General features: G+C 35.1%; 55 protein-coding genes (1 of these 55 cut by a window edge). 49 read left to right on the plus strand and 6 right to left on the minus strand.

What is annotated here, in order from left to right; all coding sequences use genetic code 11:
• Positions 1-122: 122 nt before the first annotated feature.
• From CH354_RS15795 to CH354_RS15805, 3 genes are read right to left on the minus strand one after another with little or no spacing between them, the layout of a single operon-like run.
• On the minus strand, positions 123-809 hold the full coding sequence (locus CH354_RS15795) for a hypothetical protein (protein WP_100727200.1): 687 nt from the start codon (positions 807-809) through the stop codon (positions 123-125).
• Between the two features lie 15 nt (positions 810-824).
• Complete coding sequence (locus CH354_RS15800; protein ID WP_100727199.1) at positions 825-2231, minus strand: Lcl C-terminal domain-containing protein; 1407 nt, start codon at positions 2229-2231, stop codon at positions 825-827.
• 38 nt (positions 2232-2269) lie between these two features.
• Entirely contained in the window at positions 2270-4582 is a 2313-nt protein-coding gene (locus CH354_RS15805; RefSeq protein ID WP_100727198.1) for a PP2C family protein-serine/threonine phosphatase, read from the minus strand.
• 134 nt (positions 4583-4716) lie between these two features.
• On the opposite strand from CH354_RS15805, the gene CH354_RS15810 reads away from it, so the two are divergent.
• Complete coding sequence (locus tag CH354_RS15810; RefSeq protein WP_100727197.1) at positions 4717-5475, plus strand: SDR family NAD(P)-dependent oxidoreductase; 759 nt, start codon at positions 4717-4719, stop codon at positions 5473-5475.
• Positions 5476-5496: 21 nt separating this feature from the next.
• Positions 5497-8169, plus strand: coding sequence for a PAS domain S-box protein (locus tag CH354_RS15815; RefSeq protein WP_100727196.1), 2673 nt, complete (start codon positions 5497-5499; stop codon positions 8167-8169).
• On the opposite strand, the gene CH354_RS15820 is transcribed toward CH354_RS15815, so the two are convergent.
• Complete coding sequence (locus CH354_RS15820; RefSeq protein WP_100727285.1) at positions 8160-8579, minus strand: response regulator; 420 nt, start codon at positions 8577-8579, stop codon at positions 8160-8162. The two genes, CH354_RS15815 and CH354_RS15820, sit on opposite strands and share 10 nt — an antisense overlap.
• Positions 8580-8658: 79 nt before the next feature.
• Between CH354_RS15820 and CH354_RS15825 the strand changes: the two genes are divergently transcribed.
• Both CH354_RS15825 and CH354_RS15830 read left to right on the plus strand, forming a co-directional pair.
• Positions 8659-10674 (plus strand): NADPH-dependent 2,4-dienoyl-CoA reductase, encoded by a 2016-nt coding sequence (locus CH354_RS15825; protein WP_100727195.1) that lies wholly within the window; start codon positions 8659-8661, stop codon positions 10672-10674.
• A gap of 57 nt (positions 10675-10731) precedes the next feature.
• Positions 10732-11568 carry a TrmH family RNA methyltransferase gene (locus CH354_RS15830; protein WP_100727194.1) on the plus strand — a complete coding sequence of 279 codons (837 nt, stop codon included), beginning with the start codon at positions 10732-10734 and terminating at the stop codon, positions 11566-11568.
• Here the strand turns inward: CH354_RS15830 and CH354_RS15835 are convergent.
• Both CH354_RS15835 and CH354_RS15840 read right to left on the minus strand, forming a co-directional pair.
• A complete protein-coding gene (locus CH354_RS15835) occupies positions 11565-11750 on the minus strand; it encodes a hypothetical protein (protein WP_238761212.1) in 186 nt (61 codons plus the stop codon). The genes CH354_RS15830 and CH354_RS15835 overlap by 4 nt on opposite strands.
• Positions 11751-11755: 5 nt before the next feature.
• Entirely contained in the window at positions 11756-12877 is a 1122-nt protein-coding gene (locus CH354_RS15840; RefSeq protein ID WP_100727284.1) for a 1-acyl-sn-glycerol-3-phosphate acyltransferase, read from the minus strand.
• A 226-nt stretch (positions 12878-13103) separates the two neighbouring features.
• Between CH354_RS15840 and CH354_RS15845 the strand changes: the two genes are divergently transcribed.
• From CH354_RS15845 to CH354_RS16065, 45 genes are all read left to right on the plus strand, one after another.
• Positions 13104-13925, plus strand: coding sequence for a hypothetical protein (locus CH354_RS15845; protein ID WP_100727192.1), 822 nt, complete (start codon positions 13104-13106; stop codon positions 13923-13925).
• A 110-nt stretch (positions 13926-14035) separates the two neighbouring features.
• On the plus strand, positions 14036-14374 hold the full coding sequence (locus tag CH354_RS15850; RefSeq protein WP_100727283.1) for a MarR family EPS-associated transcriptional regulator: 339 nt from the start codon (positions 14036-14038) through the stop codon (positions 14372-14374).
• A 93-nt stretch (positions 14375-14467) separates the two neighbouring features.
• Positions 14468-15412 carry a GDP-L-fucose synthase family protein gene (locus CH354_RS15855; RefSeq protein ID WP_100727191.1) on the plus strand — a complete coding sequence of 315 codons (945 nt, stop codon included), beginning with the start codon at positions 14468-14470 and terminating at the stop codon, positions 15410-15412.
• Complete coding sequence (gene mntA / locus CH354_RS15860) at positions 15409-15810, plus strand: type VII toxin-antitoxin system MntA family adenylyltransferase antitoxin (RefSeq protein ID WP_100727190.1); 402 nt, start codon at positions 15409-15411, stop codon at positions 15808-15810. Before CH354_RS15855 ends, mntA begins: the two co-directional genes overlap by 4 nt.
• Entirely contained in the window at positions 15794-16213 is a 420-nt protein-coding gene (gene hepT, locus CH354_RS15865) for a type VII toxin-antitoxin system HepT family RNase toxin (RefSeq protein WP_100727189.1), read from the plus strand. The genes mntA and hepT overlap by 17 nt, the downstream gene beginning before the upstream one ends.
• A gap of 18 nt (positions 16214-16231) precedes the next feature.
• Positions 16232-17242 (plus strand): phosphoglycerate dehydrogenase, encoded by a 1011-nt coding sequence (locus CH354_RS15870; protein ID WP_100727188.1) that lies wholly within the window; start codon positions 16232-16234, stop codon positions 17240-17242.
• A gap of 3 nt (positions 17243-17245) precedes the next feature.
• Positions 17246-18325, plus strand: a complete 1080-nt coding sequence (locus tag CH354_RS15875; RefSeq protein WP_100727187.1) for an NAD(P)/FAD-dependent oxidoreductase — start codon at positions 17246-17248, stop codon at positions 18323-18325.
• A gap of 87 nt (positions 18326-18412) precedes the next feature.
• The gene (locus CH354_RS15880) at positions 18413-20086 is read left to right on the plus strand and encodes an ABC transporter ATP-binding protein (RefSeq protein WP_420843837.1); all 1674 of its coding nucleotides are present in this window, start codon (positions 18413-18415) and stop codon (positions 20084-20086) included.
• Complete coding sequence (pseC, locus tag CH354_RS15885) at positions 20083-21267, plus strand: UDP-4-amino-4,6-dideoxy-N-acetyl-beta-L-altrosamine transaminase (protein WP_100727185.1); 1185 nt, start codon at positions 20083-20085, stop codon at positions 21265-21267. Before CH354_RS15880 ends, pseC begins: the two co-directional genes overlap by 4 nt.
• The gene (gene pseF, locus CH354_RS15890; protein WP_207762694.1) at positions 21264-21959 is read left to right on the plus strand and encodes a pseudaminic acid cytidylyltransferase; all 696 of its coding nucleotides are present in this window, start codon (positions 21264-21266) and stop codon (positions 21957-21959) included. Before pseC ends, pseF begins: the two co-directional genes overlap by 4 nt.
• 30 nt (positions 21960-21989) lie before the next feature.
• The gene (locus CH354_RS15895) at positions 21990-22913 is read left to right on the plus strand and encodes a glycosyl transferase (protein WP_100727183.1); all 924 of its coding nucleotides are present in this window, start codon (positions 21990-21992) and stop codon (positions 22911-22913) included.
• A gap of 10 nt (positions 22914-22923) precedes the next feature.
• The gene (locus CH354_RS15900; RefSeq protein WP_100727182.1) at positions 22924-23376 is read left to right on the plus strand and encodes a GNAT family N-acetyltransferase; all 453 of its coding nucleotides are present in this window, start codon (positions 22924-22926) and stop codon (positions 23374-23376) included.
• A 3-nt stretch (positions 23377-23379) separates the two neighbouring features.
• Entirely contained in the window at positions 23380-24426 is a 1047-nt protein-coding gene (gene pseI / locus CH354_RS15905) for a pseudaminic acid synthase (RefSeq protein WP_100727181.1), read from the plus strand.
• A 56-nt stretch (positions 24427-24482) separates the two neighbouring features.
• Entirely contained in the window at positions 24483-25613 is a 1131-nt protein-coding gene (locus tag CH354_RS15910) for an N-acetyl sugar amidotransferase (RefSeq protein WP_100727180.1), read from the plus strand.
• A complete protein-coding gene (gene hisH / locus CH354_RS15915; protein WP_100727179.1) occupies positions 25610-26236 on the plus strand; it encodes an imidazole glycerol phosphate synthase subunit HisH in 627 nt (208 codons plus the stop codon). The genes CH354_RS15910 and hisH overlap by 4 nt, the downstream gene beginning before the upstream one ends.
• 3 nt (positions 26237-26239) lie before the next feature.
• Positions 26240-27106 carry an imidazole glycerol phosphate synthase subunit HisF gene (gene hisF / locus CH354_RS15920; protein ID WP_100727178.1) on the plus strand — a complete coding sequence of 289 codons (867 nt, stop codon included), beginning with the start codon at positions 26240-26242 and terminating at the stop codon, positions 27104-27106.
• Positions 27103-28365 carry an N-acetyl sugar amidotransferase gene (locus CH354_RS15925; RefSeq protein ID WP_100727177.1) on the plus strand — a complete coding sequence of 421 codons (1263 nt, stop codon included), beginning with the start codon at positions 27103-27105 and terminating at the stop codon, positions 28363-28365. Before hisF ends, CH354_RS15925 begins: the two co-directional genes overlap by 4 nt.
• Positions 28366-30207: a hypothetical protein gene (locus CH354_RS15930; RefSeq protein ID WP_100727176.1), complete on the plus strand. Its 1842-nt coding sequence runs from the start codon at positions 28366-28368 to the stop codon at positions 30205-30207. It begins immediately after the preceding gene.
• 49 nt (positions 30208-30256) lie between these two features.
• The gene (locus CH354_RS15935) at positions 30257-30973 is read left to right on the plus strand and encodes a class I SAM-dependent methyltransferase (RefSeq protein ID WP_100727175.1); all 717 of its coding nucleotides are present in this window, start codon (positions 30257-30259) and stop codon (positions 30971-30973) included.
• Positions 30970-31671 (plus strand): acylneuraminate cytidylyltransferase family protein, encoded by a 702-nt coding sequence (locus tag CH354_RS15940; protein WP_100727174.1) that lies wholly within the window; start codon positions 30970-30972, stop codon positions 31669-31671. The genes CH354_RS15935 and CH354_RS15940 overlap by 4 nt, the downstream gene beginning before the upstream one ends.
• Entirely contained in the window at positions 31641-32663 is a 1023-nt protein-coding gene (locus tag CH354_RS15945) for an NAD-dependent epimerase/dehydratase family protein (protein ID WP_207762693.1), read from the plus strand. Before CH354_RS15940 ends, CH354_RS15945 begins: the two co-directional genes overlap by 31 nt.
• Complete coding sequence (locus CH354_RS15950; protein ID WP_100727172.1) at positions 32660-33814, plus strand: LegC family aminotransferase; 1155 nt, start codon at positions 32660-32662, stop codon at positions 33812-33814. The genes CH354_RS15945 and CH354_RS15950 overlap by 4 nt, the downstream gene beginning before the upstream one ends.
• Entirely contained in the window at positions 33796-34374 is a 579-nt protein-coding gene (locus CH354_RS15955; protein WP_100727171.1) for an acetyltransferase, read from the plus strand. Before CH354_RS15950 ends, CH354_RS15955 begins: the two co-directional genes overlap by 19 nt.
• Complete coding sequence (gene neuB, locus CH354_RS15960; RefSeq protein WP_100727170.1) at positions 34371-35378, plus strand: N-acetylneuraminate synthase; 1008 nt, start codon at positions 34371-34373, stop codon at positions 35376-35378. The genes CH354_RS15955 and neuB overlap by 4 nt, the downstream gene beginning before the upstream one ends.
• A gap of 51 nt (positions 35379-35429) precedes the next feature.
• Complete coding sequence (neuC, locus tag CH354_RS15965; protein WP_100727169.1) at positions 35430-36608, plus strand: UDP-N-acetylglucosamine 2-epimerase; 1179 nt, start codon at positions 35430-35432, stop codon at positions 36606-36608.
• A complete protein-coding gene (locus CH354_RS15970; protein ID WP_100727168.1) occupies positions 36605-37492 on the plus strand; it encodes a methionyl-tRNA formyltransferase in 888 nt (295 codons plus the stop codon). The genes neuC and CH354_RS15970 overlap by 4 nt, the downstream gene beginning before the upstream one ends.
• Positions 37489-38154 carry a PIG-L deacetylase family protein gene (locus CH354_RS15975; RefSeq protein WP_100727167.1) on the plus strand — a complete coding sequence of 222 codons (666 nt, stop codon included), beginning with the start codon at positions 37489-37491 and terminating at the stop codon, positions 38152-38154. Before CH354_RS15970 ends, CH354_RS15975 begins: the two co-directional genes overlap by 4 nt.
• Positions 38155-38167: 13 nt before the next feature.
• Positions 38168-39208 carry a nucleotidyltransferase family protein gene (locus CH354_RS15980; protein ID WP_100727166.1) on the plus strand — a complete coding sequence of 347 codons (1041 nt, stop codon included), beginning with the start codon at positions 38168-38170 and terminating at the stop codon, positions 39206-39208.
• Between the two features lie 16 nt (positions 39209-39224).
• A complete protein-coding gene (locus CH354_RS15985; RefSeq protein WP_165780349.1) occupies positions 39225-40706 on the plus strand; it encodes a GMC oxidoreductase in 1482 nt (493 codons plus the stop codon).
• 10 nt (positions 40707-40716) lie between these two features.
• On the plus strand, positions 40717-41886 hold the full coding sequence (locus CH354_RS15990) for a DegT/DnrJ/EryC1/StrS family aminotransferase (RefSeq protein WP_100727164.1): 1170 nt from the start codon (positions 40717-40719) through the stop codon (positions 41884-41886).
• A 9-nt stretch (positions 41887-41895) separates the two neighbouring features.
• Positions 41896-43116 carry a hypothetical protein gene (locus CH354_RS15995; RefSeq protein WP_100727163.1) on the plus strand — a complete coding sequence of 407 codons (1221 nt, stop codon included), beginning with the start codon at positions 41896-41898 and terminating at the stop codon, positions 43114-43116.
• A gap of 187 nt (positions 43117-43303) precedes the next feature.
• The gene (locus CH354_RS16000; RefSeq protein ID WP_100727162.1) at positions 43304-44836 is read left to right on the plus strand and encodes an aldolase catalytic domain-containing protein; all 1533 of its coding nucleotides are present in this window, start codon (positions 43304-43306) and stop codon (positions 44834-44836) included.
• Positions 44837-45607 (plus strand): HpcH/HpaI aldolase family protein, encoded by a 771-nt coding sequence (locus tag CH354_RS16005; RefSeq protein ID WP_100727161.1) that lies wholly within the window; start codon positions 44837-44839, stop codon positions 45605-45607.
• Positions 45604-46320 (plus strand): acylneuraminate cytidylyltransferase family protein, encoded by a 717-nt coding sequence (locus CH354_RS16010; protein ID WP_100727160.1) that lies wholly within the window; start codon positions 45604-45606, stop codon positions 46318-46320. The genes CH354_RS16005 and CH354_RS16010 overlap by 4 nt, the downstream gene beginning before the upstream one ends.
• Positions 46320-46958, plus strand: a complete 639-nt coding sequence (locus tag CH354_RS16015) for an HAD family hydrolase (RefSeq protein ID WP_100727159.1) — start codon at positions 46320-46322, stop codon at positions 46956-46958. Before CH354_RS16010 ends, CH354_RS16015 begins: the two co-directional genes overlap by 1 nt.
• Before the next feature lie 7 nt (positions 46959-46965).
• Entirely contained in the window at positions 46966-48150 is a 1185-nt protein-coding gene (locus CH354_RS16020; RefSeq protein WP_100727158.1) for a radical SAM/SPASM domain-containing protein, read from the plus strand.
• A complete protein-coding gene (locus CH354_RS16025) occupies positions 48147-48854 on the plus strand; it encodes an SDR family NAD(P)-dependent oxidoreductase (protein WP_165780348.1) in 708 nt (235 codons plus the stop codon). The genes CH354_RS16020 and CH354_RS16025 overlap by 4 nt, the downstream gene beginning before the upstream one ends.
• Positions 48855-48881: 27 nt before the next feature.
• Entirely contained in the window at positions 48882-50372 is a 1491-nt protein-coding gene (locus CH354_RS16030) for a hypothetical protein (protein WP_100727156.1), read from the plus strand.
• A 691-nt stretch (positions 50373-51063) separates the two neighbouring features.
• The gene (locus CH354_RS16035) at positions 51064-51771 is read left to right on the plus strand and encodes a nucleotidyltransferase family protein (RefSeq protein WP_100727155.1); all 708 of its coding nucleotides are present in this window, start codon (positions 51064-51066) and stop codon (positions 51769-51771) included.
• A gap of 11 nt (positions 51772-51782) precedes the next feature.
• Entirely contained in the window at positions 51783-52751 is a 969-nt protein-coding gene (locus tag CH354_RS16040; protein WP_100727154.1) for an NAD-dependent epimerase/dehydratase family protein, read from the plus strand.
• On the plus strand, positions 52751-53692 hold the full coding sequence (locus CH354_RS16045) for a glycosyltransferase family 2 protein (protein WP_100727153.1): 942 nt from the start codon (positions 52751-52753) through the stop codon (positions 53690-53692). The genes CH354_RS16040 and CH354_RS16045 overlap by 1 nt, the downstream gene beginning before the upstream one ends.
• A 1-nt stretch (position 53693) precedes the next feature.
• Positions 53694-54440: a class I SAM-dependent methyltransferase gene (locus CH354_RS16050; protein ID WP_100727152.1), complete on the plus strand. Its 747-nt coding sequence runs from the start codon at positions 53694-53696 to the stop codon at positions 54438-54440.
• Positions 54437-55267 (plus strand): NAD-dependent epimerase/dehydratase family protein, encoded by an 831-nt coding sequence (locus CH354_RS16055; RefSeq protein WP_165780347.1) that lies wholly within the window; start codon positions 54437-54439, stop codon positions 55265-55267. Before CH354_RS16050 ends, CH354_RS16055 begins: the two co-directional genes overlap by 4 nt.
• Complete coding sequence (locus CH354_RS16060; protein WP_100727150.1) at positions 55257-56939, plus strand: hypothetical protein; 1683 nt, start codon at positions 55257-55259, stop codon at positions 56937-56939. The genes CH354_RS16055 and CH354_RS16060 overlap by 11 nt, the downstream gene beginning before the upstream one ends.
• A gap of 10 nt (positions 56940-56949) precedes the next feature.
• Positions 56950-57671, plus strand: partial view of an NAD-dependent epimerase/dehydratase family protein gene (locus tag CH354_RS16065; RefSeq protein WP_100727149.1) — the 5' portion only. It continues 307 nt past the right edge of the window; only the first 722 of its 1029 coding nucleotides appear in the window; its start codon is at positions 56950-56952; its stop codon lies beyond the right edge, outside the window.

Raw genomic sequence — 57671 nt, forward strand, 5'->3', positions numbered from 1 at the left:
TTCGGATTGCAATTAAGGAATCGTGTTCATTTTTGCTTTGTTAGTGACAAGTCTTCCTTCTGCAAAACAGTCTCGGAGAGGGGATGGATGAAACTAAAATATGGATTGTTAGTGGAACATTTCTATATTGGTCTTTTTAAAATCTTTTTCCCTGTGCTATTTATGACGGGAAAAAAATTGGGATCTCGGTCTGGGTCGGTGAGTAATAATTTAACATCACGTATTCTTTCATAACATTCTTTCATGAACAATTGGTGTCCACATCCAAGTAAATGGTAACCTTCATGAACTAACGTTGAATTTGGACTCGTGAATAACAACTGTATGGTGGAAATATACTTGGCTTTGATATACCCTCGAGTGTTTGTATTTCCTTCTACAGCTCCTTGTAATTCTAATTTGAGACCAACACCAACAAAAATTCCGAGAGTGACAATTTCAAAAACAATGTCTCCCCAAGTCCGGGCTTTTAAATACAATAGACGATCACATTCCTCAGACATTCTCATGTTCATCATGTATTCAAGAATGTCTGTTCCATAAAAACCAGGTCGTTCCGTTTCAAAAAGAATTCTCGGGATTGCTTTTAATTGGTAGAGTTTTAATTCTTCGTTCCAACTTTCAAAAAGAGTGGTGACATCTTGGTCCAAAATTCCTGTTTCTTTGATGACACAAACTCGGAAACTCGCGGGTTCTCCGAAGTTTATGGAGTCTCTTATTTTCTCTTGGTGGAACCCAACGGTTGTACAAGTTGAGAGAGAAAGAAGAAAGAAAAAAGAACCATAACAAAATTTGAATTGGGAAAACAAATGTAAACGAATCCTTTAATAATCAGTAACACATCGAGTTCGAACGGTTCCGTCTGATTTTAGAGTTGGTCCACCACCAGAACCTCCAAAATCAGTGACATATGCTTGTGTGGATGGTGATCCAAGGACAGGGCTTGACGACCAAAAAGAAGCAGAAGCCGTATTTGGAAAAAACAGGGAATTAAAACCTGGAGTTCCGAAATTAAATCGGTAATCTTTGAGTGAAATTAATTCATTCGCGTTGGGAAGTCTCCATGTTTTGCCAGCAAGTGATAAATTTTGGCAGTAATTGATGGCCGCAGACCATACGAAGGCACTATCTGTTCCTCCACTACAACTGGCAACATTGGGTTGGCCTGCTGTACATTTCTGCCAAAGTAAACCTGAATCTAAATCCAATATTGTTCCGTCCAATTGGTCGATGAAGCGTTTGATAAATGTATTTCTCGGAGTCGCAACACAACGTAAGTAATGCATGTCTGTATAATTTCCAAATCCAATGGAAGATTGGATATAAGTAGGATAAAATGCTCCCGTACTTGCTGCATTGGAAGTATTGGATTTATAATTAAAACTGGCAGTTTGTGGGAAGTAGGTCGAATTGGTAGAAGGATTTTCTGTTGTGTGGTCAAACGTGGTTAGGTATTCTTCCATCTCTGGGACACGCCAATCTGTTCGATCGGCAAATCCTGAACCAGCATTTAAACTTGTACATTCAGTTTGTGCTCCTGTATATGTAAATGTTTCTGTACCGGGAGTAATACATCCAATACCTGTTCTCCCTCTGTGACAACTTGTCCATACAAGTCCTGTTACTAAATCGGTTGTGATCTCAACGCCTGAGACAAGAGTTGGTCCCACAAAACTTGTGTTAATTCCTTTTCGTAGATGGCCATCTTGGCCTGGGATCACTGTACATGTTGCATCAATATTCCCAGAACCATCATAACATACTGTGATATTGGTTTTTGGAGGGGTTTTACCCATCCATGCAGGTTTGTAGACACAACTTGCACTGCCTTTTGGGTTACTCGCTGTGATTGTGAATTGGACTTGGTTTGCCTTCCAACCATTATAAGTGCCTTCGAGTGAATTTGAAAAAAAGGAAAAAACCACACCAGGAGGAAGAGGAGGATTACTTGAAAAACTAAGTCGATTCCCATCAGTTTCAAATGCTTCCAAAAAAAAAGTCCCATTTCTTTTGGGAATCAGAGGAGGACAGATTAAATAGGTTGGTGGATTTACTTTTAATACCACACCACAATGTGGTGACTCATCAAAATTAATATAACGCAACAGTAAACTGTCTTTGTATTGATCTGATTTTGGATCACATAAGTTTTCTAAATCGGACTGATTGCAAGAGAAGAGGGTAATCACACAGATACAAAGTAGAAATAACCAAATTTGGAACTGTGTCATAAAATTAATGCTAAACGGTAATTCTGATAACTTCCCCTTTAGGTCGGAATTTCATCAACAATTTTCTGTCTAAAAGTCTCAATTTGTGATTTTAATAGTTCAATTCGATTTGTATCAGAAGGGATAAACGATGTTAGTTGTAACGTTTTTTCTGCCTTGGGTAAGTTGCCAATAATGAGGTACAATTGAACAAGTTGTATTAAATTTGATAAATGTCCAGGGTTACGCAATCGGATTCTCTCACCCATATCAATGGCCTTTCCGTATTCTTTTGTTTGTTTGTAAGTAAAGGATGCCAAATAAATTAAATCTGTGTCACCAGGGTATTCTTCTAAGTAGGTGTTTAATTTTTCCGCAGCCAAGTTGTATTCTTTCATACGTACTAGGAGGCGAATGAGCGCCCTTTGGATTTCTCTATTTTCAGGGTTGATGCGATTTGCTTCTAAAAGACTGGTTTTTGCCTCTTCCAGTTGGTCCAATTTGATTTGTGACTTTGCTTTACGCATCAATTCATATGATTCTTTCCGAATGGCCCTTGGCGGTTGGCTTAGATTTTCTTTAAAGGTAATTCGCATCAGACTTAAATCATCAGTCAGTTCTCCCATAGAAAGAATGGATTGGTAAATTTCTTTTAACTGACCATTCCCTTGTTCTACATGTCGCAAAAATAATTCCTCATCATGGTTGATCTTTCGGGCTGTGGTTTCTGTTACAAACTCGATGTCATCCCTTCCATCGGAACCAAGGATGAGTACGTCTCCAGGAATCAATTGTAAAGTAGAGATTTCGAGTGATTTTTCAGAAAAGGGTGTTCCCAGTTTTCGGAGTTCGGAATTGTTTTTGATAAATTCTGCAGTTCCCTTTCTATACAATACAGACCAAGGATGTTCAGCATTTAAGTAATACATAAGACCAGTTTCGTCATCAATCAGTCCCATTACCATGGATACTAACATAGAACAGTCGAAACTTTCAAAGATATGATGGAGCTCTTGGTATGCGTTTTTAATCCAACGTTCAGCATACAATAATTTTACAGACTCAACAGCATTGGATCGCTCCAAGATGGATTGTACAGCAGCTCCAAGTACGAGTACACCGCCAGCACCTTGTAATGATTTTCCCATGGCATCTGCATTGAGAAAAAACGTATAATCTTTGCCTCGTAATGTAATTGTGCGTGTGATACATATATCACCACCAATTTCATTTTCCCTTCCATGGAACAAAAAGGTCTTTTTCTGTTTGATCAAAAAATCTGTTTTTACATGGGTACCAATGGTTTTATTTAAACTCAATGGTTTGATCAGAAGTGAAGTTAAAAAATAATCACCATCCTGTTGTTTTTTTAAGGTTTCGACGGTTTCCAAACTGTTTCTCAATTCGGAAGTTTTTGCCTCAACTAATTCTTGTAAGTTTTCTCGAATCCTCCCAACTTCTCTCGTTGCCTTTTCATAATTCTCTGCAAACAAAATAAATTCTTTGTCGATGGATAAGATGGGTAGGGCACCTCGGCCACCAGTAGCAAGGCTATTTGCTGATTCATTAATTTGTTCCAATGTTAAATTAATGGATTGGAAAAACATATAAATCAAAATTACAGCTTCGACAAATGTCATTCCAATGAAGGCAGTAATTTTGAGTAAACTTGCATTGCCAAAGGAAATGAAGACTGAAAGAACACTGAGGGATAATAAAATCAATATTAACAAAAAGACAAATTTGCCCTTTAAACTTAGGATACCATAATTTTTGTGAATGGAGACATCTCTGTAAGCTAAGATTTTTTTGATCTCAACTCTTTTGTTACCTGTAAAATAATCGGAGATGATGTAGGAAAAACCTCCATAAACAAATACTGCAGAAAGCCAACCAATGGAAACCAAAACTAACTCGTAGATTGGGTGGTGGCAAATGATATGGGTGATGGAAACAGAAACAAAAACCATTACCGCATAACGAATGGCAGCATACATGTTCTCCTTTGGTAAATGGATGAGTGTATTCAAATTGTTTTCTAATTCTAATATATCTTTGTGGCGAATGGTGTCGTTGTGTCTTAAAAACAGATTTAGTTTTTTTAAATCGTTACGAAATCCACCATACCCAAGAGGAGTGAGGATTCCAAACTCGATGCTATGTCCGACAGCCGCGAGGAAGGTGGCAAATATAAAAACGTACACAACTTCAGGATGGTTCTCGGTGGAAAACTCTGGAATGAGTGCTGATCCAAAAAAATAAGCATAAAAAGCACCAAAAAAGGCACCCTGAAGTGAGAAGAATACAATGGCAAAACTGTAAGAAATGAACCTGTGTAAGAATTTGAATAATTGATCAAAGAATCGACTCATTGTGATCCCCAAGGAAAACAAATAATAAGGTTGTCTCGAACCTAAGTAAACATATTTTTAGGGAATGTGAAAAAAAGTTAGATATCTCATTAAAAAAAACTTTCAACAAGATCCATACAAGTTAGGTTTCGCCAATGGAATTAAAAAACAAAAGAATTGTAGTTACGGGTGCAGGATCAGGGATTGGAAAGGAAACCGTCTTGCAGATGTTAAAACATGAAAACGTAAAAATTTTAGCCTGTGACTTGAACGAAAAAAATGTAGTGTCTCATCCCAATGTAATTCCTTATAAATGTGATGTTTCAAAACCAGAAAATTTAGATAAACTCTTAAAAGATGCTGATAAAAAATTAGGTGGGATCGATATCTTTTTTGCAAATGCAGGTTTTGCGTATTATGAAATCATTCCAGAGGCAAGTTGGGATCGTATCGATCGGATTTTTCGAACGAATGTATACTCTCCTTTTTACACTTTAGTGAGTTTGAACAAACACAGGACTTCTCCTTGTTTATTTGTTGTCACTGCTTCTGCGATGAGTCATTTACCTCTTCCTGGTTATGCTTTGTATTCAGCAACTAAAGCTTCTGTTCGATCCTTTTTGGATGCCTACCAATGTGAACTAAGGCCAGGAAACCGTACGATGATTGTTTACCCGATTGCGACTAGGACACAATTTTTTGACTCGGCTGGGAACAAAGTCCCGGTTCCATTTCCAAGCCAAACGGCTGAAACCGTTGCAAAACAAATTGTAAATGGGATTTTGAGAGACAAAAAGGAAGTTTTCCCATCCTTTTTGTTTCGATTCATCCAAATCTTGGATCGATTCTTATTTTTTCCGCTTAAAATTTATCAAAAAATAGAGGCGGTAAAATTGAATTCGCATAAATCTTAAGTCTACTGCATAGTGGACACTATGCAGTCTTCCGAGGAAGGATCAAAGCCTAATATTTCGACAGAGGTGGGAGACCATCTCAATGTCGAAGTTGATCTTTTAAAAACAATCATGGACGTAAGTTCCACTGCGATTGTTTTACTGAACCCACAAGGCCAGATTCTTTATGCAAACCCTGCATCTGAGTCTGTTCTTGCCATTAAACTCAAGGACATACTTTCTAGAACTTATGATGCACCACAATGGAAGAACACTTCTCTTGATGGTGGTCCATGGCGAGAAGAAGACCAACCTTTCAATATTGTATTAAAAACGAAAAAACCAGTCACAGACATTCGGCATGCGATCGAAGATTCGTTTGGTGTCAAAAAATACTTATCCATAAATGGTTCCCCTGTTTTTGACGAGGTGGGAGAACTCCGATCCCTTGTATTTTTAATTACCGACATTACTGAAAATGTTTTAAAACAAAAAGCATTAGAAGATAGCGAAGCAAAGTATAGAACTATCACCGAACTTTCGTTAAGTATGGTATATGATTTAGACATCAAAACGGGTGTGAACCAATGGGCTGGTGCCATCCAAGAAATTACTGGTTTTACTCCTGAAGAGTATAGAGCCATTGGTTATGAAGCTTGGATGGTCCTCATCCATCCAGATGACAAAGAGAAAGCCATCCAATTATTTGAAGAGGCAATGGCCAAAAAAACAAAGTTTTCCTGTGTGTATCGTTACCGAACCAAAGATGGAAAATATGTATATATAGAAGATAATGGAATCTTTTTATATGATGTAAATGGAAACGCCTATCGAATGTTTGGTGCAATGATCAACCGAACTGAACAAATTGAAGCAAACTTAGCACTAAAAGAATCTGAGTCTAGGCTTCTTATGTCTTTGGATGCTGTCAAAATGGGAATTTGGAGTTGGGACATTGACCAGCGAAATATTTATTGGTCTCCCCAAACCTATGAGATTTACGGACTTGATCCAGATGGCCCCGCGATCACTGTGGAAAGGTATCTCACTTTAAATGATCTAGATGATTTACAAAAGGTCTCAGCAGAAATCCAACTCTTAAAAGATGATCCTTCCAGGTCTGGATACAAAATCCAACAACGGATTTTTCATGCGGATGGAATGGTTCATTGGGTAGAGTCTCGCGGAAATTTAATCCGTGATAAAGATGGAAAACCAGTTCGATTGATGGGAACTATACTCGATGTAACAGAATCAAAATTGGCAGAGGAAGCACTCCGAACTTCCGATGAAAGATTCCGTGCTTTTTACCAATTTTCGACAGAAGCGTTTTTGATCTTTGATGAAAATTCACTCAGAGCAAAGGATTCTAACTTTGCCTTTCAGAATTTATTTGGATACTCAAGTGATGACACAAAAAATTTAAAAATCCGATCTTTACTTACACCAGACTCACTCCAAAAAATTAGAGAGAAAATTGCGGATAATTCGAGTGATTCGATTGAGATCCTTTGTAAGAGAAAAAATGGGGAAGTGTTTCCTGCTTTAGTATCCATCAAACGGTTTAAATACAACCAAACAAACTCAATCGCATATAGTATTTTTGATTTGAGTCCTCTCAAAGAAGTGGAAGAACTCCGCCAAATCAATTCAGAAATACGTGAAAAAAACAAACTCATTGAAAAACAAAAAATCGAACTGGAGATGGCGTTTGAGAATTTAAAACGCACCCAGGAACAACTTGTACAATCCGAAAAACTCGCAGCACTCGGTCAGTTAATTGCAGGAATTGCCCACGAAATAAATAATCCAATTGGTGCAGTTAAAGCTTCCAATCAAAATATGATGGATTGGCAAAAACGATATGGGATTGCCTCACAGTTGTTTCGAGAAGCGATCCTGAGTGTACCTAGGGAAGAACAAGTGATTCTCAAAACGATTCTTTCAAACCTAGACCAACCAATCGAATTTTATACAGGAAAAGAAGAAAGGTTACGGAAAAAGAAGAACAAAGAAATTTTAATCCAACATGGGTTTAAATCAGATGATGCTGATGAATTTGCAGAAGCTTGGGTAGAATTAGGGATTGGAGAATTAGAAGACAAATACATACCACTCTTCAGGTCTCATTATCTAAGAGTATTCTTGGATTATTTAGCACTTGAAATCCAATTCCGTCGTAACACTCGTTCCATCCAATTGGCAGTTGATCGTGTTTCTAAAATCATGTATGCATTGAAAAACTTTTCACATTTTGATTCTACTGGGAAAAAAATCAAAGCATCCATACAAGAGACGATTGAGACGGTTCTTACCATTTACCAAAACCAATTGAAGAGGGGAATTACCGTAATCAAAAATTACGATGAGATTCCACCTATAGACTGTTATCCTGATGATTTATTACATGTTTGGACTAATCTAATTTATAATTCCTTACAAGCCATGTCCTTTACTGGAAAATTGATGATCACAATCAAAGATTGTGGATCCGAAGTTTTGGTATCCTTACAAGATTCCGGTCCAGGGATTGATCCAGGGATCCGTTCCAAAATTTTTGAACCATTTTTTACAACCAAACCTCCTGGAGAAGGAAGTGGACTTGGCCTTGATATCGTGAATAAAATTGTAAAACGACATGGTGGAAGGATTGATTTGTCTTCCAAACCAGGTGAAACTATATTTTCGATTTATTTACCAAAAGGTCATTCATGATCGATGGCTTGTGAGATAGCTGTGATGAGTTCTTTTTCGTCCCAAGGTTTTTTCAAACAAGTGACAAGCCCAATTTCTTTTTCCAAAGCAGTTACTAATTTTTCATCGGCAAAACCTGTGATGATAACTTTTTCGATGGATGGAAATCGTTTGTGAACTTTTCTTAAAAATTCATCTCCATTCATTCCTGGCATGGACCAATCAGAAATAATAACAGCAACAGAATTTCCTTCTTCTTCTAATTCTATAATTAAATCCCATGCTTCGTTGGCATTTTCTGCGGTTAGGTATTTGAACCTCTCTCCGAAATGGTGTTTTACTTGGGATTTCATGCTCAGTAAAATGATGGACTCATCATCTACGAAGAGAATTCCCTTTTTCCCATTTTTATTTTCAGTGAGGATTTCCACAGGACAAAGTTTTATCCGTTCTCTTTTAGATTGCAAGTAAATCTTGCCAAAATCCTAGAATTTCTACACTTGGGTCTTTATGACAGCTTACCCAACTTTACTTTCTCCATTATCCCTTGGATTCACTACACTAAAAAACCGAACCATTATGGGTTCTATGCATACAGGCCTAGAAGAGGCTCCGAATGGATACGAACGTATGGCGACTTTTTATGGGGAAAGGGCAAAGGGTGGAGTTGCTCTCATCGTCACGGGTGGTATTGCACCGAATGAGGCCGGACGTGTTTCGAAAGGTGGCAGTGTGATGGACACGGAAGAAGAAGCATTGCACCACCGTGTTGTGACTGATGCAGTCCACAAAGAAGGTGGAAAAATTGCCATGCAGATTTTGCATACAGGCAGATATGGATACCATGACAAAATAGTAGGAGCTTCCAATTTACGTGCTCCCATTAATATGTTCAAACCTCATCCCTTAACAGAAGAAGAAATCTGGAAAACCATCGAAGACTTTGTTAGATGTTCCGAATTAGCTAAATTAGCTGGTTATGATGGAGTGGAGATCATGGGTAGTGAAGGTTACCTCATCAATCAGTTTATTGCGAAAAGGACCAATAACAGAACAGATGATTGGGGAGGGAGTTTTGAAAATCGTATCAAATTCCCAATTGAAATCGTAAAAGCAGTCAGAAAACGAGTAGGAACTGATTTTATCATCATTTACCGTCTGTCGATGTTAGACTTGGTTGAGGAAGGTGGTAATATCGATGAAGTTTTACACCTTGCAAAAGAAATCGAGAAAGCGGGTGCCACCATTATCAACACAGGAATTGGTTGGCATGAAGCAAGAATCCCAACAATTGCGATGATGGTTCCAAGAGCTGCTTTTACTTGGGTCACTGCAAAAGTAAAAGGTCACGTGTCGATTCCACTTGTGACTTCCAACAGAATCAATACTCCTGAAGTAGCAGAATCTGTTTTATCTCGAGGGGATGCTGATTTAGTATCGATGGCACGTCCATTCCTTGCTGATTCCTTTTTTGTTGAGAAGGCGATGGCGGGAAAACCGGAAGAGATCAATACATGTATTGCCTGTAACCAAGCATGTTTAGATCATATTTTCCAAGGAAAAACGGCAAGTTGTTTGGTGAACCCAAGAGCATGCCATGAAACCGAATTGAACATTCAAAAAACGGGTCATGTGAAAAAGGTAGCAGTTGTTGGTGCTGGTCCCGGTGGCATGTCTTGTGCAAAAACACTAGCGGAACGTGGACATTCTGTAACACTTTTTGATGCACAACCAGAGTTAGGTGGGCAATTGAATATTGCTAGGCGTATCCCTGGTAAAGAAGAGTTTAAAGAAACCATTCGTTATTTTGACACTATGTTAAAAAAATATGGAGTTGAAGTGAAACTCAATACCTATATCACAAGTGAATCATTGATCGAACAAGGTTTCGAAGAAGTGGTCCTTGCGACAGGTGTGATCCCAAGAATTCCTGAGATACCAGGTATCAATGGACCAAATGTTCTTAGTTATGTGGATGTTGTTTTAAAAGGGAAACCTGTTGGAAAACGTGCAGTGGTAATGGGTGCAGGTGGTATCGGATTTGATGTTAGTATTTTACTCACTGATCCTGGTCATAGTTTTACAACTGATAATTACCTCAAAGAGTGGGGGATACGAAAAACGATTGATAAAGATGGGGGACTTGGTTCCAAAGAAACACCAACAGGTGTTCGAGAAGTGACTATGTTAAAACGTTCAAATAGTAAATTTGGTGCTACCCTTGGAAAAACAACTGGATGGATCCATAAAACATCTTTAGAGGACAGGAAGGTAAACCAAATTTCAGGAGTTACCTACAAGGCAATTGAATCAGATGGAATTGTAATTGAGGTCAAAGGGGAAACTAAGAAAATTCCTTGTGATACAGTTGTGATATGTGCAGGCCAAGATCCAAACCGTGCTTTACTCGAACCCTTACAAAAAGCAAAAATCCCCGTACATTTAATCGGGGGTGCCGACCTTGCTTCTGAATTAGATGCAAAACGGGCGATTGACCAAGGGACAAGACTTGCCGTTTCCATATAATGAATTAGGGGATTGATCAATACTCTGAATCAAACTATACAATTGAAACCTTTAAAGATGTCGGTTCGGAATGCAGAATTTCAAATCATTTCTGCACTCCGGACCAATCGAACCAAACGTAGTCAGGAAAAAGAAGTTTTTGTAGAAGGTACAGAGCCCATAAAGCAGTTGTTAACTGCTGGTTGGAAAATCACTCGGATTTTGTTCCGAGAAAAAACTGCCTTGTCTTCCTGGGCAAAGGAAGTGATTCAAAACCAAAGCGATGCAAACATTTTTGAAGTGAAAGATGAATTGTACTTAGAACTTTCCGAAAAAGAAACTCCATCTGAACTCATCGTAACTGCCAAAATCAAAAACCAATTGGACCTAAATGGACTGATTCAAAAAAAATCCCTCTTACCAAATGAGAATCCATTCTATCTATTATTTGATCGGCCAAGTGATTACGGAAATTTTGGAACTTTGTTACGTTCTGCGGATGCATTTTTAGTCGATCTCGTGTTTGTCATCGGTCATTCCATTGATGTATATGACCCCAAGGTGATCCGTTCGAGTTTAGGGAGTTTGTTTCATACACAACTTGTGTTTGTTCCCAATTTTGAAACGTTGAATCTATTTGTGGAGTCGGAAAAAAAACGAAGTGGACTCAGTGTGATTGGCACCGATTCCAGCGGTGAGTTTGATTTACGAGAGAAAACGTTAACATCCCCAATTTTACTGATCTTAGGGAATGAAAAAAAAGGGATGAGTGTACAATTACAATCCCTCTGTGACTCAATGGTTAAAATTCCAATGTTTGGTGTCGTGAACTCACTCAATGTTTCTTGTGCTGGTTCCATCCTACTTTGGGAAGTCACCAAAGGAAGGGGATCACAAAAGACAAATCAGTGTTAACGACAGGTGGCTATACTTCCATCTGGATTGTATTTTACACTCGCACCAGAAGTAAACTGAATGTATTTCACTCCATCCACACATACTTCGTCATAACCAAAGTATTTAGCACACCCTCTAGAAATGGAACCACAACCAATGAAAAAAAGTGTGGATACTAAAATCAGTCGAATCGGTTTCATGGGTATCATGTTTTTACCTCAATTCCTTTTTCTAATGGAATTTGGTTCCAAATGCTTTCCAATTTTGCGAAATGAGCAGTGAGTTGGTTTTTATGATACAAGACAATATTGGATTTTTTTAAATTGTGTAATGATTTGGGAATATGATACAAAACTTCTTTTGTGCGAATGATTTCGCCTTCCCAATCAATCAAATTTACTTTTTTCAGTTTTGCAAAAAGGATTTCTAATTGTGAAACAAATGTTTCTTTTCGTAATTCAGAAGCAATGGTAATTTCTGGAAATTGGTTTTCGATATGTGATTTAAATTGGGACAATAACTGAATGATTTGTTGTTTTTTGATTTTGGTTTCTTTTTCCAGTTTGAGTAATAAAAAAGAAGTTAGGTTTCCAATCGTAACTGTGTAGTGTTTTCCCAAAGTTTCCGCAACTAGTTTCACTACTTGGTCTGCTGGCATCTCATTCGGAATTTCAAAAGGTTTACCATACTTAATGTATAGTTTTGTTTTTTGGTAAGATAAGTGATCATAGGTAAGTGTAAAACTATTAAAATGAAGTTTATCAATCTTTGATTTGATGTGGTAAGCTCCACGTTTTACTTGGTTTAGAAATCCATCATGGTTGTATGTGCCTTCTGGAAACATAAACAAATTGCGACCTTTTCGAATGTGAGTAACCATATCTGTCCATTCACTATCCACTTTGTCACGAAGTTCCCCTTTTTTAATGAGTTCTCTCGCATTGTCACGAAACGGGCGTTTGATGGGGACTGCTCCAATATAACGTAATAAAATCGGTATGATATTTGTAGCATCGATGAATTTGAAAATCCACTTCATGATTCCTTTTGCACGAAATTCTTTTTGTAAAAACCCAGGAAGTAGGATATCTTCTCTGGCAGGGATGATCATTTTGATTTTAGGATTGAGTCTTGGGTAAACCATGGAAAGGGAGACAACGTCAGCTTCTGATACATGGTTACACAGGAGAGCAGAGGGATAAGGGGCTTCTAATTCTTCTTTTGTTTCTGGGAAGTTTTCTTCTATGGAATGGAAAACAAGTCCTTTTGCTAAACTTACGAGTTTGATGAGAAAGTCATAAGGGATCGTATGTTTTTTGGGTTTCATTGAGGTAGGTTTCTTTTGGAAAGGAAGAAAAGTCAATAGCAATCTCTAGAGATAAAAAGGCGTTTGTTTTCGTTTCCATCCAATCGTAAAACGCATCATTTGATGATTAAAGAACAGTTCCACAAAATTCGGAATGTTTCCGACCAAACTGTACAATCTTCTTTACAATAGAAATTTTAGATTGTGGAATGCCTTCACTCATGTCTGGATTCAGGGATCAAATTCTATGAAAGGAAACAAACCAGTTTCCATTCTATTCATATCCGTTGTGATGGTTTTTTCCACCTACTTAGGGTATCTAGGATGGTTGGAATGGGAAAACTTAATTTCCATTTTTGTTTCGTTCTTTGTTTATATTACCAGTGTCCTTTGTTTGTTTCGGATTTTAGGAAAATGGTTGGTTCTCTTGTCCCTTTCTTTTGTTTCCATTTGGGTTCTTCAGTTTGCCTTTCGTGCAGAACTCAAGACTTTAAAATCCGTATGGGAAGTGCCACCCGAAGGTTTTCCAAAAAACGAACCCAGGAATGGATTTGAATTTTTGGAGTTAGAGGGGTATACACTCGACAAGAATTTGATTCTATCGAAGTCGATCCAACATAAGTCCCGCGATGCCAAGGGGAGGGACACGAGCCATACTTCTTTTTATGAGATGATCCCACTTATGTCAGATAAGGACCCGTCGGAACCAATTCGATTCTTCTTTTTGGACCAAAATTTGTTTCGTTTCCACAATTGGTTAGAACTTGGGGTGAAACCCCGATTTGCCAAAATCTTACCAGAGTCTATGGATTTCCCCATTCTCCTACAAACGTGGGAACAAAAGTATCCAGAAACCCAAAAAGGGAATGTTGTCTGGATTTCTCTTTATGAAACAAAGGAAGATTATGTCCAATCCACTTCCTCCTTCTTTCTTTTCCTCTCTCTCATTCCTTCCGGGATTTGGTTTTTGGTTGGGACGTTTTTCCTTTTGAAACAGATGATGGGAGGGGGCATCAGAATTTTCGTTCATTTTATGAACAAAAATTCCTTTACTTTGTTCAAAGACTGAACACATTTTGACAAAGAATGGGACTCAGGGGGCGAAGCTATGCCTGGGATCCACTCAAAAGCTGGCATTCCTTTTCCACTTTGGTGTCCAAACCGGGCACAACTTCCTCCATGAAAGAACAATACGAATACAGTGACCACCACCTCAAGTTACTTCAGTTACTTGATGAGAACCCTAATTTATCACAAAGAGATGCGTCTGATGTGTTAGGACTCAGTTTAGGAAAGGTGAATTATATTTTGAAAGCTTTCCTCGACAAAGGGCTTATCAAAATGAATAATTTTCGTAATAATAAAAACAAACTCGCATACACATATTTACTCACACCACAAGGAATCGAAGAAAAAGCAAGGATGACTCTTCATTTTTATGAAAAGAAAAAAAGAGAATACGAAGCTCTTCGGGCTGAAGTAGAGAAGTTAGGTGAAAGTTTAGAAAGTTTAGGCTAAATCAATCAAATTTGAGTCTTAACTATGACTGATGGTTTCGATTTGATACCATGAATCGATCTCGCAAAAAAAAGAATTAAATACCATATTATGATGCAAAAACAATCCAAAATCTATGTAGCTGGCCATAAAGGTTTAGTTGGATCTGCTATTGTAAAAATTCTAAACCAAAATGGGTTTTTCAATGTAATTGGTAAATCTCATTCCGAGATGGACTTACAAAACCAGTCCCAAGTATTAGAATTCTTTCAAAAAGAAAAACCTGAGTATGTATTCCTTGCTGCTGCAAAAGTAGGTGGGATACATGCAAATAATACCTATCCAGCCGAATTTATTTTTTCAAACCTACAAATCCAAAATAATATCATCGATGCATCATATCGATTTGGAATCAAAAAACTTTGTTTTTTGGGATCCTCTTGTATTTATCCTAAATTTGCCAAACAACCTATGGACGAAGGTCAACTTTTAGATGGAAAGTTAGAGCCAACAAACGAACCTTATGCGGTTGCAAAAATCGCCGGCATTGTAATGTGTCAGTCATACAATCGTCAGTATGGTACAAATTTTATCTCAGTGATGCCAACAAATTTGTATGGCCCAGGGGATAATTACCATCCTGAAAACTCACATGTGTTACCAGCACTCATTCGAAGGTTTCATGAAGCAAAGATGAACAAGTTACCCGAGGTTGTGATTTGGGGCACTGGTAAACCTCTGCGTGAATTTTTGTATTCGGAAGACATGGCAAGGGCCTGTGTATTTCTAATGGATAATTACGATGTAACTGGTGATCCTAAAGGTGGTGAACATGTCAATGTTGGTTCAGGGATTGAAGTGAGCATCAAAGAACTTGCAGAAACAGTGAAGGAAGTTGTTGGTTACCAAGGAAATTTGGTTTTTGACCTAACAAAGCCAGATGGAACACCTAGGAAATTACTCGATGTTTCCAAACTCCACAAAATGGGATGGAAACACCAGGTGGAACTAAGGGATGGGGTTAGTTTCGCGTATCAAGATTATCTAACGAAGATATGAAAACAACCCTTTCCGAAAAAGAGATTGAATCTATTGTAGACTATTTCTCAAAAGTTCCAGAAGTTTTGGCAGTCTTTCTTTTGGGTTCAGCTGCAAAAGATACGATGAGACCAGGTAGTGATATCGATTTAGCGATTCTCCCGTTCGAGGGAATATCCATTTCTGGAACTGAGTTGTTAAAGTTCGCAGGTGATTTAGGTTATCAATTAGGACTCGACTTCGATTTAGGAGAGATGTCTTCTCGGAACCTAGTATATTCGAAAGAAGCAATATTTTCCGGAAAAGCAATCCTAGTAAAGGATAAACCTAAAGTAGAGCTTAGAACTAATACACTTATATCCATGTATTTTAATTTTCAAATTGAACGTCGAGAAGTCTTGAATGCCTATCGAAAATGATGACATTATATTGAATAAAATTGCAATGATTCAGCGAGGAATCAAACGAGCACTGGAAGAATTTAATAAAAATCAAAGTTTGAGTAATTATACAGAAGTAGATGCATTAATACTAAACTTAGAACGGGCTTGTCAGGCAGCCATTGATTTAGGAATGCATCTGATTTCTAAAAATAAATTGGGGATGCCTCAATCAAGTTCCGATGCGTTCCGTATCTTGGAGTCAAATACGATTATTTCTGCAGCCACTGCAAAATCATTAATTGGCATGGTTGGTTTTCGAAATATTGCAATCCACGAATATCAAAAATTAAACATAGATATTATTCAAAAAATCATGAGAAATGACTATTTAGTCTTTGGAATCTTTTGTAAAGAACTTGGATTCGAAATCCATATATAATTTAATGAAATCTTTTCAATGAGCAAAAATGTTTTTGTATCCACTTTTCCGTTTTGCCGTACCTCACCAGTCGCATTGGATCTTTTAGTATCCAACGGTTTCACAGTGACTGTAAACCCTCTTGGACGAAAGATGAAACCGAATGAAGTTGCAGAAGCTGCAAAAAATTTTGATGCACTCATAGCAGGTACAGAAGAGCTTACCCCACTCATCGAATCGACGAATATTCTGAAATTCGTTTCTAGAGTTGGAGTGGGACTTGATAGTGTACCTCTTGAACTCTGTAAAGAGAAAGGTATCTCTGTCGCTTATACTCCGGATGCTGTTTCTCCAGCAGTATCGGAATTAGCAGTGAGTCTCATCGTGGATACAATGAGGAGGGTTACGTATGCCGATCGGGAAATCAGAAAAGGTGAGTGGACAAGGCCATATGGAGAAAGAATTGGTGGTTCCACGATTGGTATTTTAGGCTTTGGAAGGATTGGAAAAAGAGTAGCTTCGCATCTTTTAGGTTATATGCCAAAAGAAATCCTTGTATGTGATTTAATTGATCAAACTGAATCCATTCGTGTGTTGAATGAGGTTTCTTCTAACCTCCATCATGTGAACTGTAAATTAGGGAAAAATTGGGGTCACTCTACCAGCAAACAAGTTGATTTAAATAGTTTGTTGGAAATGTCTGATGCGATTACGATTCATGTGCCATTGACTGCGGAAACAAAAAACCTAATCAATTTTAAGAATATGTCACTCATGAAGTCAAGTGCCGTTTTAATCAACACCGCAAGAGGTGGAATTGTAAATGAAAACGATTTATATAAAGTATTAAAAGAGAACTTAATTTCTGCAGCGGCTATGGATGTTTTTGAAGAAGAACCATATAAGGGACCACTACGTGATTTGGAAAATGTCATTTTAACTCAGCATATGGGTTCTTGTTCCAATGATTGTAGGGAAGATATGGAGAGAGAAGCGGCAGAGAACGTGGTTGGTTTTTTTGGTGGTGGGAAGTGGGAGAAGGTGGTTTAAGGGATGGTGATAGTGGTTGGTTCTGGAATCATAGGATCTTGGATCGCTTATCTTTTGGCAAAAGCTGGTTTCGAGGTATATGTATTCGAAAAGTCAGAAAATGCAGGTGATGGCATCAGTGGACGTAATTCTGGAGTTTTACATTCTGGAATCTATTACGATGAAACTTCTTTGAAATCAAAGTTTTGTTTTCGCGGTTATGAAGTTGCGATTCCTTTTTTCGAAAAAAATAAGATACCTTTTTCTATATGTGGAAAAGTAATAACGACGGGATTATCAGATACAATTGAAGAAGAAAAAGACAAACAAGTTGAAATCGAAAAACTTTTTGCGAATGGCAATCGATTAGGAATCCCTGACTTAGAGCTCAAGTCTAATCCTGGTTACCATTGGAAACATGTTTTGGGTAATACTGCACTTTGGATCCCAAAAACAGGTATCGTTGACGTTCCTACTTATCTAAAAGTATTATGGAAACTGGGAGAAGATTCCGGTGTAAAAACATTAAAGAACAAAAAGGTGATTCGAGAAAACGGTGGAGTATTTGCTCTGGACTTACAATCAAATGTTAAAGAAGAGCTTGTAGCAGACTATTTTATTAATGCATGTGGATTATATTCAGACGAATTAGCTTCAAGTGACTTAATGAATCATAAGTATGAAATAAAGCCTAATAAGGGTGAATACTTTCGATTAAAAAAACAACTTCCATATGAAACGTTAGTTTATCCATTACCATTAAAAACGTCCACGGCGTTGGGTGTTCATTATACTTTTCATTTGGGGGGAGATGCATATGCAGGTCCCAATTCGAACTGGGCTATCTCGAAGGATGATTATAAGATGAACACACCGAGAAACGTTTATTTTGAATCTTTACGTAAGATCACAGATTTTTATAAAGAAGAAGATTTGAGCGAGGGATATGTTGGATTAAGACCTCGTTTGTTTTTGAATGGAGAAGCTTTAAAGGATTTCGTGATTCAAAAAGAATTGAATTGGATCCATTTGTTAGGGATTGAAAGTCCTGGACTCACCTCTTCTCCAGCGATAGCTGAGGAAGTTGTAAGGATGGTTGGATAAATCACTCCCGTGAAAATTTCGATTATGATATTAGATGAACTATATCGTAGATTTTGGAATTCAATTCAACAACGCAGAAAACAGCAATTGTTTTTATTGTTTGTTTTGATTATATTCACCTCTTTTGCTGAAATATTTAGTATAGGTGCAGTATTTCCTTTTTTAGCTGCTCTTACAAATCCCTCTCAGATTTTTAATTTGGAAGAACTTCAGTTTTTGTGGAAAGTTTTAGAAGTAAATGAGCCTTCATCAGTATTGCTTTATGTAACATCTGGGTTTATACTTGCGTCCTTAGTTTCTGGAGCAATGAGGCTTTTACTAATTTATGCAACTACTAGATTGTCTTTTGGTATTGGTGCAGACATAAGCTACGAAATATACAAAAGAACACTTTTTCAACCTTATTACGTGCATATTAACCGCAATAGTGCAGAGGTGATTACTGGAATTACTTCCAAGGCAAGTAGCGTTGTCACTCAGATTATCACACCTATTTTGACTCTGCTTTCTTCTACAGTTATTTTATTATTTATCATTGGTGGGTTGTTGCTGATAGATCCAAAGACAACTTTGATTTCTTTTTCGTTCTTTATAATGCTTTATATTTTTGTTGCATTGTATTCAAAAACAAAACTCAAAAAAAATGGAGAGATCCTTACAAACAATTTAACCACTGTTCAAAAATCTCTCCAGGAAGGTATGGGTGGGATTCGCGATATTTTGTTAGATGGAACACAAAGTTATTTTTTGAATACTTATCGTGTCTCAGATTCACTTTATCGAAAGGCTTCTGCTGAAAATTATTATTATAGTGCCAGTCCTCGGTATGTAGTTGAATCATTGGGAATGGCTTTGATTGGAATCTTTGCCTACCATTTCGGAAGATCAAATGATTCGCTTATGGCTGCACTTCCGATTTTGGGATCGTTAGCCATTGCTGCGCAAAGGGTTTTACCTATTTTACAACAAAGTTATTATTCTTGGTCAAATTTAAGAGCTGGTAGGGAAAATTTGTCGAATGTGGTGGAACTTTTGAATCAATCGATCAAAACGGCGAATTCAAATCGATCACTTGGAAAATTAACGTTTAATCATGATATAAAAATTGATAACTTATCTTTTATATATGAGGAATCCAAGAAAGAAGTAATTTCTAATGTGAGTTTAACAATTCCAAAAGGCAATAGGGTTGGAATTGTTGGGCAGACGGGAAGTGGAAAAAGTACACTCATGGATTTACTGATGGGTCTGCTCGTCCCTACTAAAGGTAATATTCGTGTAGATGGAATTGAGTTGAATGACGAAAATATAAGACTCTGGCAAAACAACCTAGCACATGTTCCTCAAAATATCTTTTTGTCAGATTCTTCCATCGCCGAAAACATCGCCTTTGGTTACAGAAAGGAAGAAATTGATTTTCAAAAATTAAAAATTGCAGCGAAGAAAGCACAAATTTCTGAACACATCGAGCAGTTACCAGATGGTTATGATACATTTGTCGGAGAGAGAGGTGTAAAACTATCAGGTGGACAAAGGCAAAGAATTGGTATTGCAAGAGCATTATACAAAGATGCGGAAGTAATTTTTTTAGATGAAGCAACCAGTGCATTAGATAATGACACGGAAAAAGCAGTAATGGAATCGATTGATTCGTTAGATAAATCGATTACGATTTTCATAATAGCACATCGGTTGTCTACGATCGATGGATGCGACCAAAAAATTGAGTTATCCGAAGGGAAAGTGATCCAACAAACATGAAAAACCAAATACCTTATGGAAGGCATAGTATTGATCAAGCTGATATTGATGCAGTAGTATCGGTTCTTAAATCTGATTTTCTTACACAAGGACCCCTTGTGCCGTTGTTTGAAAAGATGGTATGCGAATACGTCGGTGTTAGAAACGGAATTGCCGTTAATAGTGCCACTTCAGCCCTTCATCTGGCATGTTTAGCACTGAATGTAGGCCCTGGTGATATCGTATGGACTAGTCCCATTTCCTTTGTTGCAAGTTCCAACTGTGCCTTGTATTGCGGTGCAGATGTAGATTTTGTAGATATTGATCCTGTTTCTTATAATTTGTCGGTAGATGCACTTTCTTTGAAATTAGAAAGAGCAAAGTTAGAGAACAAACTGCCAAAAGTGGTAATCCCTGTACATTTTTCTGGTCAAAGTTGTGACATGGAGAAAATCTTCGCACTAAGCAAAGAATATGGATTTCGCATCATTGAAGACGCTTCCCATGCAATTGGTAGTACTTACAAAAATCATAAAGTAGGTTCCTGCAAGTTTAGTGACATTACTGTGTTTAGTTTTCATCCTGTGAAGATTATTACCACTGGGGAAGGTGGTATGTGTACAACAAGTGATGACGAATTAGCAAATACCATTTATCGACTTAGAAGTCATGGAATCACAAGAAACCCTAAAGAAATGACAGAACCACCCGATGGTCCTTGGTATTACCAACAAATTGATTTGGGTTATAATTACCGAATGAATGACCTGCAAGCTGCTTTAGGTGTCTCACAATTAAAAAGGTTAGATTCCATTGTTCAGAGAAGGCAAGAGATTAAAAACTATTATGATAAGATATTAATTGATGTTCCATTGATTTTACCAAAGCAAATGGAATACAATCATTCCTCGTTACATTTATATGTAATCCAGGTGAAAGAAAAGGAAATGTTGGCTGATCGCAAGGTGGTATTTGAAAGATTGAGGGAAGGGGGCATCCTTGTGAACGTACATTACATTCCGATTTATCGCCAACCTTACTATCAGAAAAAATACTCGTTTTTGCCTTCTTCTTTCCCGAATGCAGAATCTTATTACAATCAGTGTATTAGCCTTCCCATATATCCAGAGTTAACGAATGAAGACATGGACCGAGTGAAAGAAACTTTGATTACTCCCATTGGGCATCAGGTATTGTTTTGACGAATATATGTATCATTCCTGCGCGTGGCGGGAGTAAAAGAATCCCTCGCAAAAATATCAAATTGTTTCATGGAAAACCCATGATATCTTATTCAATAGAAACTGCCATCCAATCGAAGTTATTTGACAAAGTGATTGTTTCAACAGATGATTTAGAAATTGCAGAAGTATCCAGACACTATGGTGCTGAAGTTCCATTTATGAGACCGAGTGAGTTGTCTGATGATAACACGGCAACGATTCCTGTGATTGCTCATTCCATTCAATGGATGAACAAGGAAGGTATTCAAGCTGATTGTGTAGCGTGTATTTATGCCACGGCTCCTTTTATTTTGAAAAATGATTTAATCAGTGCGGAAAAGAGTCTCCGTGAAGAGAGATGGGAATATGTATTTTCTGCTACTTCCTTTGGATTTCCCATATTCCGAGGATTTAAAAAAGATTCCGATGGAAAAATCGAAATGTTTTTTCCTGAACATTTTGGTACTCGTTCCCAGGATTTACCAGAAGCCTTCCATGATGCCGGACAGTTTTATTTTGGAAAACCAAGTGCATGGCTCGAAGGAAAAAGGATGTTTGACAAGTGGTCTTCCATTGTTGAACTTCCGAGATGGAGAGTACAAGATATAGACACACAAGACGATTGGGAACGAGCAGAAGTTATATATAAGATGATTAGTAGTATGAGCTGATTTTGAATTGAGAATTCAATAAAAACGAAGATGGCAACTTTGATTTTTACAGAAGCACTCCTTACCACAGGACTTGGTCATTTGGGAAGGTGTACGGCACTTGCCGAAAAACTTTTGGAAGAAGGTGAGACTACCGCTCAAATGGTTCTTCATAGCGATCAAGCCGCTACCAATTGGAGTTTTCCATGTCAGGTTCAGTCCATCAATTGGAAGGAAAAAAAACAGTTAATAGAGTTTCTGGATGGGTATAACCAAAGAACAGATCTAAGTGATTTCATTTTTTACGTGGATTCTTATTTAGCGGATTTAGAAATTTACAATACATTAAAAGATTACTGCTCTGAACTTATCTGTATTGATGACGACTGCCGTATTGAGTATCCCGCTGATTCCACAATATTAAATCCTGGTTATCCTGGCCTTTATTTGGATTACAACACTGAAAAATATAAAATTTTAACTGGTAAAGACCAGGTTTTACTCAGAAAACCCTTTCGAGAAAAATTTGAAATCCCAAAGAGAAATATCCCCCCCCATAAGATTTTGGTGACACTCGGTGGTAGCGATCCGCATTTATTTTCCGAAGAGATCCTTTCTCTATTAGTAAAAAACTTTCCCGCACTAGAGAAACATTTAGTTGTTGGTCCTGGGTTTACGAACGAAGTTACTTTAAAAGAGTTATCTGATAAAAATACATTCTTTTACAAAAATCTTTCAGCCATTCAAATGCGGGACCTAATGATCCAAATGGATTTTGCGATCACCGCGGGTGGGCAAACCACATATGAATTGGATCGATGTAAAGTTCCAATGGTGATGATTAAAACTGCAGAGAATCAGGAATTAAACATTCAAGGTTTTGTGGAATTTCAAAAAAGTCAAGTTGTAAGCGAACCAAAAGAACTCGTAGGCATACTAAAAAACAACTTCATTCAAACATCGGATATTGATTAGGTATAAAAAAATGGACCTACACCTCCGACCTGTTTCCACTAGTGACTGTGAACTTCTGTTTGGTTGGGTTAACGAACCTGAAGTTAGAAAAAATTCGTTCTCTCATCAAATGGTTGATTTGGAGAGCCATAAAATTTGGTTCCAAAAGAAAATAAACGAGGGTCTTCCTTGGTATATTTTGGAATTGGCTGGGCAACCTTCAGGAGTCATTCGATTCGATTTATCGGAAAATGGTTTCAAAATTAATTTTTCTATTTCGGCAAGTCAAAGAGGAAAGGGATTTGGAAAAGAAATTATCCGATTAGGACTATCAGAAATCACAAAAAATCCTCAGAATAGCAACTTTGTTTTTGGTCTGGTAAAAAAACAGAATATTGCATCTGCTAAATGCTTTCTGTCCAATCAGTTTTTACAAAATGATTATGACCAAAATACGTATATTTTTCAAAAAAAACTCGGTTAACCTATGATAAAAATATCCAATGTTCCCATTTCGAGAGATCATAAACCTTTCATCATTGCTGAAATGTCTGGCAATCATAATCATTCTCTTGAGAGGGCTTTTGAGATCGTGGACGCTGCCGCAGAGTCTGGAGCACATGCACTCAAATTACAAACATATACTGCAGATACAATTACGATAGATAAATCAGAAGGTGAATTTTTTATTTCCGATCCAAAAAGCCTTTGGAAAGGAGAGTCACTTTATAATCTCTATAAACAAGCTTTTACTCCTTGGGAGTGGCACAAACCAATTATGGACAGGTGCAAAGAGAAAGGAATTCTTTGTTTTAGTAGTCCCTTTGATTTTACCGCAGTTGATTTTTTGGAAGAATTAAATGTACCTGCATACAAAATTGCTTCTTTCGAAAACGTGGATCTTCCTCTCATCAAAAAGGTAGCAAACACTGGTAAGCCAATCATTGTTTCGACTGGAATGGCAACTGTGCAAGAAATTGCCGAGGCAGTGGAGACTATTAGAAGCACCGGAAACGAACAAATTATTCTTTTAAAATGCACAAGTACTTATCCGGCAACTCCGGAGACTACGAATATACTCACAATCCCGCACTTACGTGAACTATTTGGATGTGAAGTTGGTCTTTCAGACCATACAATGGGGATTGGAGTTTCTGTGGCAAGTGTTGCCTTAGGTGCGGTTGTGATCGAAAAACATTTTACTCTGAATCGGAAAGATGGTGGAGTAGATTCTACATTTTCAATGGAACCAAAAGAAATGAATTCCCTAGTCATTGAGACAGAAAGAGCCTGGCAGGCATTGGGAAAAATCAATTATGGACCTACCGAAAAGGAAAAAGCATCGTTAGTGTTTCGAAGGTCTTTATATGTCGTGGAAGATATAAAAGCTGGCGATATGATCACTGAAAAAAATGTGAGAAGCATTCGACCAGGTCTAGGGTTACCACCTAAGTTTTTTGATTTAGTGATGGGTAAGAGAGTGAACCAAGATGTGAAGAGGGGAACTGGTTTAAGTTGGGAGATGTTGGGGTGAAGGACTTACCTTTAATTCCATTTAGCTCAATAGCAAAAAATATCCTTTAAGAATAAATGAAATTTTGTAAAACTTGCCTACAACCTGATACAAGACCAAATTCTGTCTTTCATAGTGATGGGATTTGTCCTGCATGTAAATACCATGAATCGTTAAAAGACGTAGATTGGGAGGACCGTAAAAAGGAACTGGAAGCAATTGTTAATTTCGGACACGCAAACAATCATTCAGGATATGATTGTATCATTGGTGTTAGTGGTGGGAAAGACAGTTTAAGACAAGCTCTCTTTGTTAGAGAGACTTTAAAAATGAAGCCACTTCTGGTTTCACTTGGTTATCCTCCAGAACAAGTCACACAGCGAGGTGTTGATAATATATCCAATATGATTTCTCATGGTTTTGATTGTGTTACGATCAATCCAGCACCTGGGATTTGGAGAGACCTAAAACGAAAAGGTTTTAGGCAATATACCAATAGTTTTCGTTCTACTGAATTAGCCTTATTTAGCAGTGTTCCTAAATTCGCAATTGCCTACCAGATCCCGCTTATCTGGTGGGGGGAGAATTCCGCCTTACAACTGGGTGAAACGGCTATATTGGGAAAAAGTGGAAGTGATGGTAACAACCTTCGAAAGATGAATACATTGAATGGAGGGGATATAACTTGGCTTCTTTCTGAAGAAGTTAAAAAAAATCAAATCCTCCAGTATTGTTATCCTAGCCCAGAAGAAATGGAACAAGCAAATTTGCGGATTACATTTCTTGGATACTTTTGGAAGGATTGGTCACTATTGAATAATGGAAACTATTCGGTTCTCCGTGGGTTAGATATTCGCGATGAAAAACCTTGGGAAATTGGAGATCCATACGGTATTACTTCCTTAGATGAAGATTTTGTTACATTCAATCAAATGATCAAATACCTAAAGTTTGGTTTTGGACGTATCACTGATTATGTGAATGAAGAAATACGAAATGGATTAATGACACGGGAGGAAGGCATTTCATTGGTTCAAAAATATGATGGGACTTGTTCTCCGTATTATATTGAAAAATTTGCAAATTACATTGGCATCACTGTTCGAGAATTCTGGGAACAAGTGGATCAATCTGTGAATACGGATTTATTTGAAAAAGTTTCACTGGGTGAATACAAACCAAAATTTACGGTAGGTATTGGAATTTGAATTCCAAACTTAAAATTGGTATCATTGATTACGGAGTTGGTAATACTTACTCCATTTTCAATGCACTTTCTTTCTTAAATTATTCGAAAGTTTCAATAACTGACAAGGAAAGAGAGATTGAAGCAATGGATGCGCTCATTTTTCCAGGAGTTGGTGCTTTTGATGAAGCTTGTAAGCAGCTTGCAAAAAGACAATTAGCACCAGTTTTGAATGAACAAGTTCTAGTGAGGAAAAAACCCATTCTTGGAATTTGTCTAGGTATGCAACTCTTTGCAACAAGTTCAGAAGAAAATGGACAACATGAGGGGCTTAACTGGATTCCTGGACAAGTGAAAAAAATTGATACAAATAATCAATTTCCCGTTCCACATGTCGGATGGAACGATATAAATATAGAAAAGGATGAACCATTATTTAAAAATAATGCCGATCATGTTCACTTTTACTTTGATCATAGTTATCATTTCGAATGCGAACCAAAATTTATCTCTTCTTGGTGTGATTATGGTACAAAAATCACAGCCTCTGTCCAAAAGGATAATATATTTGGAGTACAATTCCATCCGGAAAAAAGCCATATCAGTGGTTTAAAACTTTTTAGAAGTTTCTTATCTTCCATATAGAATATGCTTAAAAAAAGAATCATTGCAGTAGTCATCGTTAAAGATGATATCGTAGTACAAAGTATTGGCTTTCGTAAATATTTGCCTATAGGTAAACCAGAAATCGCATTAGAATTTCTTACTTCATGGGGTATTGATGAAATTGTCTATTTAGATATTTCTGCCACAAGGGATCAAAAACAACCTAACTACGATTTGATTCGTAAAGCGGCAAAAAAATGTTACGTTCCGCTTACCGTTGGTGGTGGGATCAGGAGAATGGACCAAGTGCATGAGTTGATGAGTGCTGGTGCCGATAAAGTTTCAATAAATCATATGGCTTACAATGAAATCTCCTTCGTAAAAGAAGTTGCACTGGCTTATGGGAATCAGTGTGTAGTTGCTTCCATTGATGTTGTCAAAACGCCAAGTGGTTACCAGGTGTACGATTACACAAAAAAAGAAGCAACAGAATTGAATCCTGCCGATTATGCAAGGAGACTTGCAGACAATGGCGCTGGTGAAATTTTTTTGAACTCAGTGGATCGGGATGGCACTTATTTAGGTTATGATTTTGATTTGATTCAATTGGTTACAAATTCAGTCCATATACCAGTGATTTGTTGCGGTGGTGCAAGAAATGCATCGGATATGGTTCACGTTTTTTCAAAAACAAATGTTTCTGCTGCTGCTGCTGCTAACTTTTTTCATTTTACGGAGCACAGCGTTAACGTTTCAAAATCCATTGTTCGTAAATCTGAAATTATACGATTAGAAACTCATGCAAATTATAATGATAATGATTTAGATTCTGAAATGAGACTCACTAAAAAAGATGATAAGATTTTAGAGGAAATGCTTTTTCTTCGAATTGAAAAAGAAATTATATGAAGATTTGCAATCGTTGTTTATATTCTGAACATCATCCACTCAATATTACATTTGATGAAGAGGGAGTCTGTAGTGGATGTCGAATCCATGAAGAAAAAGACTTACTAGATTGGAATGAGAGATTTCAAAAATTAAAGCAGATAGTAGAGAATTACCGTAACCAATCAGGAAATAACTACGATTGTATTGTGCCGGTAAGCGGAGCTAGGGATTCTTATTTTATCGTACACACTGTAAAAAATGTACTAGGTCTTAATCCTTTATTAGTTACATACAACAAACATTACAACACCGATCTTGGAATTCGTAACTTAGCCAATCTGCGAATCAAGTTTAACCTTGATATCATAACACTTACTGTAAGCCCAGAGACAGTAAAAAAAATTACTCGTGGCACATTTCGAAAAATGGGAAGCATTTATTGGCATTGTATTGCGGGCCAAACTGTTTATCCAGTGCAAGTCGCAGTAAAATTTAAAATCCCATTGATCATTTGGGGTGCTCACCAAGGTGTTGATCAAGTCGGAATGTTTTCTCATCTTAATGAAGTCGAGATGACTCGGAAGTATCGAAAAGAACATGATTTAATGGGTTTCGAAGCAGAGGATTTAATCGATGAATTTGATGGAATTGATGAATCTGATATTGTTCAGTTTCGATATCCACAAGATAAAGAAATTGAGCGAATCGGGGTTCGTGGAATATATCTCAACAATTATATTCGATGGGATAGCAAAGCACAACATGAAAAAATGATCGAGCTTTATGATTATGAAACTGGTGAGCAAACACGAACCTTTGATACTTACAATGATGTTGATTGTTTCAATTATTCTGATGTTCACGATTATATAAAGTTTATTAAACATGGCTATGGAAAGGTGACAGACCATGTTTGTCGTGAAATACGTCTTCGCCGGCTAAGTAGGGAAGATGGAATTAAGTTAATCAAAGAATACTCAATGAAAGAACCTAAAAATCTGAAGCAATTTTTAAATTGGATTGGAATGACTAAAAATGGTTTTAAATTTATGTTAGACCAACACCGAAATTCTAAGATTTGGTTTAGAAATGAAAATTGGGAATGGGAGCTAAAGAATCCAGATCCGTTTCAATGTGAAAATAGTAGAAAGTCTGAATTAGAACAAGTTAGATTGGATCTTGTCGAAAACGAATGTAAGTTTAGATATACCCAAAATAAAAGACCAGATTTTATAGATGATAATTACATTCTTATTGGAAAAGGATTCTATAAGTAATTGTTCCATTTCTCCTTCGATATTATTTTTTCAGAACTGACATATGTTAGTTCTATCTTTGCTTTGCTAATCAGAATTTTTTTTCAAAAGGTTTATTATGTAAAACTTACTAGCGAAAAAATCGAATCCTTTGCAAATTTTTTGAAAAAATTTGGGATCATTCCTTTGCCGATTGCAGACTTAAAAACGATTTCAACATTCGCAGATGCAGATAGTGACCCTAAAGGATATGCCTGGGCTTGGTTAGATAAAAAACTAAAACACTTTGAGTTTGAAAAATTAGGAAATTTATTTCCTAATGTCAAAAATTTGGATGAAAAAGTATCTATTTATCTTTTGGATTTTGTTGCATTAAAGCTTACTTCTTTAGGAAGTAAGTTAATTTTTTGGCATGAAAACTATCCAGATAGAAAAATCATTTTTATTAGCTTCTCTTTTGATGATCTGGCGATTCCTAAACTTCCTGATAACTGTTTAAGGCTGGTGATACCAATTCCAGGAATTCTTAGTGTTTTTCCTTTTGTTTTGAAAGTTATCTTTCGTATCTTTTCTAAATTGCGAAGTTTGGTTTCATTTAAGCCAAAGTTACAAGGAAAATTTCGTCCAGAATCTCATTTTGACTGGGGAATATATGAGCATGTCTATGTGACTCATTCTGGTTTAAAGTATGGGAGTTTGTATGAAAAGAGCTTATACTATACTGAAACAGATCCCTTTTTTGAACCAAAAAACTTAGTTCACTTTGACTATTCTGGCTACAATTCACCTTCGGAAGATCTACCTTGGTTTAAGCTGACACCTGCAAAAAAGTTAGGTGTAAAAGATGTAGTTTTCATCAGTCTTAAGTTAGTATTCGTTCTAAATTTTCTATCAATAAAATTGTCTTCTCTTCCTTTAAAGATTCGAATATTGATCCTTGCATTGAAATTTCGTGCACATAGAATAGATCTCGGACAATTTAAACAACTGAAAAGAGCTTATATTGATTATGATATTCTTTGTCCCAAATCGTTAATTTTAGCCTTTGAGTCTTATAATATCCTTACTATAGGGGTTCAGGAAAGGTATATTTCTGCTTATTATAAATCTACAACAGTAATATTGGATCAATATCTCATTTCCTCTAACGAGAGTCGATTGGTAATGGAAAGATCTAGAAATTATCTCTTCGCTAAATCTTTTCCGGTTGGGCAATACAGAACAGATGAGTTTTTCAGAAAATTCCCAAATATTTCAAACGAAGATTCTGTAGGTATTTATAAGAAGAGAATTTTAGTGTTAGGTTTTCATAGCGACATGACTTGGATAGAAAGTCAGGTTAATCCGCTTCTGAATTGGCAAGCCCAAGAGCATTTTTTAGATGAAATTATGACGCTTGCAAGTGAATTTAAAGATTCACTTTTTACTTTAAGATATAAATTGATTGATTGGTTGGAGTTACCATTTTTTTCTCAGATAAAGAATCGGTTAAAGGAATTCCAAAATATCAAAATTTCCAAGGAATATGGTATTTCATTCTATAGTTACTATTTAGTTAAGAATTCGGATATTGTCATAGGTAAACATACATCTCTCCTTGATGAGGCAATTTCCATTGGAAAGCCAACATTGGTTCATGACTATTCTCATAATATTAAGTCAGTTATTTGTGACACATTTGATTATTTCGGATCACGTGTTATTTGTAAAAATTTTGATAGTTTTAAAGAACGATTTAGACTTTTAGTAGAAGATGACATTGATCTAAAACGTGAGATCAAGGAAATATCTACAAAACTTTACGGTGGCTTATCTGATGGTAATGTAAAAGAACGTATCCATTCGACCATTAAGTCAATTTAGATTGAAATAATTAATATAATTTTTTAAATACTTTTCTACAGAATAATTTATGAAATACAATTCTAAAAATGATTATTGGGTCGACCCAAAAACAGGAAATCCTAGATACGATTTTGAAGAGATGTATAAAGATCTTTCGGATCCTTGGGGATGCGAAGAGAAGAATAGTTCAGTTACCAATCGATTGTTTTTGGAACTGTTGCTAGACGAAAATTCTTCTTATAAACGTATTTTAGATTTGGGATCCGGAAAAGGATCTCTATCTCACTTATTTTATCAGAAATATTTGGCATTTTTAAACACTCGTAATTCGGTGAACCAATCTAACTCAAAGATTGAACTGAACCAACCCTCTGCTTTTGAAATGTATGGTCTTGAATATTCCGAACTAGCTGTTAATGAAGCAAAAAAATTAAATCAGAACATAAAATTTCAAACTTTTGATCTCTTGAATTCGACTTCCATACCATATCAAGAGATCGATTTAGTGATTCTTTCTGAAGTTCTTTGGTATCTCGTGAGTGATCTTTCTGCTGTATTTAAAAAGATTCATCAATGTATGAGAGTAAATCAGGAAAGAAATAGTATTTTAGCAATCCATCAGTATTTTCCTGGAAACCAGAAGTATTTTCGGAACTTTTTGGATGGCGAATCTGGGTTCGATAGTTTTATAAAAAAGGAAGGTTTATTTGAGACTCTAGAAAAGGTCAAATTCTTTCATAAGAATGGTGATTGCGTTCTGCTTTATAAATTAACCAAACTATGAATATTTTAGCATTTATTCCAGCAAGGGGTGGATCTAAAGGGATACCTGGAAAAAACTTATACCAAATAGCAGGGAATCCATTACTTTTTTATACCATTGATCTGGCGAAAAAAATAGATAAAAATGTGATTCCGTTTTTATCAACGGATGATAACGAAATCAAAGCTTATGGAAGATCATTAGGTTTAATTGATGATTATCTGAGACCAAAGGAATTAGCAAGTGATTCCTCCGCTACGATTGATGCAGTGATGCATGCTTTAGAGTGGTTTCAGAAATCGGGTGAAGTGGAATTTGATACTATCCTACTATTGCAACCTACTTCGCCCATTCGAATTTTAACAGAAGTGCAAAATGCAATCCATAGGTTCAAAGAAAGTAAAATGGAGAGTCTTGTGAGTGTGACTTTAATGCGAGAACATCCATTTGAATGTATTAAGTCCGTTGAGGATTCATGGTCTTTTTTAGAGAAACCAAATAAAAAAGTTACGGGAAGACAAGGTTATACAGGAAATTATTACTTTCTGGATGGATCATTTTACTTAGCTACGGTTGAGTTTTTAAAAAACAATAAAGCTTTTGTTGTCGAAGGAAAAACCCATTTATTCGAATCAAAGTTACGTTATTCGATTGATATTGATGAATTAGAAGATATGGAAATTGCCGAGTGCATTTTAGAAAGGAAACTAAAAATATGAAAAATATACTGTTAATTGGTGGAGCAGGTTATGTTGGATCAGTGATCACCGATTTTTTACTGAGAAATGGCTATAAGGTTACTTGTTTTGACGGATTTTTGTATGAGAACCAACGTACTGTAATACCCTATATTCTGAATGAAAACTACAAATTTATTTCTGGTGATCTCTGTGACGAAGATGCCGTAAAAAAAGCATTAGTTGGAATCGATTCAGTCGTACTACTCGCAGGTTTAGTTGGTGATCCAATTACAAAAAAATACCCAGATTTATCTAAAAAGATTAATGATGATGGAATAATGAATCTTTTCCAAGTTATGAATGGGAAGGGAATTGAAAGACTTATTTTCATTTCAACTTGTTCTAATTATGGTCTGATTCAAAATGATGAGCTTGCTGATGAAAACTTTGAGCTTTCTCCGCTTTCTTTATATGCAAAAGCGAAAGTTGCCGCTGAGAAAGAACTATTGAGTGAAAAAAATAATTTTGACTATTCTACTGTAGTTTTGCGATTTGCAACTGCCTTTGGATTATCTCCAAGAATGAGATTTGATCTTACCGTAAGTGAGTTTACTAAGGATTTAATTTTAGGAAAAGAATTACTTGTATATGATGCTCATACTTGGAGACCTTATTGCCATGTAAAAGATTTCGCAAGATTAATTGACATAGTATTGAAATCTCCTAAGGAGAAAACTCATAAAGAAGTTTTTAATGCAGGTGGCGAAATCAATAATTTTACAAAACAAGGAATTTTGGATATTATTTTAAAGTATCTGCCCAATTCAAAAGTTAGTTTTAAAGAACATGGAAGTGATCCACGTAATTATAAAGTTAATTTTTCAAAAGTGAAGTCAGTACTCGGATTTGAACCTAAATACACAGTGGAAGATGGTGTAAAAGAATTAATTGAAGCATTTCAATTGAATCTTTTTAAAAATTTAGAACATGATATCAACTTTCATGGGAATTATACAATCAACTATCGATGATAAAATCGTTTTTAGATCTAGTTAGAGATCATTACAATTCGCCTGATGAATTCATTCCCCTCCATGCGCCTGTATTTCGTGGGAATGAAATTCATTATGTGACTGAAACTATAAAGTCCACCTTTGTTTCATCCGTTGGTGCGTATGTAGACCAGTTTGAAGTGATGATGAAATCGATCACTGGTGCAAAATATGCCATTGCTACCGTAAATGGAACGGCTGCACTTCATATTGCGCTTCATAGTTTAGGAGTCTCTGCGGGAGATGAGATCATTACGCAAGCTTTAAGTTTTGTTGCGACTGCCAATGCCATCAGGTATACAGGTGCAGATCCTGTTTTTCTTGATGTTGATTTAGATTCCATGAGCCTTTCGCCAATTGCGTTGTTATTGTTTTTGGAATCTGAGTGCGAATTTAAAGAGCAAATTGTTACGAACAAACGAACAGGAAAACGAATCAAAGCCATTGTTCCAATGCACACATTTGGAAATCCTGGTAGGATCGAAGAAATTTGTAATATAGCGGAGAGATTTCGATTAGATGTGGTTGAAGACTCCGCAGAATCTCTGGGAAGTTATGTGAAAAGTAAACATACTGGATCTTTTGGTCGTTTAGGTGTATTTAGTTTTAATGGCAATAAAACCGTTACTTGTGGTGGTGGTGGTGCTGTTGTTACGGATGACGAAAGTTTAGGAAAAAGATTAAAACATATAACCACAACGGCGAAAGTTCCACATCCTTGGGAATATTCTCATGATGAATTAGGATTCAATTATAGAATGCCCAATCTAAATGCCGCACTTGCATGTGCACAGTTGGAGCAGTTAGATGATTTTTTAAAAGAGAAAAGAGAACTTTCTCTAAAATATATTCAGTTTTTTGAAAATACCAACGTAACTTTCAAAAAAGAAATAGAAAATTCGGTTTCGAATTACTGGCTAAATACAGTTGAGTTTCAATCAAAATCAGATAGAGACAAGTTCCTGGCTGAAACCAATGGGGCTAAAGTGATGACACGTCCTTCCTGGAATCCACTAAACACATTACCCATGTATCAAAATTGTTTTTCTGATTCATTAAAAAATACGAATCACATTGCTGATCGTTTAGTGAATATTCCCAGTGGAGTGAAATGGAAGGAATCATACTAATCGGAGGAGGCGGTCACTGCAAATCAGTGATTGATGTCATTCGAAAAGAAACTAAGTTTGAAATTTTAGGAATTGTTGATTCCAATTTACCACTCGGTCACTTGGTTTTGGATGTGAAAGTATTGGGAAATGATTCCGATTTAAGTGAATTATCTAAAAAATGCAAAAACTTCCATATAACAGTGGGCCAAATTCAATCAAACATAGTTAGGAAAAAAATAGCCAAAGAATTAATGGCATTGGGTGCAGAACTCCCAAATATTATCTCTCCTAGTGCTGTTGTTTCCTCCTATTCAAAGTTAGGAAAAGGAATCACTGTTATGCACCAGGCGACTATCCAAGCTGATGCAAAGATAGGAGATTTCTGTATTATCAATGATCATGCACTCATTGAACATGATGTTCATATCGGAAAGTTTTCCCATATTGCCACTGGGGCCATTGTCAACGGAAATGTTGAGATCGGTGAGAACGTCTTTATCGGAAGTGGAGCAGTCATTGTCCAAGGTTCGAAAATCCCTGATGGAACTTTTATAAAGGCAAACCAATTAGTCAAATGAAACAAAAAACAATAATTATAGCAGAAGCTGGCGTAAATCACAACGGTGATCTTAAAATTGCCGAAGAACTCATTCAAGTGGCCGCAAAAGCGGGTGCCGATTTTGTGAAATTCCAAACCTTTCAGTCAAACTCGATTTCTTCGAAACTTGCAGGCAGAGCGGAATACCAAAAGGCAAACATGAAAGAAGATGGATCACAAATCTCTATGTTAAAGAAACTAGAGTTGAATTATGAGATGCACCAACATTTAATTCAAGTTTGTAAACAAAATAAGATTCAATTTTTATCTACTGCGTTTGATTTACCTAGCATAGATTTACTCATCCAACTAGGGATCAAACTTTGGAAAATTCCTAGTGGCGAAATTACAAATTATCCCTACTTGAAAAAAATCGGCTCTCTTAACGGGGATGTGATCCTTTCCACAGGGATGTCTAACCTCGGTGAAATAGAAGCTGCTCTATTGGTTTTAGAAAATGCTGGAACTAAACGAGAGAATATCACTGTATTACATTGTACCACTGAATACCCTGCTCCGATGAATGAGGTCAATTTGCGGGCGATGCTTGCGATTCAAAACGCATTTGGAGTTAAGGTTGGTTATTCAGATCACACGGTTGGAATAGAAATATCGTTAGCTGCAGTGGCTCTTGGGGCAACCATGATTGAAAAACATTTTACCCTCGATCGAAATTTGCCAGGTCCAGACCACAAAGCAAGCTTAGAACCTAATGAATTGAGTGCATTGGTAAGCGGTATCAGAAATATTGAGCTTGCGTTAGGTGACGGTGTGAAAAAACCTTTTCCTTCCGAAATAAGAAATATGACAATTGCCCGTAAATCTCTCATTGCAAAAGAGAACATTCGCAAAGGTGAGATTTTTACTGAACAAAATGTAACAACCAAAAGGCCTGGAAATGGAATTTCTCCGATGCGATGGGATGAGGTAATAGGAAAAACATCCCCCAAAGATTTTTTAGAAGATGAACTGATTGAGATATAAACAAAAGATATTTTCTCATTTTATAATCTTCAATTTAAAGAGTCATCTGCTATGAATAAAAGAATTTGCTTTATCACTGGCACTAGAGCAGAGTACGGCTTACTCAAAAGATTAATGAAATTGGTTGATGATGCGCCGAATTTTGAATTACAAATCATTGCGACAGGTATGCATTTATCCCCGGAATTTGGACTTACCTATAAGGAAATTGAAAGTGATGGATTTCGAATCGATAGAAAGGTAGAAATTCTATTAAGCTCTGATTCTTCTGTAGCCATTGGAAAGTCTATAGGTCTAGCTTTAATTTCTATAACAGAAGCACTAGAGCAGATGAATCCAGACTTGGTATTTCTAGTGGGAGATAGATATGAAACTTTGGCATGTGCTATAGCTGCCATGGTAACAAGGATTCCTATTGCTCATATACATGGTGGTGAAAGAACGGAAGGTTTGATTGACGAGGCAATTCGTCATTCCGTGACAAAGATGTCCTATTTGCATTTTGTAGCGAATGAAGAATATCGTACACGAGTCATTCAGCTTGGTGAAAGTCCTGAGCGAGTAACAGTATGCGGTGGTTTAGGTGTCGATATAATTCAAAACATAAAATTATTCTCACTTCTAGAGTTGGAAAATTCTCTAAATTTTCAATTTAAAGATAGAAATTTGATGGTTACGTTTCATCCTACCACATTGGAACATGATACGTCTGAAGTTCAATTCAAAGAACTTTTGGAAGTGCTAAAGGAGTATGTTGGAGAGGGGAATGGGGTTATTTTTACAAAGGCAAACTCAGACACCAACGGTCGAATCATCAACCAACTGATCGATGATTTTGTGAGAGCGTATCCAGATCATGCGATTGCCCATACTTCACTTGGTATCCAACGGTATTTATCAGTTCTGAACTTTGTTGATGGAGTCATTGGAAATTCTTCTAGTGGTTTATTGGAAGTGCCAAGTTTTAAAAAGGGAACTATCAACCTAGGTGATCGTCAAAGAGGAAGAATTATGGCGACTAGTGTAATCCAAGCTGATTGTGATTCTACATCGATTCGGTTAGCTTTGCATAAATTGTATAGTAACGAATTTCAAGCAAGTTTGAAAAATACAATTAATCCATATGGAGAAGGTGGTGCTTCTGAAAAAATATTTGAATATCTAAAGAAATTAAATTTCGACAACTTAGATGTTAAAAAACCATTTTTTGATGTTAGGTATCAGCTGTGAGAATCCTTTTTATAGGTTGTGTTATTTATTCTAAAAACATCTTAGAATTGTTAGTCGAGAATAAATATAATATTGTGGGAGTTATTTCCAAGGACGATACAGGGTTCAATTCTGATTATTATGATACTTCTATCATTGCAAAGCAGTACAATATACCTTTTATTAAAACGAAAAATGTAAATGAATTACCTATTCTCGAATGGGTTAGGGAACTAAAACCTGATATCGTTTATTGTTTTGGATGGAATAGTTTACTTGGAAATGATTTCATTCAAATCCCAAAGAAAGGTGTTGTTGGATATCACCCAGCTTCACTTCCACAAAACAGAGGAAGGCATCCCGTTATTTGGGCGTTAATATTAGGACTGACAGAGACAGCCTCAACATTCTTCTTTATGGGTGAGGGTGCCGATGATGGAGATATAGTGTCTCAGAAAAAGATAAAGATAGAGAAAGAAGATACTGCAAGCACACTATATGAGAAGTTAATTCAGGAGTCTCGGACACAGGTGATTGAATTTACAAATCAGCTCATAAAAAACCAATTAATTGCAAAAAAGCAAGACCATAGTCTGGCAAATTCCTGGAGAAAACGTTCCAAGGTTGATGGGGTTATTGATTTTAGAATGTCCGGCGAAAGTATTTATAATTTAGTCAGAGCATTAACGAATCCGTACCCCGGTGCTTTAATCCTTTATAAGGGTGAGGAGTATCCTGTTTGGCAAACAAAGATAGCAGAAACTCCTTATTCTAACTTTGAACCAGGAAAAGTTTTAAAAATTTCTGAATCTTCTATTCTAGTAAAATGTGGCTTATCAACAGACGCGATATTACTTGAAAATCATGAATTGCCAGAGACTATACAAGTAGGTGATTATCTTTGAATCAAAAATCAATTATAGTTTTTACACCACATCCCGACGATGAAACGTTAGGTGCAGGTGGGTTTTTATTATCGAAGAAAAAAGCTGGATATGATCTTATTTGGCTAATTATGACACATATGAAGGAAGAGTTTGGTTGGACCAAAGACCAGATCAATCGGCGTGAAGCGGAAATTCAAAACGTATCACGAATGTTCCCATTTGACTATGTGTATAACTTAGGTTTGGAGCCTACCGGGCTTGATAAATACTCATTTTCTGAATTAATGAGTCCCGTATTGGATATCGTAAAAAAACATCAGCCAGAGATTGTTCTATTACCATCGGCTCAGGATCCGCATACGGATCATAAAATCACTCATCAGATAGGAATTTCTGTTACCAAGAAATTTAGAAATTTAAATATAAAATCTATCCTTGAGATGGAGATACTATCAGAAACAAATTTTGGTGAAATTGATTCTATCTCGGCAAATTTATATGTTGATATTTCTGATTTTTTCGAACGAAAGTTGGAGATATTAAAGGAGTATGAAGGTGAACTAGGGGAACATCCTTTCCCTAGAAGTTTAGATTCTGTTAAAGCATTAGCAATCTTGCGAGGATCTCAGAGAGGCACGAAGTATGCTGAAGCTTTTCGAATTGTTAAATCTTACGAGTAAGAGAAATAATTAAATGTCAAACATTTGGCAAAAAGCGCTACTACGATCAAGCGACTCCATTGAAAAAGCGATACAGAATCTTGAATTAACGGCACTACAAGTTGTGTTAGTTGTCGATGATGGAAATAGTTTACTTGGGACCATTACAGATGGTGATATTCGCAGAGGGCTCTTGAAAGGAATGGATATGAATGCCTCTGTTCAGGGGATCTTAAATCCAAATTCTTTTGTAGTTACTCCTACCATGAGCCGAGAGTTGGTTTTGCAACTCATGAAAGCCAATAAAATTCATCAAATACCCATTGTTGATGAAAATCGAAAAGTATTAGGTTTACATGTGTTAGATGAGATTCTCCTTCCTGAAAAAAGAGAGAATGTGTTTGTGATTATGGCAGGAGGGAAAGGAGTCAGACTTCGTCCTTATACAGAAAATTGTCCGAAACCTTTATTGCCTGTAGCAGGAAAACCAATTTTAGAGCATATCATTGAAAGAGCAAAGGCAGACGGCTTTCAAAGATTTATTATTTCTGTTCATTACCTCGGACATATGATCGAAGAGTATTTTCAAGATGGTAAAAAATGGGATGTTGAGATTCAATATTTAAATGAAGATAAACCTCTAGGAACGGCAGGTGCACTAAGTCTTATCACAGAGAAAATTAAATATCCGTTTTTAGTTTCCAATGGGGATGTATTAACCCATATTCGATATAGTGATTTATTAGAATTTCACCATGATCATAAAGCAGTGGCAACAATGGCAGTGCGTATGCATGAATGGCAACATCCTTTTGGTGTAGTTCATACCAAAGGTGTTGATATCATCGACTTCGAAGAAAAGCCAATTTATAAAACTCATGTCAATGCGGGAATCTATGCTCTTAATCCTGAGATATTTAGTTATTTGAATCAGGATGAATATACAGATATGCCAACACTCTTTAGTAAGATAAAGGCAACCAAAAAGAAAACAATAGTTTATCCGATGCATGAATCTTGGATCGATATTGGGCGACCAGATGATTATGAGTCAGCTGATCAAGTTTTTCAGTAAAATTAGTAAGGATTATATGAATCAAAAAAAAGTCATCATCATTGGCGGAGGAACAGCAGGTATTGTTATTGCAAATCGACTTCAGGAGAAATTTGCGGTAACAGTCATTGATAAAAGTGAGTATAAAGCATATCCATTACTTTATCGAGTTCCATTAATGATCGGTATTTTATTCAGAAGAAAAAATTCGCAGTATATTCATAAGACAGAGTTTGATTTAGCCAATGGTCGTAAAATTCCATTTTATCAATCGAATTTGTTAGGTGGAGCCTCAGTGATGAACGGGGCTGTACATGTTTTTGGTTTTTTATCCAAATGGATACCAATACTTAAGCGATTCGAACTTGAAGTGTCTGATTTAAATGAGAGTCACGAGCTACTTTATTCAGACAGCAAAGTAGTGAAAAATAAAATTACCATTAAAAAAGCTCCACTTAACTATATAGACAATTCATTTTTAGAAACTTTAAATGGTCGAGGTATTCCTCTCGATAATATGAGTGTTTCTGAGAAGGAAGCATGTGGCCCAATTTATAATACAGTTCGCACATTCTTTAGAACTTCGGTTTTATCAGTATTGGGTAAAAAGAAGTTTAAGACAATATTAAATGAAAAAGTCGAACGGATTCTTTTTGATGAAAACGGAAACGCCAAAGGGGTAAAAACGAATCGTTCCACTTATGATTCGGATTTTGTGATTTTATCCGCAGGTGTTATGGGCAGTTGTTCTCTACTTTTACAACAGCAGTTAGATCCAAATTCCAAAATCAAAGATATGCATATCGGTAAAGAAATCCAAGACCATACAAACTTAAGAGTAAATGTTTTTGCCAATCATCCACTGAATTCCCTAAACGAAGTATATGCTAGTTTTTGGAAAAAAATGTTTTTGGGAATCAAACATTTTCTAGGAATACCAACTGTAATGAGAGGAACAGGTGCCACTTCTGCGGCTTATCTAGACCTTGATAAAGATGGTGAAATTGATACGAGGATTCAAATCCTTCAATTTTCTGAATCGGGTAGGCACGGAAGTAAGGGTTCTGTATTTAACACATCTGAGCCAAGTTTTTCAATCTCTATCAATGCAATACATCCATTGTCAAAAGGTTTTGTTTCATTTAACAATGGTGAATTGAAAGTAGATCCAAAGTTTTTATCTACGGAATCCGATATAACTCTCTTGAAACTTGCCATTAAGTATTGTATAGAGCTTTTAAAATCACCACCGATACGGGATCATGTAAAAGAAATTGATCAACTTGATTTGATGGAAAAAGATCCAGACAAATACATTCAGGACACAATGTATAGTGGCCACCATTTGATCGGTGGATTACATAATTCGATTACTTCAGACTTTGAAGTAAAAAACTGTAAAGGTTTGTATGTTTGTGATGCGAGCGTATTTGATCAATTTGTTGCAAGTAATATTCATTCGTCTGTTGTGTTGCTCGCAGACATGTTTGCAAAGAAATTTCTAAATAAGCAAGGATAGGGATTCATCAGTGCCTGGATTTGAATTAGTCGGAAAAGAAGAAAGAGAAGAGATCAATCAGCTTTTTGATGATGGTGGCATTTTGTTTGCTCATGGATTTGATGCGATTCGAAATGGTCGATACCGAGTTCGAGAGTTTGAAAAGGCTTTCGCTGAAAAAATAGGAGTAAAGTATGCGCAAGCTGTATCATCAGGGACAGCCGCAATCAAAGTAGCTCTTTTTGCAGCGGGAGTCAGACCTGGTGATGAAGTGATCACCCAAGCTTTTACATTCATTGCAACGGTGGAAGCAATTATAGATTTGGGTGCAAAGCCAATTTTAGTGAATGTTAATGATACTTTAAACTTAGATCCAATCGAATTAAAAAAGGCCATTACCCCGAAAACAAAGGCAATTGTACCTGTACACATGTTAGGTGTAGCATGTGAAATGGATAAAATCCAAGAAATTGCCAATGAATATAATCTCGCAATTATCGAAGATAATTGCGAGTCGCTCGGTGCAAGATGGAATGGTAAATACTTAGGAACAGATTCACTTGCTTGTGCGTGGAGTTTTGATGCAGGAAAAGTCATTATCACTGGTGAAGGAGGGATGGTGACCACTAATGACGAAGAAGTTTACAAACTTGCCAGGGAATATCATGATCATGGTCATGAATACAATGCAAAATTTCCGAGAGGAAGAGATACGCATAGAATTCGTGGCTTCAATTATCGGATGAGTGAACTTCAGGCTGCTATCGGTTTAGCACAATTGAAGAAACTAGATTTCATTGTTTCAAAAAACACCGAAAACTATAACATATACTTTGACGCTTTAAAAGAGCTTCCTAATATTTCTTTTCGAAGAATTCCAAACAAATCGCAACCGCTATGTGATTGTTTGATCTTTCAATTGGAGACCGCAGAAAAGGCAAAATGGGTAGTAACAGAAATGAATCAGCAAGGATTGGGAACAAAAAACGTTCCAGATGCGATTGAATGGCATTTTGCTCGTTATTGGGATCATATGTTGGTTGAGTTGGGTATGTCAAAGAAGGAATTGATAGATACTATGGAACCCTCTGAAAGAGAGTTAAACAGAAGTGTTGCCATACCGATTCTTGTTAAGATGGATAAAACCACCATAACATCTAATGCAGAGAAATTGGTATCAATTCTAAAAAAAGTGAATTAACGAAGACAGATGCCCAAATATGAATCCATTATTTTTTTTGTAGAGACTCCATTTACAGATAGGGATGAAAAACGTTTTGGGATTAAGGAACTAAGTAATCAGGGATTTCAAGTTGAGGTTTTTCAGTTAGAAGATATATTTCATAAACGAAAATACGAGGCCTCAAAACAGGGGAACCAAAAAGAGTATATTACATACTTCTCTACAATAAAAGAATTAGAGAATGCTCTAAGGATAAGAAGCAAAAAAGTCCTGGTTATTTTGTTAACTGGTTACCATCAAAATTTATTGAAATTGATGCTTAGACTTGGCATCAACTATGCGATACATTGTACGAATAAAATTCCGTCTCCTTCAGAAATTGATAGTGAAAGTAAATATTTTAAGATTAAACAAAAGCTTTTTGAAGAAGGATTTTCTTCGCTGTTGAAATCAATTGGGCGTGCTCTGCTAAAGTCTTTAGAAGCATTGACTAGAAAAACTCCCTTGGCTCCAACATATGTGATTGCAGGTGGAAGTCGATCAATTGAACATTTAACAAAGGAAACTCTAGATTCCACGAAAATAATTTGGGCGCACAGTTTGGATTTTGATTTGTTTTTGCAATCGAAACAAACCAGTCACAATTCATTTCCCTTTTATGATATTTATGGAAACTTAGTAGAACAAATTTACTTTAATAACTATATTGTATTCTTGGATGAGTATTCTCCCTACCATCCCGATAATGATTTTTTTTTGATACCACATGCAGATAAAAAAGAGACTTATTATCCAAGGTTAGAAAGGTTCTTTCATTATCTTGAGAAAAAATACAATGCGAAGGTGGTGATTGCTGCCCACCCAAGATCGGAATATCAAACTAAGGAACATTTTAAATCATTCGCAATCATTAAAGATCGGACTTTGGACCTAATCAAAAACTCCCACTTTGCTCTGATTCATTCTAGTACAAGCATTAACTTCATAAATCTCTTCGAAAAAGAGGCAATTTTCTTTAATACCTCTTCCATGCGATGGGTATACAAGAAGGCAACGAGCGTTTTTGCTAAATGGCATGGGAAAGTTCCTGTAGAAGTGGATATAAATACTGATTTTGGACAAATTGATTTCGATAAAATATTGAATACTAAGATGAATTTCTGTGACTACCGAAATTTGTACATTAAGAAAGTAGACTCAAAGTTGGATTTCTCTTGGAATATAATTGCTGAAGCGATTCGAAAATAATATGATTCGTATTTCAGATTATCTGATTTTGCTGCGTTTAACTATTAAACACTAGTCTTGACATTTCTGAATGTAGCGAAACCATAGAAAAAATAGTGATAGGAAAACAGTCGTAGAATTGAATGTTCGAATTTGAAACAGCTTGAAAGATTTAACTTGTTGGTATGTAGTTTTTTAGAAGGAATAAATGAAGATACTGGACTGTACATTACGAGATGGTGGTTACTACACCAATTGGGATTTTGATAATGATTTAGTTAAAGTCTATTTCGAATCCTTTAACCATTTGCCAATCGATTTTCTTGAAATTGGTTATAAAGCATTTGCTGAAAATTACTATAAAGGTGAATTTTACTACCTTCCACTTTTTCTGATTAAGAAAATCAAGTCAATCAGTAACAAGAATCTAGCAATTCTGCTGAATGGGAAGGATCTTTTTGAATCTAATATTGAGGCCTTATTGCTACCTTGTGTGGGTTTGATAGATTTAGTAAGAGTAGCAATTGATCCAAAAGATCTGAAAAAATCAATAACATTAATTAAGAGTATTAAATCATTAGGATTTAAAGTCGCTTTGAATGTGATGTATATGTCAAAGTGGAAAACGATGAATTCATTTATGACAGATTTACCACTAGTAAATGAATCTTGCGATTTTTTCTATATGGTTGATTCTTATGGTAGTGTATACCCAGAAGATGTAAAAGAGATTACTCAATCTGTTAAATCAATATTAAATATACCGCTCGGTTTCCATGGTCACAATAATTTAGAGATGGCTCTTATAAACTCCCTAACAGCTCTTGAATATGGTGTTGAAATTATAGATTCTACTGTTACCGGAATGGGTAGAGGTGCTGGAAATTTAAAGACGGAGTTGATTTTAACACACCTTTCATCCAAAGGTTTATTAGAATTTGATTTTAATTATCTATCCAATTTGGTCGATAAGTTTAGTCAATTACAGAAACTCCACAATTGGGGGACAAATTTACCTTACATGGTCTCTGGTAGTAATTCTTTACCACAGAAAGATGTGATGGAATGGATAACTAAGAGATTCTATTCTTTAAACTCTATTGTTGAAGCCTTACAAAATCAAAAAGGCAACTTACTTGATAAACCAAACGTCGAAAGATTTAAACCAGAAAATAAATTTGAAAATGTCTTATTGATTGGTGGAGGAAATTCGGTTCAACAACATTTTGAAGCTATAAGATCATTTATTTATGCAAACAAGAGTTCGATGAGTATCGTACATGCCAGCTCAACAAATGCATACTTATTCAAAGATTTAGATTTCATACCACAATACTTTTGTCTTGTTGGAAATGAGGGACATAGATTGGAAAGAGTTTACGACAATGCTCCTTTCAAGGGAATTTGCATTCTACCGCCACCTCCTAGAAAGTTAGGCATATACAAACCCGAGATTGCAAAAGATAAAATTTTTGAAATTGAGCAATCTACAATAAATCACCCGATAAATGATACACATACTATTTTGGCATTTGAAATTTCATCAATTTTGGAAGCAAAAAATGTATATTTAGTAGGTTATGATGGATATCCAAAAGAAAGTATAACTTCCAAAATGCACGAGATGTTTATTGAGAATCAAAATATTTTCAATCTAGTCAAAAATCGATTCAAATTAATTTCGCTACTTCCTACATTGTATGATGTAAAAATTACCTCTCTCTATTCTTTGATTGAATAAATGAATAAATTAGAAAAATTTAAATATAAATGCATAAGCGAAAATACTCTAGGGTATTTCTCAAAAACGACAGACAGCAGTTTAATTGAAGCTTCAATTTACTCAGGTTTCGACTTTGTTATTATTGATATGGAACATGGGCCTATTCAAACTGAGATGTTAAAACATCACTTAATGGCAACAAGTAGAAGTGAGCTAATTTCAATTGTAAGGGTAGATTCATTTGACTCCAGTTTAATTGGAAAAGTCCTTGATTTAGGTGCGGATGGAATTCAAATACCTTCAGTAACTAGTGTTGATCAAGTTTTGGAAGTGATAAAACTATCTAAATTTTATCCAATCGGTGAAAGGGGAGTATGTCGGTTCGTGCGAGCGGCAGAATATTCAAACCAAGATAGGAATGTGTATTTTCAAAAATCGAACGATTCGATCATTGTAATTCAATTAGAAGGTAAAGAAGGAATTGAAAATTTCGATGAAATAGTTCAAATACAAGGTGTAGATATAATATTCGTAGGTCCTTATGATTTATCCCAATCACTCGGGATTCCTGGACAAATTGAACATCCGATCATTATCGAAAAAATAACTGAATTACAATTAAAAGCAAAAGCAAAAGGAATAGCCTTAGGTACTTTTTGCGACACTCCGCACATGTTAAAGCATTGGAGAAATTTAAATCTAGGTTATTTAGCTTATTCTGTAGATATAGCAATATTTATGGAAAAGCTTAAAGAAATCAATTCCTTGAGGATAAAGAAAGATCTATGAGAGTAACCGCATTATTGACTGGAAGAGGAAATAATTCTCTCAAGGATAAAAATGTTCTCCCAGTCTTCGGGAAACCATTATTGTATTACCCTGCTACAGAAGCTAAGAAAGCTGAATTAATAAATGATTTCTTTGTTAGTAGTGATTGTGAAAAGATTTTGAGTGCTGCACATCACTTAGGTTATGAAAAAATACTCAGACCCCCTGAATATGCAACTCCAACAGCTTTGCATTCAGATGTTATAAAACATTCATTGGAAATAATGAAGTCAATGGATCGATTTCCAGATATACTAGTTGTGTTACTAGCAAATACTGTCATGGTTAAAAGTGAGTGGATCGTAAATTGTATAAATGAGATTTTGAATGATCCGAGTTTAACAGCTGCAGTACCGGTTTATTCGGACATGGATCATCATCCGTATCGAGCTAAGATGGTTAATAACGAAGGTAATTTGGAACCATTCTTTGATTTTTCTGGAATGGCAATATCATCAAACCGCCAAGAGTTACCAAAGTCATATTTTTTATGCCACAATTTTTGGGTATTAAATCTACGTAGTATCAAGGAAGGAGTAGGTTACCAACCTTGGACTTTTATGGGCAATCGAGTAAAACCATTCGAAGTTGCAAAAGCTTTTGACGTGCATACAATTGAAGATATTGAAATTTGCAAACAATGGCTCATAGAAAATAATTTGGTTCCTTCTTAATGTTTGAATCTTTTAGACAAATTATTTGGGACTTTGATGGGGTAATTTTGGATTCCAATCCATGGAGAACTCTTGGTTTTCGCGAAACTCTAAAGGATTATCCAGAAGAAAGTGTTCAGCAATTGATAGATTTTCATGAAGCGAATGGTGGACTTTCAAGATACGCCAAGTTTGACTATTTTTTCAAAAATATTTTAAAGATTGAGCTAGATAATGACAATTTGAATGTTTTGCTTGAGAAGTTCAGGCTTATTATGTTAAAAAATTTAATTGATGAAAATTTAATTATTAACGATAGCATTCAAGCAATAAATTTACTAAAGGATAGGGATATGTTCATTATATCTGGCTCCGATCAGTCAGAGTTGAATTATATTTGTGAAAAACTTAATCTAAGAAAATATTTTAAAAAAATATTAGGTTCTCCTCTAACAAAGAAAGAAAATATAAAAAAATTAATTCAGGAAGAATTGATTGATCCAAGTTTATCATGTTTAATTGGTGATTCGCATAATGATTTCGAAGCGGCTACCGAATTTGGAATTCAATTTTACGGTTATAATAATGAAAAACTGAAAGGTTTAGGCAATTATATTGAATCTTTCAATGATTTGCGGAACACTGATGGTCTAGGATAGGAAAAATATGAGTGAATTGAAACCCAAAGTTTATAAAAAGCATAATAGTTTTGATAACATTTCTTCGAGAATTAAGGAAGCTGTAGAATATCAAAAAATGCGTTCTATAAGGGTATTACGAGATTATCATGATGGTAAAATTCCTATTCAGCATTCCATTAAAAATAAAGCAAATTTTACGGGAATCTTAAAAAGGGTAGAAAGCGATTTAACAAGTGAAATTAAAGATCCGTCGCATAGTCAATTTGAAATATCTCCATTTGCGGCAGAAGAAATGTATACTTACTCTGATGAAGAATTGATTCGTTTCTTTTATCATAGATATAGATATGAAATATTTCCGCAAAATTTTGAGTTAGATAATTATCCTCCCGCACTACAAATAGAACCTTCTTCTTTATGCAATTATCGATGTGTCTTTTGTTATCAGACTGATTCTAATTTTTTTAAAAAGACAAATCCATCGATGTCGATGATGTCATTTGAATTTTTTAAAGAAATCGTAGATGAAATAAATGGCGAAATAGAATTTGTAACTTTAGCTTCTCGTGGTGAGCCATTGATGGCTCCAGATATTTCAAAAATTTTAGAATATTCAAATGGAAAATTTTTAAATTTAAAACTTAATACTAATGCATCTTTACTTACAGAAAGCAAAATCCATTCATTATTATCTGGTTCTGTAAAGACTTTGGTTTTTTCTGCCGACGCCGCAGAAGAACCGCTTTACAGTCAATTGAGAGTAAATGGAAAATTGGATAAAGTTCTTAAAAATATTGAACTATTTCGTACTATAAGAGAGAAAAGCTACCCCAATACGAAAATCATTACAAGAGTTTCAGGAGTTAAAGTTACCGAAAAGCAAGATATGGTTTCAATGGAAAAAGTTTGGGGTGGGTTGGTTGATCAAATTGCTTTTGTAAATTACAATCCATGGGAGAATATCTATGAATCGTCAGCAAATGGGCAAACTAAGCCTTGCTCTGATTTATATCGAAGAATGTTTGTATGGGCGGATGGTACAACAAATCCATGCGATAGTGATTACAAATCTGAACTTAATGTCGGAAAATTTCCAGACCTAAATATCAGTGAACTTTGGCAGATGAGAAAATACACTAATTTAAGAGAGGCACATAAATCGGGTAACCGACAACTAGTTCATCCATGTAAGGGTTGTGCAGTAGTTTGATTCCAACTGAAAATAGGGTGGCTCTAATCACTGGAGGGAGTTCAGATATCGGTAAGAAAATTGTCCAGAAATTCCTTGAAAATAACATCAAAGTAATTGCTCAATATAATTCGACCGATATCAATATTGAAAATAAAAACTTGAAAACTATCAAGTCTTCGTTCAATAAAAAAAAAGATTTAGAGGATTTTGTCCAGACTGTCTTTGCTTGTGAGTCGAATATTGACTTTCTAATCAATGCAACAGGCATTATTGAAAATCGTAATTTTCTAGAATGTTCTCTGGAAGTGATGAACGAAGTATTTCAAGTGAACTTCTTTTCACATGCTTTCCTGATGCAAACTTTTTTCCCTATTATGGTTCGACAGAAATTTGGAAGGATTGTCTCATTAAGTAGTATTGGATTAAAATTTGGTGGATCAATGAATTCGGCATATTATAGCGCATCAAAATCTGCCCTAGAAGCGATAACCAGATCCTATGCAAAATTTGGAGCCCAATCGAATGTTCTTTGCAATACGATTAGAGTCGGTGTAATAGATACAAAAATTCATAAAAACAAAGATATGGCAGAGAGATCGAAAATGATTCCAGTGAATCGATTAGGCAGACCTGAAGAAATAGCTGAAATGGTTTACTTTTTGTGTTCAGATAAAAGTGATTTTATCACTGGACAAGAATTTGCTGTAAGTGGCGGGGAATAAGTTTCCATTTTAACTAAACGATAAAGAATGAATTCTGATTTAATTCCTGAGTATTTGCAAAAATATTATAAACTCTTAAGTAATTTTGTAACCAATGCTTCAAAGTCTTGGTTATATTCCACTTCCTTTTTCTTCTCAAAAGTTGGAGTCTATGATGCTTATCGAAATTATAGAAGGATTGGTTATTTTTTTAAAATAAAGCAAATATTAAGATATTATGCATTTTCTTACTTAGCTTTGTTCAAGTTTGCAATCAATAAACTCATATTTTTTTTATCTAGTGTAAAGATCTCGATAAATGCAGATAAATTGGTAATTATAGACACCTATGCGATTGTAGACAATCTTGTAAAAGGTACGAAATTAGCATCTGACTATTTTCCAAATTTGGTAGAAACTTTAAAAGTAAGAGGATTAGATTATGTAATAATACCTCGTTTTTATGGTTCAAATAATCCTTTTAGTTTTTGGAAAGTTATTAAAATTCTAAAAGAATATGAGGGCAGGGTTGTAACTGAGTTTCAATTGCTTTCCTCTTTAGATTTATTAAAACTTTTTTTCTACATAACTGTGTATCCTTTTCTTATGCTAAATTTATTACGAAAAGTTAGATTAAGTGAGGAAGCACTTGATTCAAAATTAGTTTATTATTTTTGGTCAGATTTAAATGGATCTAATTTTTTTGGAACTGTCAGGTATCTTTTTGGGCTAAAACTTGCGAAAATAATTCCTCCTAATTCGAAGGTTATACAATGGTATGAAGGACAACCATATGAGAAATGTTTGAATCGCGCTTTTAGATATAGTAAACTCGAAGTGAAAATATATGGGACTCAGTTTTTCATTTTTCCACCTGAGTTATTAAATTCATTCATTGATAGTAATGAATTTCGCGAACATTTACCGGATATTATTTTGGTTAATGGCACACATTATTTGGATAAAAACACAGAAATGAGAGTCGGTCCATCTATGCGATACTCTCGTTTGTTTAAGACTGAAATATTGGAGTCAAAATCTGAGAAAATATTAATACTCCTATCATACTTTCATGAAAGTAATATTTTCATACTAAAACTACTACAACAATTGGGGGCATATTCAGAAGAAATTTTCTCTATAAAAATGCATCCATCAACAAATATATCAGAGATTAAAGAATTTTTACCAAAAAACTATCAAATTGTATATGATAATATTTATGACTTGTTTTCTAATCACGGCCTCGTTTTAGGAGTCTCTACAGGAGCACAAGTAGAAGCGATTGCATGTGGGTTGCCTGTTATTGTTATTTCAGAGAATGGAAAAAGTAGCTATTCTTATCTTCCTGATTTTTGTAAAGGTGTATTATGGGAAGACGCGTATGATTTAGACTCTTTTGAATCTGCGAAAAATAAGTTATTCAATGTAGTAAGAGATAAGCAAGAACAAAGATTAAACATGATTCGCAGAGTAAGAAATGAAATGTTTACTGAACCAACCAATGAAAGAATTGTTGAAGCATTCGAACTGAATTAGGATTTTAATTTCCTTTAATTAATAATTAGATAGTATATTTGTAATCTAAAATAAGGAACCAGATATTGTTATAAATAGAGGCATATAATTTCTGTTTAAAAACATAAAAGTTTTAATCACTGGTTATATTAGATTTAAAAGAGTTTAGCTTACTGTATGTCTTAAAAAATGGGAACTGATGTTTTTCGGATTTCTTTGGATCCATTAAATAGTCCGATAAGGAATTCAGGTAGCCTTTGAAAGCACATTCTATAATATAATCAATGTCCTTTATTTCGAATATCACACAGAGTCGAATTAAAAATTGAGAGATTATATCAGAACCAATTCGGCAAATACTAATGTATTCATTTGAACATTCAATAAATGTTTGGATTTAATTTAAAATTATATCTATGAAAGGTTTTATTCTGTGCCAAGAAACGTGTCTTAGGGTCATCGAATTTTAATTTTAAGTGAAAGAAAAGAAAAACTGATTGAAGGAAAATTGAAGCGAAAACTATATTAGGAAAGCTTCAATTTGAATCTTGTTGCTAAGCAAATTTTTCGATTTCAAAATTGCACTTTTTGCTAAACTAAGAATTTCAAACATAATTTGCAAAATGTAAAAAGCTCTATATATTAAATAGCAGATTGAACTTTTAAAAGATTAAAACTATGGAATCAGGAAATATTTTTCTTAAAAGCTAGTATGAATAAACCAAAGATAATCATCATGTCTGGGGGACGAGGCAAACGACTTGGGGAAATAACTGAAAAAGTTCCAAAACCACTCGTAAAAATAGGAAATCAAACTATATTAAGAATGAAATATGAAAATTATTATAAACAAGGTTTTCAAGATTTTATTTTTTGTATCGGTTATAAAGGTGAAATGATTCGCAATGAAGTTCAGTGTTTTGAAAAGCAGGGGCAGATTGAATTTTCAGATTCTGGTGAGGAAGCAGGTATTTTGAAACGTTTGCAAGTTGCATTGCCGCTAATGACAGAGAGAATTATTTTAACTTATGGAGATACATTTACTGATTTGGATTTAGATGATCTTGTATCTAAGCATCTAGAAAGTAAGTGTGAAGCAACTATTGTAGTAGCTCCTATACAGAATCCATTTGGTTTAGTAGACTTTGATAGTAAAAATCTGGTGACTAGTTTTAAAGAAAAGCCAGTGTTGAATTATTATATTGGATATGCGGTTATTGAAAAGACTGCTTTTGATTATATTCCAGATAAAATTTTTAATTTACCAGATGGTCAGGGATTAGTTACTTTTTATAAAATGTTAATTGCAATTGAGAAATTAAATTCTTATTTTCATAAAGGATTGCAGATAACTTTCAATACTGAAGATGAATTAAAAGTTGCAAAAAAGCAACTTATACAATTCTACACATCAACTTAGGAGCAACAAATATGGGAAAGCGTATATTAGTTACAGGTGGTTCTGGATTTATCGGTTCGCATCTTACAAAGAAATTATTTTCATTAGGTGAAGAAGTCACCGTTATGGTGAAGTATAAAAGTTTAATTGATAATGTTAGGCTAAGTCCAATATGGGATCAGATAGAAGTTATCGAAGCTGATTTAAAGAATATCGATTCATTAAGACAATTGAATGGAAGAAAATTCGATCATATTTACCATATGGCCGCTTATAATCACGTGGGTGATAGTTTTCTGCATGTAAACGAAGCGCTACTGGCAAATGCTGTTGGAACAGCTAATTTGTTGGAATATGTAAATGACTTTGAGAAATTTTTATATATGTCTACTTCTGAGGTTTATGGTTATCAAACTAGTGTGCCATTCCAAGAGGATATGATTCCATTCCCAGTTTCGCCTTACTCGGTAGGAAAGTATGCCGGTGAGTTATATGCTAGAATGAAAGAGCATCAGACCGGCAAAAGAATCATAACGGTTAGAGCATTTAATACCTTTGGTCCTTACCAGAGTGATCGCGCAGTAATTCCTGAACTTATAATTAAATGTTTACGTGGTCTTCCGATTGAAACGACTAAGGGTATTCAAACTCGAGAATTCAATTATGTAGAAAACATAGTCGATGGTCTTATTTCTGCGATGAACAGTGAGTATAAATATGATGGAACTTTTAACATTGGCTCTAATAGGGAAATCGCAATTAAAGATCTTGTTAAGATGATACATACTGCATGTAATTCTAAGTCAGAGTTAAGAATTGGTGCTTTACAGGATAGGCCAACTGAAATTTGGAGAATGTGTGCTGATAACAGTAAAGCATTAGATCTTTTTCAGTGGAAAGCTGAGATAAGTTTTGAAGATGGGCTTCAAAAGACAGTAGAATGGTTTAAAAAATATATTGCTGTATTTTACGATAAAGATTCTAATTTAAATTTATTATAATGATATCTGTAATTTCTCCAATATTTAATGAAGAAGATAATATAGTCGAATTATGTGATCGGCTAGTTAATGCCTTGAAGGAAACCAAGGAAGATTATGAAATCCTTTTGGTAGAAAACGGAAGTTGGGATAATTCATTAAAAATCATAAAGGAACAAAGAGCAAAAAACAATAGAATAAAGTTTGTAAGTCTATCGCGCAATTTTGGCCACCAAGGTGGGATTATGGCCGGCATATATCATGCAAAAGGTGACGTAGTAATATCACTAGATGGAGATTTACAACATCCTCCTGAACTTATACCCGAAATGATAGAATTATGGAAAAAAGGTTATGATGTTGTTTTTACTATTAAGAAAGGTAAAGTAGAACATGATGATTGGAGATTTATTCCTTCAAGAATTTTTTATAAGTTAATGAATTTCTTTTCAGATGTTAAGCTTTCTTATGGTCAATCGGACTTTCGATTAATGGATCGGAGGGTTGTTGAAGTTATAAAGCTTATACCGGAAAGAAATATGTTTTTGCGAGGTATTGTAGAATGGGTCGGTTTCAAACAAATTGGCATTAAATATAATACTTTGCCAAGATCCAAAGGAGAATCTAAATTTCGTATCGGGAATTATGTAAGATTTGCATTTGATGGTATATTTTCTTTTTCGATACTGCCATTAAGATTTATGTTATACTCGGGATTATTTATAGCTTCCTTGTGTGTAATTTATATTATTTTCATATGTGCAATATTTTTATTAAGAATTAATGATCTAATATCGTTTATCCCTCCTGGTTGGGGATCACTTGCGGTAGGTTTATTATTTTTCGGATCAGTGCAATTGATTTGCGCGGGAATTTTAGGTGAATATATTGGAAGAATCTATTCACAAGTTAAGCAAAGACCAGATTTCATAGTAAAATCAACATCTGACGAGAAAGGTTAAAATGGTTGAATTATTTCTAAAAAACTTCCCTAAGAAAAGAATAAAATTGCCAGATCAGTACATGGAAATTTATGAGAAGGAATACATTATCAATAGGACTGGTTCTTCAATATTTAATAAAATTGCATTATATTTGGAAAGTTGGATGCATCGAAAAGTTGCGTCTTGTACGGAAAATGTAAGTGATGTTTTAGAATTAGGTGCAGGATCTTTGAATCATTTGAAATATGAATCTAGGTTTAAACATTATGATGTAATTGAGCCTTTTAAGGAATTATTGAATGAGTCAAAACAGAGTAAAACAGTAAGATCTATTTTCTCAGACATTTCAGAAGTGGATAAGAAGCAAAAATATGACAAAATTCTATCTGTAGCTGTTCTTGAGCATTTGTTGGATTTACCTAAGCAAGTTTTTCATTCATGTATTCGTTTAGCAAAAGGTGGAACTTTTGTCGCAGGAATACCTAGTGAAGGTGCTTTGTTATGGTATCTTGCATATAAATATGGAACTGGAACTGGATTTAAAATTCGAACTGGACTTGATTACGAATTGTTTATGAAGTATGAACATGTAAACAATGCTCATGAAATTGAATCAGTAGTTAGATATTTTTTTAGAAATGTAGTAGTTTATCGATTCCCTTTTCCATTTTTTCATTTTAGCTTGTATTCGGTAATTGTAGCGAAGGAAGTCAATGAGGAATCTTTAGCAGAATATTCAAAGTTAAGTATGGAAAGCATATATTGAGTATCCTAATAACAGGGTCGACTGGATTCATTGGCTCTCATCTAGTATCTTCATTAAGAAAAAAAAATTATAAAATTTCTGAATATGTTGGTGATATTCGGAATATTTCTAAGTTCGTTCAGAAATTCGATACTGTAGTTCATTTGGCCTCAGCAACTGGTAATATTCAAATGCAACGAAATAGAAAGGATGGATTTGATATAAATGTTATAGGTACTGCTGAAGTTTTAGAATATTGCAATAAAATGAATGCTTCATTAATTTTTGCTTCAACATGTGGAGTGTATGGAGAAACAACTGCAGATTCTCTTTTGAGAGAGGACATGGAATTAAATCCATTAGGCGATTATGCAATGTCAAAATTTTTGGCAGAAGAGTTATGTAGACGCTCCCAACTAACATCGCAATCAAAAAATTGTGTTGTTTTGAGATTATTCAATGTTTATGGAAGAGGGCAAAGAAAAGGTTTTTTAATTCCAGATATACTTGAATCAGTTGAATCAGGTGGTAAATTAAAACTTCGAAATCCAAATGCAGTACGGGATTTTGTTTATGTGAATGATTGTGTCAATGCAATTATTCTTTCTCTTAATTTGAAAGGTTTCCACATATTAAATATATCGTCAGCTAAGGCGGTAAGCAACATAGAACTAGTAAGAGTAATGGAAAGTATATTGAATAGACCTATTTTAGTAGAAGTATCTTCTTCGAATGAACACATAGGATATTCAATCGGTGATAATGGACTGGCAGCGAATATATTAAATTGGCACCCTACCTTTGATTTATATCAAGGGTTATCTGAAATATTAAAGTATGAAAAGTAAATTTCAGGACTTAAAATTGAGAGAGAGAGTATTTTTTATTACACTTTTCTTAATTACATTTTGTTATTTATCGCTTTTTATGTATCAGATTGAAGATGACTCCGAGTTAGGATATCTCGATCACGATCTAGTATATCAAGTTGAGAGATTTGCGATTTTTGCAGACAAAACACATGAAACTTTTGGTACTGCGATTTATGACTATGGATTAGAACTTTATTATTTAAGTCCAATTTTGGAGGCAATGTTTAATATTTTTCCATCTGAGAATAAAAATATATTAGCTTATAAGGTTTTAACCTACTACCATATCTTGCTAACTTCAATTGCAATAGTATTGCTTTGTATTATTCTTTATTCGGAGCAACTAAGAATTTCTTTTTTGAGTATGTTTTACTTATGTGTAATGAGTAGTGCTTTATTTGTATTTAATTCTACTTTTATAAAACCAGATCCAAACACCGTTTTTTCATTAATTGTAGTAACTTCGTTTTTCTTCTTATCAAAATATTTTGAAAAAAGTTGGTGGAAGATGATTTTAGTTATTCACCTAATTGTTCTAGGTTTTTTGATTAAGTGGTGGTCTATTTTTCTACTACCAGTTTTCTTTTTCAATTACAAGTTTAGGATTCATAATACAAAAGGGAATATTAAAAAAGAATTCGTATTGCTTTTCGCAAGTATGTTACTTTTTGGAATTTTTGCAGGAATTGTCAGGGGATTCTCATTTTTATCGATTTTAACATTTATATCATTTATATCATTAATTTTTAGTTCTTTTGTATTACTTGGCAAAATAAGAAAGTTAAGTTTGTTTTTTTATTTTTCTCGGTGGATAGTATTGGGTTTTGTAAATGTTGGGTTTTTTTTATTCACCAGTGATTTTTATAAGACTTCTGTCGATTTCTATTCCCAAGCAGTTCATAAGCCGTCATTGAACTCTCCAAATTTAATGTCATTTGTGATACCTAATATTAAAGCATGGACAATTGGATCTTTTGAATCTGGATTTCTTTCACTCCCGATTTGTATTTTTGGATTTTTAGCATTACTTAATTTTTTTTATATATATCGGAGTAATATAGTATCTAAGACTCAGAGGATTTTTTTTCAATACCTCGTAATAATTCTGTTCTTTTTGTTTGCTTTCGTTTCAAAAGTAAATGAACCAACACAAGCAATGCTGTTTCCATTCATATTATTTGTATGTTTTCTTTCATTTACAGGGGAAATTAAGAGCAAATATCTTGCTTTTTCTGTTTATTTTTTTGGATTATTCATTTGCTTTGATAATTTATTTCCAATCGTAAAAGGAGATCATCATAAAGGTATTATAACTTTATCAGTCAATAGAAATGGTTACCATAATTATATAGATCAGTTTCGTAAGGAGTTAGAGTCTTATTTAAATTCAAATAATTCTATTTTTGTAACTGATTTTATAGTTCCAATTGAAAAATCTAAAACGAAATGGATATTTCTAGATTGGGGTGCGAATTTAGCTGAATTGGATAAAGTAAAATCTGGTGATTATGTTTTATGCAGTTACGTTTCGAAAGTTTATCTAGAAGATTCAAGGAAATTCCTGAAAATAAAAGACTTCTTAATTCCGCGGCCTATTAGGATTTATGGAACTAAAATAGAAGAAATAAGTTTGTATCAAAAAAAGTAAGTAGGATATTATGAAAAAAATTCTTTTAATCGGAAATATGGGCTACATTGGGCCTGTGCTTTTAAAGCATTTAGTGAATTCGAAAAACGATTATGAAATATATGGTTATGATTTGGGTTTATTTGGTCATTGTCTATTCAATGCGGATGAACATCCAGAGTATTATCTGAAACAGCAGTATTACGGAGATGTTAGAAAGTTTGAATATGAAATCTTGAATGGTTTTAATGCAGTAGTATATCTTGCTGCTATATCCAATGATCCAATGGGAAAGGAATTTGAAAAAATTACGCATGAAATAAACCATAACAGTGCATCAAAAATCGCAGAAGAGGCAAAAAAGAGAGGAGTTAAAAGTTTTATTTTCGCTTCATCATGTTCTGTCTATGGCGAGGGAGGAGAATTCGCCAAAGTTGAGTCAGATGAGCTGAATCCACTTTCTGCCTATGCTATCTCAAAGGTTGAGGCAGAGAAATCTTTAAAACATTTAGCTGATTCAAATTTTACGGTTACGTGTTTACGTTTTGCGACAGCATGTGGAGCCTCTCCTCGACTTAGGTTAGATTTAATATTAAATGATTTTGTTGCTAATTCGATTTTAAATAAGAAAATACAAATACTCAGTGATGGTACTCCATTGAGACCTTTGATTAATGTTAAAGATATGTCGAGAGCTATGGAGTGGGGAATCCAGAGATCTAATGTCGAAGGAGGAGAATATTTGGTCATCAA

The sequence above is a fragment of the Leptospira levettii genome, assembly GCF_002812085.1.
Lineage (GTDB): Bacteria > Spirochaetota > Leptospiria > Leptospirales > Leptospiraceae > Leptospira_A > Leptospira_A levettii.

Bases quoted from the DNA above. Each gene is read 5' to 3' on its own strand.
- CH354_RS15935 (WP_100727175.1), top strand. From the start codon at position 30,257: ATGAAATACAATTCTAAAAATGATTATTGGGTCGACCCAAAAACAGGA.
- pseC (WP_100727185.1), top strand. From the start codon at position 20,083: ATGAAAAACCAAATACCTTATGGAAGGCATAGTATTGATCAAGCTGAT.
- CH354_RS15875 (WP_100727187.1), top strand. From the start codon at position 17,246: ATGGTGATAGTGGTTGGTTCTGGAATCATAGGATCTTGGATCGCTTAT.
- CH354_RS15800 (WP_100727199.1), bottom strand. From the start codon at position 2,231: ATGACACAGTTCCAAATTTGGTTATTTCTACTTTGTATCTGTGTGATT.
- CH354_RS16045 (WP_100727153.1), top strand. From the start codon at position 52,751: ATGATATCTGTAATTTCTCCAATATTTAATGAAGAAGATAATATAGTC.
- CH354_RS16040 (WP_100727154.1), top strand. From the start codon at position 51,783: ATGGGAAAGCGTATATTAGTTACAGGTGGTTCTGGATTTATCGGTTCG.
- CH354_RS16050 (WP_100727152.1), top strand. From the start codon at position 53,694: ATGGTTGAATTATTTCTAAAAAACTTCCCTAAGAAAAGAATAAAATTG.
- CH354_RS15910 (WP_100727180.1), top strand. From the start codon at position 24,483: ATGAAATTTTGTAAAACTTGCCTACAACCTGATACAAGACCAAATTCT.
- CH354_RS16035 (WP_100727155.1), top strand. From the start codon at position 51,064: ATGAATAAACCAAAGATAATCATCATGTCTGGGGGACGAGGCAAACGA.
- CH354_RS16015 (WP_100727159.1), top strand. From the start codon at position 46,320: ATGTTTGAATCTTTTAGACAAATTATTTGGGACTTTGATGGGGTAATT.
- CH354_RS15810 (WP_100727197.1), top strand. From the start codon at position 4,717: ATGGAATTAAAAAACAAAAGAATTGTAGTTACGGGTGCAGGATCAGGG.
- CH354_RS16005 (WP_100727161.1), top strand. From the start codon at position 44,837: ATGAATAAATTAGAAAAATTTAAATATAAATGCATAAGCGAAAATACT.
- CH354_RS16020 (WP_100727158.1), top strand. From the start codon at position 46,966: ATGAGTGAATTGAAACCCAAAGTTTATAAAAAGCATAATAGTTTTGAT.
- CH354_RS15985 (WP_165780349.1), top strand. From the start codon at position 39,225: ATGAATCAAAAAAAAGTCATCATCATTGGCGGAGGAACAGCAGGTATT.
- CH354_RS15805 (WP_100727198.1), bottom strand. From the start codon at position 4,582: ATGAGTCGATTCTTTGATCAATTATTCAAATTCTTACACAGGTTCATT.
- CH354_RS15830 (WP_100727194.1), top strand. From the start codon at position 10,732: ATGTCGGTTCGGAATGCAGAATTTCAAATCATTTCTGCACTCCGGACC.
- CH354_RS15815 (WP_100727196.1), top strand. From the start codon at position 5,497: ATGCAGTCTTCCGAGGAAGGATCAAAGCCTAATATTTCGACAGAGGTG.
- CH354_RS15855 (WP_100727191.1), top strand. From the start codon at position 14,468: ATGCAAAAACAATCCAAAATCTATGTAGCTGGCCATAAAGGTTTAGTT.
- neuC (WP_100727169.1), top strand. From the start codon at position 35,430: ATGAATAAAAGAATTTGCTTTATCACTGGCACTAGAGCAGAGTACGGC.
- hisF (WP_100727178.1), top strand. From the start codon at position 26,240: ATGCTTAAAAAAAGAATCATTGCAGTAGTCATCGTTAAAGATGATATC.
- CH354_RS15895 (WP_100727183.1), top strand. From the start codon at position 21,990: ATGGCAACTTTGATTTTTACAGAAGCACTCCTTACCACAGGACTTGGT.
- CH354_RS15845 (WP_100727192.1), top strand. From the start codon at position 13,104: ATGAAAGGAAACAAACCAGTTTCCATTCTATTCATATCCGTTGTGATG.
- CH354_RS15840 (WP_100727284.1), bottom strand. From the start codon at position 12,877: ATGAAACCCAAAAAACATACGATCCCTTATGACTTTCTCATCAAACTC.
- CH354_RS16000 (WP_100727162.1), top strand. From the start codon at position 43,304: ATGAAGATACTGGACTGTACATTACGAGATGGTGGTTACTACACCAAT.
- neuB (WP_100727170.1), top strand. From the start codon at position 34,371: ATGAAACAAAAAACAATAATTATAGCAGAAGCTGGCGTAAATCACAAC.
- CH354_RS15950 (WP_100727172.1), top strand. From the start codon at position 32,660: ATGATAAAATCGTTTTTAGATCTAGTTAGAGATCATTACAATTCGCCT.
- CH354_RS16060 (WP_100727150.1), top strand. From the start codon at position 55,257: ATGAAAAGTAAATTTCAGGACTTAAAATTGAGAGAGAGAGTATTTTTT.
- CH354_RS15925 (WP_100727177.1), top strand. From the start codon at position 27,103: ATGAAGATTTGCAATCGTTGTTTATATTCTGAACATCATCCACTCAAT.
- CH354_RS15940 (WP_100727174.1), top strand. From the start codon at position 30,970: ATGAATATTTTAGCATTTATTCCAGCAAGGGGTGGATCTAAAGGGATA.
- CH354_RS15995 (WP_100727163.1), top strand. From the start codon at position 41,896: ATGCCCAAATATGAATCCATTATTTTTTTTGTAGAGACTCCATTTACA.
- CH354_RS15870 (WP_100727188.1), top strand. From the start codon at position 16,232: ATGAGCAAAAATGTTTTTGTATCCACTTTTCCGTTTTGCCGTACCTCA.
- CH354_RS15955 (WP_100727171.1), top strand. From the start codon at position 33,796: ATGGAAGGAATCATACTAATCGGAGGAGGCGGTCACTGCAAATCAGTG.
- hepT (WP_100727189.1), top strand. From the start codon at position 15,794: ATGCCTATCGAAAATGATGACATTATATTGAATAAAATTGCAATGATT.
- mntA (WP_100727190.1), top strand. From the start codon at position 15,409: ATGAAAACAACCCTTTCCGAAAAAGAGATTGAATCTATTGTAGACTAT.
- CH354_RS16030 (WP_100727156.1), top strand. From the start codon at position 48,882: ATGAATTCTGATTTAATTCCTGAGTATTTGCAAAAATATTATAAACTC.
- CH354_RS15835 (WP_238761212.1), bottom strand. From the start codon at position 11,750: ATGAAACCGATTCGACTGATTTTAGTATCCACACTTTTTTTCATTGGT.
- CH354_RS15825 (WP_100727195.1), top strand. From the start codon at position 8,659: ATGACAGCTTACCCAACTTTACTTTCTCCATTATCCCTTGGATTCACT.
- CH354_RS16010 (WP_100727160.1), top strand. From the start codon at position 45,604: ATGAGAGTAACCGCATTATTGACTGGAAGAGGAAATAATTCTCTCAAG.
- pseI (WP_100727181.1), top strand. From the start codon at position 23,380: ATGATAAAAATATCCAATGTTCCCATTTCGAGAGATCATAAACCTTTC.
- CH354_RS15850 (WP_100727283.1), top strand. From the start codon at position 14,036: ATGAAAGAACAATACGAATACAGTGACCACCACCTCAAGTTACTTCAG.
- CH354_RS15980 (WP_100727166.1), top strand. From the start codon at position 38,168: ATGTCAAACATTTGGCAAAAAGCGCTACTACGATCAAGCGACTCCATT.
- CH354_RS15900 (WP_100727182.1), top strand. From the start codon at position 22,924: ATGGACCTACACCTCCGACCTGTTTCCACTAGTGACTGTGAACTTCTG.